The organism is Aeromonas sp. 3P (genome assembly GCF_051919745.1).
Taxonomy (GTDB): Bacteria; Pseudomonadota; Gammaproteobacteria; order Enterobacterales; family Aeromonadaceae; genus Aeromonas; species Aeromonas veronii.
Genome location: NZ_JBQBED010000001.1, coordinates 2,662,501 through 2,707,500 on the forward strand (window position 1 = coordinate 2,662,501; position 45,000 = coordinate 2,707,500).

The 45,000-nt window shown below is 60.7% G+C and carries 45 protein-coding genes, 1 tRNA gene, 2 rRNA genes and 1 pseudogene (2 of these 49 cut by a window edge); 20 read left to right on the top strand and 29 right to left on the bottom strand.

Annotation, left to right across the window (positions count from 1 at the left end):
- Positions 1 to 1,798: the 5' portion of a DNA polymerase I gene (gene polA, locus ACTG19_RS12200; RefSeq protein ID WP_113740652.1), read on the bottom strand. 968 nt of this gene lie to the left of the window's left edge; the window shows 1,798 of its 2,766 coding nt (coding positions 1-1,798); it begins with the start codon at positions 1,796 to 1,798; its stop codon lies off the left edge, out of view.
- 400 nt (positions 1,799 to 2,198) lie between these two features.
- Here polA and elbB point away from each other — a divergent pair, with 400 nt between their 5' ends.
- The gene (gene elbB, locus ACTG19_RS12205) at positions 2,199 to 2,849 is read left to right on the top strand and encodes an isoprenoid biosynthesis glyoxalase ElbB (protein WP_106844590.1); all 651 of its coding nucleotides are present in this window, start codon (positions 2,199 to 2,201) and stop codon (positions 2,847 to 2,849) included.
- Between the two features lie 72 nt (positions 2,850 to 2,921).
- Here the strand turns inward: elbB and ACTG19_RS12210 are convergent, their stop codons facing one another.
- From ACTG19_RS12210 to fieF, 4 genes are all read right to left on the bottom strand, one after another.
- Positions 2,922 to 3,131, bottom strand: a complete 210-nt coding sequence (locus ACTG19_RS12210; RefSeq protein WP_005339554.1) for a cell division protein ZapB — start codon at positions 3,129 to 3,131, stop codon at positions 2,922 to 2,924.
- Between the two features lie 246 nt (positions 3,132 to 3,377).
- Positions 3,378 to 4,658 carry a hypothetical protein gene (locus ACTG19_RS12215; protein ID WP_113740651.1) on the bottom strand — a complete coding sequence of 427 codons (1,281 nt, stop codon included), beginning with the start codon at positions 4,656 to 4,658 and terminating at the stop codon, positions 3,378 to 3,380.
- A gap of 20 nt (positions 4,659 to 4,678) precedes the next feature.
- Positions 4,679 to 5,458 (bottom strand): serine O-acetyltransferase, encoded by a 780-nt coding sequence (cysE, locus tag ACTG19_RS12220; RefSeq protein ID WP_005339552.1) that lies wholly within the window; start codon positions 5,456 to 5,458, stop codon positions 4,679 to 4,681.
- 8 nt (positions 5,459 to 5,466) lie between these two features.
- Positions 5,467 to 6,378, bottom strand: a complete 912-nt coding sequence (gene fieF / locus ACTG19_RS12225) for a cation efflux pump FieF (protein ID WP_005339551.1) — start codon at positions 6,376 to 6,378, stop codon at positions 5,467 to 5,469.
- Positions 6,379 to 6,463: 85 nt separating this feature from the next.
- Here fieF and ACTG19_RS12230 point away from each other — a divergent pair, with 85 nt between their 5' ends.
- From ACTG19_RS12230 to trmL, 3 genes are all read left to right on the top strand, one after another.
- The gene (locus tag ACTG19_RS12230) at positions 6,464 to 7,159 is read left to right on the top strand and encodes a response regulator (RefSeq protein WP_005339549.1); all 696 of its coding nucleotides are present in this window, start codon (positions 6,464 to 6,466) and stop codon (positions 7,157 to 7,159) included.
- Positions 7,141 to 8,511: an ATP-binding protein gene (locus tag ACTG19_RS12235; protein WP_162628471.1), complete on the top strand. Its 1,371-nt coding sequence runs from the start codon at positions 7,141 to 7,143 to the stop codon at positions 8,509 to 8,511. Before ACTG19_RS12230 ends, ACTG19_RS12235 begins: the two co-directional genes overlap by 19 nt.
- A 74-nt stretch (positions 8,512 to 8,585) precedes the next feature.
- A complete protein-coding gene (gene trmL, locus ACTG19_RS12240; RefSeq protein ID WP_113740649.1) occupies positions 8,586 to 9,050 on the top strand; it encodes a tRNA (uridine(34)/cytosine(34)/5-carboxymethylaminomethyluridine(34)-2'-O)-methyltransferase TrmL in 465 nt (154 codons plus the stop codon).
- Between the two features lie 13 nt (positions 9,051 to 9,063).
- Here trmL and dinF read toward each other — a convergent pair whose 3' ends face one another.
- The 4 genes from dinF to lexA form a co-directional block, all read right to left on the bottom strand.
- Positions 9,064 to 10,425: an MATE family efflux transporter DinF gene (dinF, locus tag ACTG19_RS12245; RefSeq protein ID WP_113740648.1), complete on the bottom strand. Its 1,362-nt coding sequence runs from the start codon at positions 10,423 to 10,425 to the stop codon at positions 9,064 to 9,066.
- A 2-nt stretch (positions 10,426 to 10,427) separates the two neighbouring features.
- Positions 10,428 to 11,054, bottom strand: coding sequence for an SCO family protein (locus ACTG19_RS12250; RefSeq protein ID WP_439989113.1), 627 nt, complete (start codon positions 11,052 to 11,054; stop codon positions 10,428 to 10,430).
- A gap of 210 nt (positions 11,055 to 11,264) precedes the next feature.
- The gene (locus tag ACTG19_RS12255; protein WP_234923227.1) at positions 11,265 to 11,480 is read right to left on the bottom strand and encodes a hypothetical protein; all 216 of its coding nucleotides are present in this window, start codon (positions 11,478 to 11,480) and stop codon (positions 11,265 to 11,267) included.
- Between the two features lie 484 nt (positions 11,481 to 11,964).
- Complete coding sequence (gene lexA / locus ACTG19_RS12260; protein ID WP_439989114.1) at positions 11,965 to 12,588, bottom strand: transcriptional repressor LexA; 624 nt, start codon at positions 12,586 to 12,588, stop codon at positions 11,965 to 11,967.
- Positions 12,589 to 12,792: 204 nt separating this feature from the next.
- Between lexA and plsB the strand changes: the two genes are divergently transcribed.
- Entirely contained in the window at positions 12,793 to 15,216 is a 2,424-nt protein-coding gene (gene plsB / locus ACTG19_RS12265; RefSeq protein WP_201991021.1) for a glycerol-3-phosphate 1-O-acyltransferase PlsB, read from the top strand.
- Positions 15,217 to 15,285: 69 nt separating this feature from the next.
- Here the strand turns inward: plsB and ubiA are convergent, their stop codons facing one another.
- Both ubiA and ACTG19_RS12275 read right to left on the bottom strand, forming a co-directional pair.
- Positions 15,286 to 16,155: a 4-hydroxybenzoate octaprenyltransferase gene (gene ubiA, locus ACTG19_RS12270; protein WP_005356031.1), complete on the bottom strand. Its 870-nt coding sequence runs from the start codon at positions 16,153 to 16,155 to the stop codon at positions 15,286 to 15,288.
- The gene (locus tag ACTG19_RS12275; protein ID WP_005339534.1) at positions 16,152 to 16,688 is read right to left on the bottom strand and encodes a chorismate--pyruvate lyase family protein; all 537 of its coding nucleotides are present in this window, start codon (positions 16,686 to 16,688) and stop codon (positions 16,152 to 16,154) included. The genes ubiA and ACTG19_RS12275 overlap by 4 nt, the downstream gene beginning before the upstream one ends.
- A gap of 145 nt (positions 16,689 to 16,833) precedes the next feature.
- On the opposite strand from ACTG19_RS12275, the gene ACTG19_RS12280 reads away from it, so the two are divergent.
- Together ACTG19_RS12280 and ACTG19_RS12285 are read left to right on the top strand one after the other, a co-directional pair.
- On the top strand, positions 16,834 to 17,268 hold the full coding sequence (locus ACTG19_RS12280) for a flagellar basal body-associated protein FliL (protein WP_005339527.1): 435 nt from the start codon (positions 16,834 to 16,836) through the stop codon (positions 17,266 to 17,268).
- Positions 17,269 to 17,380: 112 nt separating this feature from the next.
- Positions 17,381 to 17,545, top strand: a complete 165-nt coding sequence (locus tag ACTG19_RS12285) for a hypothetical protein (RefSeq protein WP_005339525.1) — start codon at positions 17,381 to 17,383, stop codon at positions 17,543 to 17,545.
- Positions 17,546 to 17,565: 20 nt separating this feature from the next.
- On the opposite strand, the gene ACTG19_RS12290 is transcribed toward ACTG19_RS12285, so the two are convergent.
- From ACTG19_RS12290 to ACTG19_RS12305, 4 genes are all read right to left on the bottom strand, one after another.
- On the bottom strand, positions 17,566 to 17,898 hold the full coding sequence (locus tag ACTG19_RS12290; protein ID WP_021231543.1) for a DUF2799 domain-containing protein: 333 nt from the start codon (positions 17,896 to 17,898) through the stop codon (positions 17,566 to 17,568).
- A 137-nt stretch (positions 17,899 to 18,035) separates the two neighbouring features.
- Positions 18,036 to 18,161: a hypothetical protein gene (locus ACTG19_RS12295; RefSeq protein WP_005339521.1), complete on the bottom strand. Its 126-nt coding sequence runs from the start codon at positions 18,159 to 18,161 to the stop codon at positions 18,036 to 18,038.
- A 74-nt stretch (positions 18,162 to 18,235) separates the two neighbouring features.
- The gene (gene acuI, locus ACTG19_RS12300) at positions 18,236 to 19,216 is read right to left on the bottom strand and encodes an acrylyl-CoA reductase (NADPH) (RefSeq protein ID WP_113740643.1); all 981 of its coding nucleotides are present in this window, start codon (positions 19,214 to 19,216) and stop codon (positions 18,236 to 18,238) included.
- A 32-nt stretch (positions 19,217 to 19,248) separates the two neighbouring features.
- Complete coding sequence (locus ACTG19_RS12305; protein WP_439989115.1) at positions 19,249 to 20,271, bottom strand: LacI family DNA-binding transcriptional regulator; 1,023 nt, start codon at positions 20,269 to 20,271, stop codon at positions 19,249 to 19,251.
- A 251-nt stretch (positions 20,272 to 20,522) separates the two neighbouring features.
- Between ACTG19_RS12305 and ACTG19_RS12310 the strand changes: the two genes are divergently transcribed.
- From ACTG19_RS12310 to ACTG19_RS12320, 3 genes are read left to right on the top strand one after another with little or no spacing between them, the layout of a single operon-like run.
- Complete coding sequence (locus ACTG19_RS12310; RefSeq protein ID WP_088868151.1) at positions 20,523 to 20,966, top strand: PTS sugar transporter subunit IIA; 444 nt, start codon at positions 20,523 to 20,525, stop codon at positions 20,964 to 20,966.
- Between the two features lie 35 nt (positions 20,967 to 21,001).
- On the top strand, positions 21,002 to 21,289 hold the full coding sequence (locus tag ACTG19_RS12315) for a PTS sugar transporter subunit IIB (protein WP_005356014.1): 288 nt from the start codon (positions 21,002 to 21,004) through the stop codon (positions 21,287 to 21,289).
- Between the two features lie 51 nt (positions 21,290 to 21,340).
- A complete protein-coding gene (locus tag ACTG19_RS12320; protein ID WP_113740655.1) occupies positions 21,341 to 22,600 on the top strand; it encodes a PTS ascorbate transporter subunit IIC in 1,260 nt (419 codons plus the stop codon).
- A gap of 78 nt (positions 22,601 to 22,678) precedes the next feature.
- On the opposite strand, the gene waaA is transcribed toward ACTG19_RS12320, so the two are convergent.
- Together waaA and waaF are read right to left on the bottom strand one after the other, a co-directional pair.
- Entirely contained in the window at positions 22,679 to 23,944 is a 1,266-nt protein-coding gene (waaA, locus tag ACTG19_RS12325; RefSeq protein ID WP_113740641.1) for a lipid IV(A) 3-deoxy-D-manno-octulosonic acid transferase, read from the bottom strand.
- 1 nt (position 23,945) lies between these two features.
- The gene (gene waaF, locus ACTG19_RS12330) at positions 23,946 to 24,980 is read right to left on the bottom strand and encodes a lipopolysaccharide heptosyltransferase II (RefSeq protein WP_042030388.1); all 1,035 of its coding nucleotides are present in this window, start codon (positions 24,978 to 24,980) and stop codon (positions 23,946 to 23,948) included.
- A 218-nt stretch (positions 24,981 to 25,198) separates the two neighbouring features.
- Here waaF and ACTG19_RS12335 point away from each other — a divergent pair, with 218 nt between their 5' ends.
- Complete coding sequence (locus tag ACTG19_RS12335) at positions 25,199 to 25,975, top strand: glycosyltransferase family 2 protein (RefSeq protein ID WP_439989116.1); 777 nt, start codon at positions 25,199 to 25,201, stop codon at positions 25,973 to 25,975.
- A gap of 51 nt (positions 25,976 to 26,026) precedes the next feature.
- On the opposite strand, the gene ACTG19_RS12340 is transcribed toward ACTG19_RS12335, so the two are convergent.
- Entirely contained in the window at positions 26,027 to 27,064 is a 1,038-nt protein-coding gene (locus ACTG19_RS12340; protein WP_113740639.1) for a glycosyltransferase family 9 protein, read from the bottom strand.
- A 134-nt stretch (positions 27,065 to 27,198) separates the two neighbouring features.
- On the opposite strand from ACTG19_RS12340, the gene coaD reads away from it, so the two are divergent.
- Positions 27,199 to 27,684 carry a pantetheine-phosphate adenylyltransferase gene (gene coaD, locus ACTG19_RS12345; RefSeq protein WP_005357393.1) on the top strand — a complete coding sequence of 162 codons (486 nt, stop codon included), beginning with the start codon at positions 27,199 to 27,201 and terminating at the stop codon, positions 27,682 to 27,684.
- Between the two features lie 93 nt (positions 27,685 to 27,777).
- Here coaD and ACTG19_RS12350 read toward each other — a convergent pair whose 3' ends face one another.
- The 6 genes from ACTG19_RS12350 to radC form a co-directional block, all read right to left on the bottom strand.
- Positions 27,778 to 28,650: a VirK/YbjX family protein gene (locus ACTG19_RS12350; RefSeq protein WP_371155592.1), complete on the bottom strand. Its 873-nt coding sequence runs from the start codon at positions 28,648 to 28,650 to the stop codon at positions 27,778 to 27,780.
- Between the two features lie 177 nt (positions 28,651 to 28,827).
- Positions 28,828 to 29,640 carry a bifunctional DNA-formamidopyrimidine glycosylase/DNA-(apurinic or apyrimidinic site) lyase gene (mutM, locus tag ACTG19_RS12355; protein ID WP_439989117.1) on the bottom strand — a complete coding sequence of 271 codons (813 nt, stop codon included), beginning with the start codon at positions 29,638 to 29,640 and terminating at the stop codon, positions 28,828 to 28,830.
- A gap of 24 nt (positions 29,641 to 29,664) precedes the next feature.
- Positions 29,665 to 30,120 (bottom strand): hypothetical protein, encoded by a 456-nt coding sequence (locus ACTG19_RS12360; RefSeq protein ID WP_139438964.1) that lies wholly within the window; start codon positions 30,118 to 30,120, stop codon positions 29,665 to 29,667.
- A gap of 93 nt (positions 30,121 to 30,213) precedes the next feature.
- Positions 30,214 to 30,381, bottom strand: coding sequence for a 50S ribosomal protein L33 (gene rpmG, locus ACTG19_RS12365; protein ID WP_005307500.1), 168 nt, complete (start codon positions 30,379 to 30,381; stop codon positions 30,214 to 30,216).
- A gap of 11 nt (positions 30,382 to 30,392) precedes the next feature.
- Positions 30,393 to 30,629: a 50S ribosomal protein L28 gene (rpmB, locus tag ACTG19_RS12370; RefSeq protein WP_005307492.1), complete on the bottom strand. Its 237-nt coding sequence runs from the start codon at positions 30,627 to 30,629 to the stop codon at positions 30,393 to 30,395.
- Between the two features lie 136 nt (positions 30,630 to 30,765).
- Positions 30,766 to 31,440 carry a RadC family protein gene (radC, locus tag ACTG19_RS12375; RefSeq protein ID WP_005339502.1) on the bottom strand — a complete coding sequence of 225 codons (675 nt, stop codon included), beginning with the start codon at positions 31,438 to 31,440 and terminating at the stop codon, positions 30,766 to 30,768.
- A 147-nt stretch (positions 31,441 to 31,587) separates the two neighbouring features.
- On the opposite strand from radC, the gene coaBC reads away from it, so the two are divergent.
- The 5 genes from coaBC (at position 31,588) to pgi (ending at position 36,984) form a co-directional block, all read left to right on the top strand.
- Complete coding sequence (gene coaBC, locus ACTG19_RS12380; RefSeq protein WP_439989118.1) at positions 31,588 to 32,790, top strand: bifunctional phosphopantothenoylcysteine decarboxylase/phosphopantothenate--cysteine ligase CoaBC; 1,203 nt, start codon at positions 31,588 to 31,590, stop codon at positions 32,788 to 32,790.
- Positions 32,791 to 32,871: 81 nt separating this feature from the next.
- Positions 32,872 to 33,330 carry a dUTP diphosphatase gene (gene dut / locus ACTG19_RS12385; protein ID WP_201991014.1) on the top strand — a complete coding sequence of 153 codons (459 nt, stop codon included), beginning with the start codon at positions 32,872 to 32,874 and terminating at the stop codon, positions 33,328 to 33,330.
- A gap of 68 nt (positions 33,331 to 33,398) precedes the next feature.
- On the top strand, positions 33,399 to 33,995 hold the full coding sequence (gene slmA, locus ACTG19_RS12390) for a nucleoid occlusion factor SlmA (protein WP_005339495.1): 597 nt from the start codon (positions 33,399 to 33,401) through the stop codon (positions 33,993 to 33,995).
- Between the two features lie 164 nt (positions 33,996 to 34,159).
- On the top strand, positions 34,160 to 34,996 hold the full coding sequence (locus ACTG19_RS12395) for a mechanosensitive ion channel domain-containing protein (RefSeq protein WP_439989119.1): 837 nt from the start codon (positions 34,160 to 34,162) through the stop codon (positions 34,994 to 34,996).
- A 338-nt stretch (positions 34,997 to 35,334) separates the two neighbouring features.
- Complete coding sequence (pgi, locus tag ACTG19_RS12400) at positions 35,335 to 36,984, top strand: glucose-6-phosphate isomerase (protein WP_439989120.1); 1,650 nt, start codon at positions 35,335 to 35,337, stop codon at positions 36,982 to 36,984.
- 156 nt (positions 36,985 to 37,140) lie between these two features.
- On the opposite strand, the gene ilvC is transcribed toward pgi, so the two are convergent.
- The gene (ilvC, locus tag ACTG19_RS12405; protein WP_041210772.1) at positions 37,141 to 38,622 is read right to left on the bottom strand and encodes a ketol-acid reductoisomerase; all 1,482 of its coding nucleotides are present in this window, start codon (positions 38,620 to 38,622) and stop codon (positions 37,141 to 37,143) included.
- Positions 38,623 to 38,843: 221 nt separating this feature from the next.
- On the opposite strand from ilvC, the pseudogene ilvY reads away from it, so the two are divergent.
- Positions 38,844 to 39,736, top strand: a pseudogene (gene ilvY / locus ACTG19_RS12410) (HTH-type transcriptional activator IlvY).
- Here ilvY and ACTG19_RS12415 read toward each other — a convergent pair.
- On the bottom strand, positions 39,725 to 40,585 hold the full coding sequence (locus tag ACTG19_RS12415) for a transporter substrate-binding domain-containing protein (protein WP_113740653.1): 861 nt from the start codon (positions 40,583 to 40,585) through the stop codon (positions 39,725 to 39,727). The pseudogene ilvY and the gene ACTG19_RS12415 overlap by 12 nt on opposite strands.
- A 180-nt stretch (positions 40,586 to 40,765) precedes the next feature.
- Between ACTG19_RS12415 and ACTG19_RS12420 the strand changes: the two genes are divergently transcribed.
- Complete coding sequence (locus ACTG19_RS12420; RefSeq protein WP_113740635.1) at positions 40,766 to 40,957, top strand: hypothetical protein; 192 nt, start codon at positions 40,766 to 40,768, stop codon at positions 40,955 to 40,957.
- 73 nt (positions 40,958 to 41,030) lie between these two features.
- Positions 41,031 to 43,613 (top strand): bifunctional acetate--CoA ligase family protein/GNAT family N-acetyltransferase, encoded by a 2,583-nt coding sequence (locus ACTG19_RS12425; RefSeq protein WP_113740634.1) that lies wholly within the window; start codon positions 41,031 to 41,033, stop codon positions 43,611 to 43,613.
- A 266-nt stretch (positions 43,614 to 43,879) separates the two neighbouring features.
- On the opposite strand, the gene ACTG19_RS12430 is transcribed toward ACTG19_RS12425, so the two are convergent.
- The 3 genes from ACTG19_RS12430 to ACTG19_RS12440 all read right to left on the bottom strand — a co-directional run.
- Positions 43,880 to 43,956, bottom strand: a tRNA-Asp gene (locus ACTG19_RS12430).
- Positions 43,957 to 44,053: 97 nt separating this feature from the next.
- Positions 44,054 to 44,168, bottom strand: a 5S ribosomal RNA gene (gene rrf, locus ACTG19_RS12435).
- A 125-nt stretch (positions 44,169 to 44,293) separates the two neighbouring features.
- A 23S ribosomal RNA gene (locus ACTG19_RS12440) occupies positions 44,294 to 45,000 on the bottom strand; it runs 2,183 nt beyond the window's last position.

Sequence of the window (45,000 nt, forward strand, 5' to 3'; positions counted from 1 at the left end):
ACGGTGCCCCCTTCGGAGTCTTTTTGATGATCGGCAGGCCCAGCTTGGTGAAGAGGATCTCCCCCAGCTGCTTGGGCGAGGAGAGGTTGAACTCCTGTCCGGCCCGCTCGTGAGCCTGCTTCTCCAGCTCCGCCAACCGCAGCTCGATCTCCTGGCTCTGCTGGTGCAGCAGCTTGGGATCGATGGTGGTGCCGAGCAACTCCATCCGCGCCAGTACCGGCAGCAGGGGCAGTTCGATCTCGCTGAATACCTTGGCGAGACCCGGCACGGCCTCCAGCTGACCCCACAGGGTCTGGTGCAGACGCAGGGTGATATCGGCATCTTCCGCCGCATAGGGGGCCGCCTGCTCCAGCTCGATCTGGTTGAAGGTGAGCTGTTTCACCCCTTTGCCCGCAATATCTTCAAAGGAGGTGGTCTCGACCCCGAGGTAACGCTTGGCCAGCGAATCCATATCGTGACGACTGGCGGTGGAGTTGAGCACGTAGGACTCGAGCATGGTGTCGTAGGCAATACCCTGCAGGTCGATGTCGTGGTTGAGCAGCACGTTGCGATCGTACTTGAGGTTCTGCCCCACCTTGAGACGAGTCGGATCTTCCAGCAGCGGCTTGAGCTTGCCGAGCACCACGGCCTCGCTCAGCTGTACCGGTGCCCCCAGATAGTCGTGGCCAAACGGCACATAAGCAGCCTTGCCCGGCTCAACCGCGAAGGAGACGCCGACGATCCGCGCCTCCATGTAATCGAGACTGGTGGTTTCGGTATCGAAGGCAAACAGCGGTGCCGCTTTCAGCTGTTCCAGCCAGCCGTCAAACTCGGCTTCGTCCAGAATGCAGCGGTAGTCGGTTTCGATGGCGGCAACCGGAGCGGCGCTCTCATCGCCAGCTTCGTCCTGTCCGGCGCTCTCGCTCCCCTCTCCACCACCGGATTCCAGCTCCTTGATCAGGTTGCGCAGCTCGTATTCGCGATAGACCGCCAGCAGGGACTCCTTGTCGACCGGCTTGAGCAACAGCTCTTCCAGACTCTGTTCCAGCTCGACATCGGTCTTGATGGTCGCCAGTCGATAGGAGAGACGAACCTGCTCCTCCTGCTCGCGGAACTTGTCGGCGAACGCCTTGGAGCCACGGAAGCCGAGCGCAGCTACCTTGTCGAGGTTGGCGGCAATCTCGTCGATACTGCCAATTCCCTGCAGCAGAGCCAGTGCGGTCTTCTCGCCGACACCGGTCATGCCGGGAATGTTGTCGACCTTGTCCCCCATCAGGGCCAGATAGTCGATGATGAGCTCGGGCGGTACGCCGAACTTCTCGATCACCCCTTCCCGATCGGTCTTCACATCTTTCATGGTGTCGATCAGGGTGACATGGTCGGAGACCAGCTGCGCCATATCCTTGTCACCGGTGCTGATCAGCACCGGCAGCTGCTTCTCGGTCGCCTGGCGGGCCAGGGTGCCGATCACGTCGTCGGCTTCAACCCCCTCCACCATCAGGAAGGGGAAACCCATCGCCTTGATCATCTGGTGGATCGGGGCAACCTGGCTGCGCAGATCGTCCGGCATGCTGGCGCGGGTCGCCTTGTACTCGGGATAGATGTCGTCGCGGAAGGTCTTGCCCTTGGCATCAAACACCACGGCCACATGACAGTCAGGATATTGCTTGCGCAGGCTGCGCATCATGTTGGCCATGACACGGACGGCGCCGCTCGGCAAACCGGTCGATGTGCGCAGATCAGCCTGCTGGGAGGCGAAGAAGGCGCGGTAAAGATAAGAGGAGCCGTCGACCAGAATAAGGGGGTTGCTAGGGGCCATGAAATCGTCCTGCCAGAGATAAACAGCCGCTAGGATGCCACAGGGCCCCCCTCACACCAAGGGGCGCAGCAACAGCACACAGCGCCTGATAAAGGGACTCAAGCTGTGGATAACTCTGTGTTCAAAAATGGGGCGCATCAGAGCGCACAGTGATAAAACTGTGCGTAAGAATATAAAAAGCCATTAAAAACAATATATTGAGATCGTAAAAACCGATCGCAAGACAGTTAGAATGATCTCGATCAATGTGGAAAAAGATTTAAGGGAGTAGGTACGGCAGGATCCAAAACGAAACAATCCTAGCACAGCAAGATGACTTGACCAGCGGAGGGCGAGCGATAACCATACAAAAGTACAACAATCCATCCTGGCTCACATTTTCAACAACGAGGAGTTTGCCATGAAAAAAGTGGCCGTGATTTTGAGTGGCTGCGGTGTCTTTGACGGGGCCGAAATCCACGAGGCCGTCATCAGCCTGCTGGCGTTGGCCCGTCAGGGAGCCGCCGTCCAGTGCTTCGCCCCGAACGTGTCGCAACTCCATGTCATCAACCACCTGACCGGTGAAGTGAGCGAGGGAGAGAGCCGCAATGTGCTGGTCGAAGCGGCCCGCATCTGCCGTGGCCAGATAAAGGATGTGGCCGAGCTGGATGCGGCCGATTACGACGCGCTGCTGGTGCCCGGCGGCTTTGGCGCGGCCAAAAACCTGTGTGACTTTGCTATCAAAGGAGCCGAATGCCAGATCCAGCCCGATGTGCTGAAAGCGTGCCAGAGCTTTGCCAAAGCCAACAAACCGGCCGCCTATATCTGCATCGCACCCGCCATGATCCCGCTGATCTATGGCGCCGGGACGCTGGCGACCATAGGCCATGACGAGGGTACCGCCAACGCCATCGAGGCGATGGGCGGCAGCCATCTCAACTGCCCGGTCAACGAATTCGTGGTGGATCAGGAGCGCAAGGTGATCTCCACCCCCGCCTACATGCTGGCCAACAATATTGTCGAAGCGGCGGATGGCATCGAGAAGACTGTCAAACAACTGCTTGCGCTGTAATCTCAACCCTGCCAAAAACAGACGGGCCGCTCATGGAGCGGCCCGTTTTCAATTCTGCCTGAAGGCGATGAATTAGATGGTTTCGCCCATCTGATCCATTTTGCCCAGCAGGGCACGCAGACGCTCCTGCCATGCAGTGTGCTCGTTGCGCAGCTGATGGTTCTCGTCTTGCAGCTTGCTGTTCTGCTCTTTCAGCTCGTCCAGCTCCATCTTCAGCAGGGAGATGTTGTCAACGGCGGATTGTACTTTGGATTCAAGTTGCTCAAGGACTTCTAGTGACATATGCATACCTGTTTGTTCAATTGCGATGCCCCACAGAGGGCGATTCAAGCGCGTGAAGCCAGCATACCCCGAGCGCATCGGCACAAACAAGCCAGTGCGCTGTAAAATGCGCCTTCCATAGATGTATTGTCTAAATATGCGTCTATTTTTCTCGCATCCTGCGCCCTAGCCGCGACAACACACTGAACCGTGCGTAAAAAGCCCCGCCACCCGCGCATCATTGGCACCCTCCTGACGGCGCCGCCGTTATCCATGTAAGGCGATATAAGCCCCCAGCAACAGACAGGCGACGACATACATCAGCAGGCCGTAGAGCAGGTTCCAGCGCAGGATCAGCCCAGCACTGAGGTTGTAGCGGGAGGCCAGCGCCAGATTGGAGCCGGAGAGCGGACTGGTGCCGGTGGCAAGCCCCCATCCCAGCAGGAAACACATGCCGAGCAGGCTGGGATCCGGCGCCAGCGGCCAGAGCAGTGGCGCCAGCCCGGAGATACTGATGAGCGGATGCACCCCGACGATGGCCACCAGCAGGATCAATAGCAGGGTGACGGATGCCTCAAGCCAGCCAAAGTGGTTGAACAGCGGCAGGCCGTGACCGGCACCGAAATCGATGACCGACAGCGCACTGTTGATGCCTGCCGCCAGCAAACCGGCCCCCAGAAACAGCACCAGCTGACCGCCGATGGCGGGGAAACGCTCCACCACCTGCCGCTTGAGGGCCGCCTTGCGCCCAACCCTCGGCATAAAGAGCAGCGCCAGCAGCGGGGCCACCAGCGCGATCACCGCCAGAATGCCGAGCTGGGGCCAAATCTGCTTGATGAGCAGCACCAGCAGCGCCAGCGTGACCGGCAACCCCAGAGTCTGCAGCCGCAGCGGATAACCGGCAAAGTCGGCCACCCCGATCCGCTCCACCTGCCAGGCAGTCAGCCCCATCGCCAGCAAGGCGGCGAGGATCCCGAACGGCAGAATATGGGAGAGCTGCAAGCCCGGCGCATAGGTGAGCGCCACCGCCATGGCGACAAAGAAGGGTGACCAGAAGGCAGCGGCACAGAAGATCCGGCTCAGCACCATCACCTGACGCCGCTCCAGGGTGCCATTGCGCTCCAGTCGATCGCCGATGATAAAGAGCACCGAGAGGTTGATGACCGCCCCCAGCAGATTGAGGCTGGCCATGGTGCTCCACAGCCCCTTTCGCCCGGTCCAGGAGGTGGTGCCGGTCAAGAGACCCGAGGTGGCGAGGTTGAGGGTGCTCACCGCGGCAAACATGGTGAGCATATTGATGTTGGGCAACAGCCAGTCACCGGCGGTGAGGGGCGCGCCCTGCCACCAGGAGAAGATCAACAGCAGCAGGGCGGCACCATACAAGGCCAGCGCCTGCCGCTTGGCGGCACCCACCAACCAGGGCCAGGTGAGCAGTGACGCCCCCCAGGCCGCAATGGCCGCAGGCCAGGGGGATAGCCCCAGATAGAGATGCAGCAGGTTGAGCAGCCACATCCCCAAAATCAGATAACCCGACCAGCGTTTGGCCATCGACTACTCCGGCCGGGAGATCAGAGACACTGATCCATATCCAGTGAAGGCTTGTCGCACTCCGGACGGCCGACGATCTTGGCGGGTACGCCAGCGACCGTGGTATGAGGCGGCACCGGGTTGATCACCACGCTGCCCGCGCCAATTTTGGCACCCACGCCCACTTCGATATTGCCGAGCACCTTGGCGCCCGCCCCTATCATCACCCCTTCGCGGATCTTGGGATGGCGATCGCCGCTCTCCTTGCCGGTACCGCCGAGGGTCACGCTCTGCAGGATGGAGACATCATCTTCAATCACTGCCGTCTCGCCCACCACTATGCCGGTGGCATGGTCAAACATGATCCCTTTGCCGATGCGGGCGGCCGGGTGCACATCCACCCCGAACACCACCGAGATCTGGTTTTGCAGATAGAGGGCCAGCGAGCGGCGCCCCTGACGCCACAGCCAGTTGGCGACCCGATACCCCTGCAGGGCATGGAACCCCTTGAGATAAAGCAGCGGGGTGGAGAAGAGATCGACCGCCGGATCCCGCTCCTGCACAGCGCAGATGTCAGCCGCCACTACCGTCAGCAGCTCGGGCTCGCTGCGCAGGGCCAGCTCGATCACCTCGCGCAGGGCGATGGCGGGCATGGTGGCGCTGTCGAGTTTGTTGGCCAGCTGGAAGCTGAGGGCCGAACGCAGATTCTTGTGATTGAGAATGGTGGAGTGGAAGAAGCTGGCCAGCATCGGCTCCTGGGCCGCCATGCACTCCGCTTCTTGCTGAATTTTGTGCCAGGTTTTGGCAACCAGTTCATCCATGTTGCAGCCTACTGTTGTTCTGGGTGAGGGCTCTGTTGTTCTTTTGTCAGCACCGAGATGGGGTCCATGTGGATGATGACATCCATCCGCTCGAATGCCTGGCGTACCGCCAGTTCGGCTTCATCGGCGATCTGATGGGCCTTGACCAGGGGGATCTGATCATCCAGTTCAAGATGCAACTGTACGAATCGGGTCGGCCCGGATTGACGGGTGCGCAGGTCATGTACGCCGTGTACACCTTCTACGGCACAGCAGAGCGCCATTATTCTCGCTTGTTCTTCCGCTGGCAACTGACGATCGAGCAGCGCCTGCACCGACTCGTAGCCGATGTGTCCCGCCCCCCACAACAGGAACAGCCCGATCAGGATGGCAAACAGGCCATCGGCCCAGTACCACCCCTGCCCCGCCAGCACCAGCGCCAGCAAGACACCGGCATTGAGCAGCAGATCGGAACGGTAGTGCAGCATGTCGGCCTTGATGGCCACACTGTTGGTCTTGCGTATAACGAAACTCTGGAAGCTGACCAGCAGCAGGGTCAGCACGATGGAGCCACCACTGACCCAGAGACCCGCCTCCAGCCGCAGGATAGGCGCCTGATTGAGCAGGGATGAAATTCCGTGCATCACCAGCAGCAAGGCAGAGCCGGAGATAAAGGCCGACTGGATGAGGCCCGCCAGCGACTCCGCCTTGCCGTGACCGAAACGGTGCTCGTCATCGGCGGGGGCAAGCGCATAGCGAATGGCCAGCAGGTTGATGATGGAGGCACTCACATCCATGAAGGAGTCGGTGAGCGACGCCAGCAGGGTCGACGAGTCAGTCATCAGCCAGGCGATCAGTTTGCCGATGATCAGCAAGGTAGCGGTGGTGACCGCCGCTATGCTGGCAAAGGTCACCCAACGGGAATATTGTTGATGGCTCAAAACCGGCTTTCCTCTGGCGATGAAAAACTTATTATACCCTGACCCCGGCGTCAGTTTGGCGCGAAAATCTGCGGAATAACACCAGATGAACAGAATACTCCTGGTCGACGACGATCTTGAATTGACCCAACTGCTCACCGAAATTCTGACCCTGGAGGGATTTCAGGTCACGGTCGCCGAGGATGGTGAAGAGGGGCTGCAACGGCTGGCGGAGCAGAGCTTCGATCTGGTGCTGCTGGACGTGATGATGCCCAAGCTCAACGGCTTTGCCATGCTGACCAAGCTGCGCAAGACCCACGACACCCCGGTGCTGATGCTGACCGCCCGCGGTGACAGCCAGGATCGGGTCAACGGTCTGGAAGCGGGTGCCGACGACTATCTGGCCAAGCCATTCGATGACAGGGAACTGCTGGCCCGGGTACGCGCCATCCTGCGCCGTACCCAGAGCGCCCCGCCCCAGCGCGGCAACTCCTCCGACGAAGTTCACTTCATGGATATCGTGCTGCAACCCGGCCTGCAGCAGGCCCGCTGCGGCGAACAACTGCTGGAGCTGACCGCCACCGAATTCGGGCTGCTGGAGTGTCTGCTGCGTAATCCCGGCCAGATCGTCAGCAAGAGCCACCTCTCCGAGCAGGTGCTGGGCAAGAAGCTGGAACCCTTCGATCGGGCCATCGACATGCACCTGAGCAACCTGCGCAAAAAGCTGCCGGACCGCACCGATGGCCAGCCCCGCTTCAAAACCGTACGGGGGCGCGGGTACCTGTGGCTAGAGCAAGAATAGAGCGCATCAACTCCCTCAACGGGATCTCGACCCACATCTTCCTCTGGTTCTGGTTCATGCTGCTGGTGATGCTGGCCGCCGTGATCAGCCTGCCGACCCTGGATCCCCGCAACCAGATCCCGCTGCCGACCCATGAAGTGGCGCGGATGCAGAACAACGTACAGGCCCTGCTCAACGCTGCCGAGCCGGATCAGGATTTCGATCTGGCCAAGGCGATGGACAAGATCGCCATGCTGCCGGTGGACAACGTCTACCTGCGCGATGAGCGGGGACAGATCCAGTCCACCACCCATCCGCGCAAGTTCGTGGTGCGCTTCATGGTGGATGCCGACGACCCGGCCAACCCCATGCTGGGCAACGAGGATCGCAAGGCGATCGCCGGCCCCTTCCTGATGGAACACCACGGCCATCGCTACCACGTCTATTTCGGCCTCAATGCCGAGAACCCCTACCTGTTCCTGTTCATTCAGGTGCTGGATCACCCGATCCGCATTCTGGGCATCTCGATGCTGGTCAGCACCCCGCTCTGCCTGCTGCTCGCCTGGCGGCTGACCCGCCCCATCCTGCAGTTGCAGAAGTCGGTCTCCCAGTTGGCGGCTGGCAATCTGGAGGTGCAGATCCCCAATCTGGGACGGGGCGACGAGATCGGCCAGCTGGCGGATAACGTCAGCCGTATGGTGGAGACGCTCAAGAGCATGATCCAGAAGCAGAAACAGCTGCTTTCCGATATCTCCCACGAGCTGCGCAGCCCCCTCACCCGGATGCAACTGGCGCAGGCGCTGATCCGCCGCAAGCAGGGTGACAGCGCCGAGCTGGCGCGGATCGAATCGGAGATCGGACGGCTGGACAAGCTGATCGGCGATCTGTTGGATCTGTCGCGGGTGCAGCAGCATGTGGAGGCACCGGTGGTGCACCCGCTGGCCGACCTGCTGGAGCCCATCCTCGAAGATGCCATGTTCGAGGCAAACCAGAGCGGCAAACAGCTCAGACTGCCGCCACTGCCCGCAGAGTCGATCCAGATGTGGCCCGAGCTGCTGGCCCGGGCGGTGGAGAACCCCCTGCGCAACGCCCTCAAATATGCCCGCGAGTTCATCAAGGTGGACTGGTATCGGGAGGGACTGGAGTGGGTGATGACCATTCGGGATGACGGCCCCGGGGTGCCTGACGAGCAGCAGGCGCTGCTGTTCCAGCCCTTCTTCCGGGTCGATGATGCCCGCAACGCCAAGACTGGCGGCACCGGGCTGGGGCTGGCCATAGCCTCGGAGGCAATACAGCGCCACGGCGGCACCATTGCGGCCAGCAACAATCACCCGACCGGGCTGACCATCACCATCCGCTTGCCCATCGCCTGATCCTTTTCATCCGGACGGGCGCTGGGTATGCTGGCGCCCCTTCTTGGCTTTACATCTCTTTGCAGGAGCTCGTCATGCTCGATATCGTCCTCTACCAGCCGGAAATTCCGCCCAACACCGGCAATATCATCCGGCTCTGCGCCAATACCGGTTACCGGCTCCACCTGATCGAGCCGCTGGGATTTGAGTGGGATGACAAGCGGGTAAAGCGGGCGGGACTCGACTATCACGAGTTTGCTGAGGTGAAGCGCTGGCCGAGCTATGAGGCTTTTCTGGCCGCCGTGGCGCCCAAGCGGGTGTTTGCCTGCACCACCAAGGGCCGCACCGCGCACTCGGCAGCACAATATGCCCTTGGCGACGCCCTGCTGTTTGGCCCGGAGAGTCGCGGCCTGCCCATCAAGATCATCGAGAGTCTGCCATTCGAGCAGCGGCTGCGCATCCCTATGGTGCCCCAGAGCCGCAGCATGAACCTCTCCAACGCGGTATCTGTCTTTGTCTACGAGAGCTGGCGCCAGCTCGGCTACGACGGTGCCATGTAAGCGCCACCGATGATCAGTGGCGGGCGTCGAGCAGATGCCCGCTGCGCTCCAGCCGCCAGCAAGTAACCCCCAGCGACAGACCTCGCCCCACCATCAGCGCCGCCATCGCCGCCCATAACGCGGCCACGCCCCAAGACTGACAGAGCCACCAGATCGGGAAGAAGCCGCCAAACGCGGCCAGCAACATGCTGTTGCGCATCTCCCGCGCCCGGGTCGCCCCGATAAATACGCCATCCAGCAGGAAACACCAGACCGCCAGCAAGGGCATAGCGATCAGCCAGGGAAGCTGACGATGTGCCTCCGCCACCACGGCCGGAATGTCGGTGATATAGCCGATAAGGTGGGCACCAAAGAGGGCAAACACCAGGGTAAAACCACTGGCGATGAGGGCGGCCCAGCCCAGATTGAGCACGATGGCCTCCCGCAGTTTCTGCCGATCCCGCTGACCGATGGCTCGTCCTACCATGGCCTCCACCGCATAGGCAAAACCATCGAGCCCATAGGAGATGAGCATCAGGAAGTTGAGCAGCACCGCATTGGCGGCCACCGCCACATCCCCCAGTCGTGCCCCTTGCAGAGTCATGAAGGCGAAGCAGAGCTGCAAACAGAGGGAGCGCAGGAAGATATCGCGGTTGAGGCCGAGCAGCCGCACCATGGGCGCGAGCTGTCGCCAGCGCTGCCAGCCATCCTGCCACACCGTCGGCGCCAGTTGCCCCAGCTGACGGCGTACCAGCCAGATGCCGACGGCCAGCGCGCAGTAGTCCGCCATGACCGAGGCCGCCGCCACACCCCGTACCTGCCAGCCAAGCCCCAGCACAAAAAGGGCATCGAGCGCCATATTGACCAGATTGGTGAGGATCAACATCACCATCGGGCTGCGGGCATCCTGCATCCCCAACAGCCAGCCCATGATCACCAGATTGCAGAGCGCCGCCGGAGCGCTCCAGATCCGCACCGCCACGTATTGGCCCGCATAGAGCTGCACCTCGGGCGAGCCGCCACTCAGGGCGATCAATCTCGGCAACAGGGGGAAGAGCAACAGAAGCAGCATCAACCCCAAGGCGATAGCCAGCCCCAGTACCCGCAGCAGGGTATCAAGCTGGGCACGACCGTCGGCGGCGCCGTGCGCCTGCGCCGTCAGCCCGGTGGTCGACATCCGCAAAAAGCCGAGCAGCCAGAAGATGAGGTTGATCAGGGTCGCACCGACCGAGACGCCCCCCAGAAACCAGGCCTGACCGAGATGACCGATCACCCAGGTGTCCACCAGCCCCAGCAAGGGGGTGGTGATATTGGAAAAAACCATGGGCAGAGCGAGCGCAAAGACGGCGCGGTGGCGAGAGGGATCTCGCCAACAGGGAGCAACAGCTGGGGTCACGCTCAGTGGCCGGCCAGCTTCAGAATGCGGGCGAAGTCAGAGAGCATAGTGGCCATCTGCACTCTGGGCACCTGACCCGGCGCCACTTGCGGACGGAATACCGCCTGCAGCTTGCCCTTGGGATTGATGAGCACGATGGAGGCGGAGTGATCGATCAGGTAATCCTTCTCCCCCTGATTGGCGATGGAGTAGATCAGCCCCAGATTGCGCACGAACGGGAACAGCTTGTCGTGGGGGGCGGTGGCCGCCTTGAACTCGGGATTGAAGAAGGCGGTATAGGTCTTGAGGCGTGGAATGTCGTCACGCTGGGGATCCGCCGAGATAAACACCACCTGACTGTCGGGCGCCATCTTCTTCAGCGGGTCATAGACGGAGCGCATATCTGCCAGGGTGGTGGGGCAGATATCGGGGCAGAAGGTGTAGCCGACGAACAGGAAGGTCCAGTGCCCCTTCAGGTTGACAGGAGTGAACGGCTGGTTGTCCGCATCGGTAAAGGCAAAATCATTGATGTCCCGCCCCGCCGGATAGTAGTCGGCCTGTTCAGGCTGCTCTGGCTGCGTGGCGTAGAACACCAGGATCAGGCAGGCTGTCAGCAGCAGAAAGAGCAGGGGATAGCGGAGCTTCATCATAACAAGAGACCCTTTCAGTTCGAGGCAGATGGCCAGCAGTGACCGGACAAGAGGGGGGCATTGTACCCCAGCGAGCCGCCAAGGTGGTTCAACCTTGTGCAACGCCCTGTCAGGAGTCGACCATTTGGCATAATTAATCGCCAGTTGCGGCCATAAAAAAACCGGCCCCCTCAGGTGCCGGTTATGGATGGATTTGTTTGTCTCTTCTGCTCAGGGGCGAGCGTTGCGTCCCTGCTGCAACATCTTGCCGATGGCCCGCACGCCGATGGGAATCACGGGGGCCAGCCAGCCCTCTTCCCCCTGGCGATCACCTTGACCCCGTTTGAACAGCAGCACCAGACGCACCACCTTCTCTTTCGGGCATCCCAGCCAGAGCGTCCAGTGCGAACCACGATGGTGCAGCCAGAGACCGTAAAACCAGGTCATCCGGCTACCTTTGACGAAACGGGTGATTGACGATTCCGCTGGCGCAGCCCCAGCCTCTGAATCCCATGGCGATCTTGATGCCATACCAGTCCTCCTTGACCGACAGGTCATGTTGCTTCGTCGGCCTGAACTGGGAACAGGCCCGTCACGACTATCTGCAACCATTACGAGTGGTCCCCTTTGCCTGACAAGGCTCGGGATCTCCCCACTCCCCCTTCATATCCCGTGAAGGTGTACTGCCCTATTCTCGTTGTTACCGGCCCTCCCGTACCGACGCATTGCGATGGTCAGAGGGAGGTGCCAAGCCCTGTCTCGGCGACAGGGCACTGATCTGAGCATATATCTGAAATGGATGATTGGTAGCCGGTCGCGCAGGACAAAAATGCCGCCGCCGATGATCTGTTTGATATGACAAGGAAAGTGTGCCAGAAACAGCACGGCCTCCCGAAGGAGGCCGTATGGCAAACGCAGTTGGCGGGGATGATTACATCCAGTCGGCGTTGCGGATCACTCCGACCGCCAGTCCTTCGATGGTGAGCTGCTGGCAGGATAGATCTACCTCGATGGGAGAGAGCTCTTCATTCTCCGGCAGCAGCCATACCTGACGGCCCTTGCGCTGGAAGCGCTTGACGGTGACATCCTCATCGAGACGGGCAACCACCACCTGACCGTTGCGCACCTCCTGGGTCTTGTGCACCGCCAGCAGATCGCCATCCAGAATGCCGATATTCTTCATGCTCATCCCCTGCACCCGCAGCAGAAAATCAGCGCGCGGGTGGAACAGGGCGGGATCCACCTGATAGTGGCTCTCGATATGCTCCTGAGCCAGAATGGGTTCACCGGCGGCAACCTTGCCGATAAGCGGCAGGCCGCTCTCTTCCAGCACCTCTTCCTCTTCGAGCAACAGGCGAATGCCGCGGGACGTGCCCGGCATGATCTCGATGACCCCTTTTTTGGCCAGGGCCTTCAGATGTTCTTCGGCTGCATTGGCCGACTTGAAACCAAGCTTCTGGGCAATCTCGGCGCGAGTCGGCGGCATGCCGGTTTCGCTCATATTCGCCTTGATCAACTCCAGCACTTCGGCCTGGCGGGGAGTAAGGGGTTTCATAGAATGGGCACCTGTCTTTTTATACAGCACACTGGCAGTATATACAGTGCAGTGACCAAGGCAAGGCAGAGCTGACATTTGTCGCGACAAACTGCTCATTTATCGCTGTTTTGATCCTGCGCAGCTGACTCATCGTACCTCTCGGCGACAAGGGGCCGCCGATTTGCTATGCTCACGCCGCATTTTTTTGGAGAGCAGACGCACATGTCCCTAGGACAGAAGATTTCCAGAGCCATCTTGCAATGGCCGGTCAGCGGCTTGGTCAATCACAAGAGCCTGCCGGAAAATCCCATCACAGAACTCAATCTGGATCCGGCCAGACCCATCGTCTATGCCCTGAAAACCAGTTCAATCACCGACCTGATGACCCTGCAGCAGTGCTGCGAGGATCTCGGTCTGCCCGGTCCCTTCACGCAGCTGGAACTGAACGGCCAGCTGCTGCCGCGCTATGTCTGTCTGGATCGTCCGCCTCCCCTGTTTGGCAAACGCAGCAAACCGCTCCCCTTCCTGCAGGAGTTCCACCAGCTGCTGGATCTGCACAAGCAGGATCCCGCACTGGATATCCAGGTGGTGCCCGTCACCCTGTTCTGGGGCCGTGCTCCGGGTCGGGAAGGCGAGGAGGCCTCCGGCCTCAACATCATCAGCAGCCTGGCGCCGAACCGGCTGAAGAAGGCGCTTATCGTGATCCTCAAGGGTCGCGAGAATCTGGTGCGCTTCTCGCCGCCCCTCTCCCTGCGCTACATGGCGGACAAGCACGGCACCGACGAGGCCATCGCCCACAAGCTGGCGCGAGTGGCCCGTACCCACTTCAGCCGCCAGCAGCTGGCCGCCACCGGCCCGAAACTGCCGAACCGCAACCTGCTGTTCAAGCAGCTGCTCGACTCCGCGGTGATCCAGCAGGCGATTGAAGAGGAGGCCCAGCGCGAAGGGATCAGCCTCGAGAAGGCGCAAAAGCGTGCCCATGGCTACATGGACGAGATCGCCTCCAACTTCTCCTACCGGCTGATCCGCCTGGGCGAGAGCTTCCTCGGCTGGCTGTGGAACAAGCTCTACCGCGGTTTGTCGGTCAATGGCGCCGAGAAGGTACGCCAGTTGGCGCAGGAAGGGCACGAGATCGTCTACGTTCCCTGCCACCGCAGCCACATGGACTACCTGCTGCTCTCCTACGTCATCTACCACCAGGGGATGGTGCCGCCCCATATCGCGGCAGGCATCAACCTCAACTTCTGGCCGGCGGGCCCGATTTTCCGCCACGGCGGCGCCTTCTTCATTCGCCGCACCTTCAAGGGCAACCCGCTCTACAGCACGGTATTCCGGGAATACCTCAACCTGCTGTTTGCCAAGGGTTACTCAGTGGAGTTCTTCACCGAGGGTGGCCGCTCCCGTACCGGCCGTCTGCTGCCGCCCAAGACCGGCATGCTGGCGATGACCCTGCAGGCAATGATGCGCGGGCTGGACAGGCCGGTCACTCTAGTGCCGGTCTATCTGGGCTACGAGCACGTGATGGAGGTGAACACCTACCACAACGAGCTCAAAGGGAGCCGCAAGGAGAAGGAGAGCTTCCTGCAGGTGCTCGGCATCCTGCGCAAGCTGCGTAACTACGGCCGTGGCTTCGTCAACTTCGGCGAACCGCTGACCCTCAACAGCTACCTGAGCGAACATATTCCCGACTGGAAAAAGCACATCGGGGAAGAGGAACGTCCGGAGTGGATGGCGGGCACCGTCAACAATCTGGCCGAACTGCTGATGACCCGCATCAACGGCGCGGCCGCGGTCAACGGCCTGACCCTGAGTGCGCTGGCGCTGCTGGCCGCCGAGCGCCACGCCCTGACCCGCGACGAGTTGCAGGCCCAGCTCAACACCTATCTGGATCTGCTCAAGGCGGTGCCCTACAGCCCGCAGAGCACCATTCCGGATGAGGATGCCAAGACCCTGCTGGATCAGGCGATGGAGCTCAACAAGTTCGAGGTGAGCGAGGACAAGCTGGGTCAGATCATCAGTCTCGACCGCTATCAGGCGATCCTGCTGACCTACTACCGCAACAACATCCTCCACCTGTTCGCCATGCCCTCTCTGGTGGCTGCATTGATCGAACGGTGCGAAGGGATCTCCCGCAGCGAGATCATGGCCCGTTGCATCGACATCTATCCGCTGCTCAAGACCGAGCTGTTCCTGCGTTATGAAGAGGATGAGCTGCCAGCGCTGGTCGACAGCCTGCTCGACGCTCTGCAGACCCAGCAACTGATCGAGACCCGCGATGACGGCTACTGGGTCAATCCGGCCAACCAGATGCGCCTGCTGCTGCTGGCGGAGAGCATTCAGGAGACCCTGCAACGGTACGCCATCGTGCTGACCCGGGTGTTGGCCCAGCCTCACATCGAGGCGGAGCAGCTGGAGGCGGACGGCCTGATGATGGCAGAGCGCCTCGGCACCCTGCACGGCATCAACGCCCCCGAGTTCTTCGACCAGAAGCTGTTCAGCACCCTGATCCACACCTTGCGCAAAGAGGGTTACCTCTCTCCCGAGTGCAAGCCGGATCTTGGCCGCTTCCAGGCGCTGGCCGACAACATAGTGCCGCTGCTGAGCAACAAGATCCGCCGCACCATTCAGGCGGGCAATCAGCTCTAATCAGCAACGCAAACAAAGAAGGCCGCATGATGCGGCCTTCTTTTTTATCGGAGTCTGCGCGGGAACATGTCACGCCAGCAGGTAATCGAGCACCAGACCGGCAAACACCAGCGCCCCCACATAGTTGTTGTTGAGAAACGCCTGGAAGCAGGCTTCCCGCTGCCGCTCGCGAATGAGCCGCTGCTGATAGACAAACAGCACCGCCGCCCCCAGCAATCCCCAGTAATACCAGCCCCCCAGCGTCATCAGCTGCCCGACCGCCAGCAACAGCAGCAGCGTCGAGAGTTGCAGTACGCCGATGATCCGTTTGTCGTAACGACCAAACAGGATGGCGCTGGATTTGAGGCCGATCTTGAGGTCATCATCCCGATCCACCATGGCGTACTGGGTGTCGTAAGCCACGGTCCAGAGCAGGTTGGCGAAGAAAAGCAGCCAGGCCACCAGCGGCAGGGCATCCGCCTGGGCCGCATAGGCCATCGGGATCGACCAGGAGAAGGCCATCCCGAGCACCAGCTGGGGATTCGAGATAAAGCGCTTCATGAAGGGGTAACTCACCGCAAGCAGCAGGGCGACAAACGACAGGCCGATGGTGAGCGGATTCATGGTCAGCACCAGACCAAACGAAATGAGCGCCAGCACGAAGAAGAGCGCCAACACCTCCCACGGTTTGACTCTGCCCGTGGGCAAGGGGCGACCGGCGGTCCGTTTGACGTGGCCATCGAAGTTGCGATCCGCATAATCGTTGATCACGCACCCTGCCGAGCGCATCAGAAAGACCCCGACCACAAACACGGTCAGCACCCAGAGATTGGGCAGGCCACCAGCGGCCAGCCAGAGCGCCCACAGGGTTGGCCACAGCAGCAGCAGAGTGCCTATGGGTTTGTCGACGCGGGCCAACTGCATATAGGCAAGTCCCCGCTCCTTGGTTAACAGATTCACTCCAGCTCCTTGTCACAGACGAGAGAGGGCAGAAACAGCTCATGCACCAGCAGTGGCCACTGCCCCAGAAACAGACGGGAACGACGCCCCCAGACAGTGGCGGCCGGGCAACGGGGATTGGCGGCAATATCGAAACGGGCCAGCTGCAGGTGATCGCGGCGGGCAGGCTCATGGCCAAATACCCGCTCACCCAGCGGCTGCTCGCCAAGCTCGGCAATGCCGCTCCCTTGCAGTGCGTCATCGGCAAACAGGGTCCAGCCCAGCACGGCGGGTCCACGATCCCCGTGCAGGATCACCTCGCGGCAGGTGCCGGCCGGCGAGGCCGAATCCACCAGCCACTGCTCATCGGCAGTAAGGGCGACCGGGTGATTGCCCAGCCACTCCACCGAAAAGTGGCGATTGTGCTGACGCAGCCGCCGGGTCATGGAGCCGGGCTCCAGCAGCCAGGGGCGCAAGCTGGCGGGCAATTCGCAACATTCGGGGGCCAGCCACCCGCTTAACGGCGTGAGGGGAACAGTCAACTCGGACTTCACAGCTTCACCATCCAGAGATTTCCGTGTTCAGGTTAAAATCCGGTTTATTATCCGTAAATCAATAGCGAAATGTAAGAACATCCGTGCTTGACGGCCCCGATGGCAACATCAAAAATGGGTTATCTCTTGCTGATGAGCCATCTACATGAAGATCTTCAAAATTCTGCTGGTGTTGTTACTGAGCTGTGGCGCCCTGCAGCAGCAAGCTCTGGCTGAAGATGAACCGCCCGCCGAGGGCGCAGAGGGGGCCGCCAAGCCTGGTTTCTCCTACCACGCGCTCGATCCCGACATCATCACCAACTACCTGAGTGATAGCAAAACCCTCGGTTATATCCGGGTCACGGTAGAGCTGATGGCGGAAAACGAAGCCGACCTCAAGCTGCTGGAGCAGCATGACCCGCTGATCCGCGATGCCATCATCCGTCTGATTGGCAGCAAAAATGCCGATCAAGTGAAGTCCCTGACCAACCGAGAAGAGCTGCGCAAGGAGTGCGAGACAACCGTCAACGAACTGCTGGTGAAAGAGACCGGCAAGAAAGCGGTGCGCGAGCTTATCTTCACCAAGTTCCTCTACCAGTAATCCCTCCCGAAACAATCGCTTATTGGCATATCGGCCAATAAGCGAGCTTTGTCGGTTTATTCGAAATGAAAATCGATTACAATACGGCCGTCAAGTCGTAGAGGTAGTCGTTATGGGCAGCAAAACCCTGTGTGAATGGCGCCGTCACGAGATCCCCACCGATCTCAAGGCGTTGCGCAAGATAGTCCGCAAACCCAAGTTTGTCTGCAGCAAGTGCGCCCGCAGTGCCAATGACAAGGGTTACCTCTGCCAGCCGCTGCGTTTGAAAGAGGAGTAACGCCCCTCCCTGTCAGGGCGTTATTGATCGGTCCACCCCTGACGCCCTTGTTCGAACAATCTGCGCGCCTGGATATCATTCGGGCAAACGCCGCGATACTCCTCGCCGGAACGGCCAGCCAGATAGAGGTGCTCGGGGCGGCAATACCATGCCAATCCCTTCTGATGTCCCTGCTTCCACAGTTCGGGATCCACCTTCTTGCCACACTGGCCCTGATGGAACTCGATCCGCTCGGTGGTGAAGCCCAGCTTGCCATCCGCCTCCCCCACCTCACTCCACACCTTCTCGCAGGGATCATCGTTGGAGACACAGCCACCCAGCAGGGCAGCCAACAATATGATGGAGAGTCGCATAGTCATCCTTGAGCGTCATTTGGGCAGTTCATTCTACCCAGCGGCCCGCCCCTGACCAAGGGCGAACACTCAGCCATGTGAGCGCGGCAAAAAAATCAGGCGGGCCCAAAGCCCGCCTGTTCGTTCAATGCCGCGGTTCACTGGTCATCGAAAGTGTCATCATCCTGCCAGCTTTCATCTTCCCACTGATCCAGCTCTTCTTCCCAGGAATCCGGCTCCCAATCATCATCAGAGGAGTCGTAATCCGGCTTGTGTCCACCCATCTTCACTCTCCTTGGATAGTTCACCCGCTCTCCAATTTTATCCGGAATTGTCGGGCTCGCCAGTCAGAGATAGTTCAAAGTTTGACCAGAGTGCGACCGGCGATCTGGCCTTGCGTGATGGCCTCGGCGGCCTCCACTACCTGCTCCAACCCAATCTCGGTAACCGCCTGTTCAAAGAAGCTGGCAGGAAGATCCCGTGCCAGTCGCTGCCACGCCAGTTGACGGCGCGCCAGCGGGCACATCACCGAATCGACCCCCTGCAGCCTCACATTGCGCAGGATGAAGGGCATCACGCTGGTCGGCAGATCGAAGCCGCCCGCCAACCCACAGGCAGCCACGGCGCCGCCATAGTTCATCTGGGCCAGCAGCTTGGCCAGCACCTGACTGCCGACGGTATCGATGGCACCGGCCCACAGCTGCTTCTCCAGCGGCTTGGCAGGCACCAGCAGCTCGCTGCGCGGCACGATGCGGCTGGCACCCAGCGCAGTGAGCATGGCGCCCTGCTCTTCCGGACGACCGGTCAGCGCAGCCACCTGATAGCCAAGGGCCGCCAGCAGGGCGACCGAGGTGGCCCCCACACCGCCTGCCGCACCGGTGACCAGCACCTCGCCGCTATCTGGAGTAATGCCCGCCTCTTCCAGCGCCAGCACGCAGAGCATGGCGGTGAGACCGGCGGTACCGATGCACATGGCCTGCCGTTCATCCAGCCCGGCGGGCAATGGCACCAGCCAGTCCCCCTTGACCCGTGCCTGTTCGGCCATACCGCCCCAGTGCCCTTCGCCCACGCCCCAACCGGTCAGCACCACCTTGTCGCCGGGCTGATAGCGGCTGTCGGCAGATTCGAGCACGGTACCGGCAAAGTCGATGCCGGGCACCAGCGGCCACTGGCGCACTATCTTGCCCTTGCCGGTGATGGCCAGCCCGTCCTTGTAGTTGATGGAGCTGTAAGCGACCGCTACCCGCACTTCACCTTCCGGCAATTGGCTCTCGGCCAGCCGGGTCAGAGTCGGAACAGTCTTGCCGTCTTGGTTTTCCAGTAACAGAGCCTTGAACATGATTGCCTCTTTGATGACGTGTGAAACGGGGATCAGCTGCTTTGACGCTTTTGCAGTTGAAAATCGAGAGCCAGAGCAGTGCCCATCACGGGCTCCCCGGCCAGTTGGCGCAGGATCAGCTCGGCAGCCTCCTGCCCCATTTTGCGATAGGGGATCCTGACCGAAGTAAGGGTCGGATAACAGGCGCGCGCCACATCCAGATCGTCAAATCCGGCGATGGCGAGTTTGCCCGGCACATTCAAATGGCGACGCTGGCACTCGAACAGTACCCCGGCCGCCAGTTCGTCGTTAACGCAGATCAGCGCGTCCAGCTCGGGCCAGCGCAGCAGAAATTCACCCAGCATGGTGGCACCGGTGCTGAAGCTGGGCCGCTCCGAGGTGTTGATGATGGCATCGGGGGAGAGGTAGTTGTCGAGCAGCGCCTTCTGCCAGCCCTGCATCCGCTGTTGCAGCATCCACTGCTCCTGACGGGCACAGAGAAAACCTATATTGCGGTAGCCCCGCTCGATAAGGTGGTGGGTGAGCTGATAACCGGCATCGAAGTTGGAGACTCCCACATTCATGTCGATGGGACTGCGGGCCATGGCACCCACTTCCACCACCGGCAGGCGGGAGGCTTTCAGGCGAGTACGGATCGTCTCGCCGGGATCGCCACCAAACAGTACCACCGCCGCCGGATTGTGCTGCAAAAAGCTGGTCAGCAGGCGCTCTTCCTGCTGTTTCAGATGCTGGGCATCCCCCAGCATGATCTGGTAACCCTCCTCGAGCAGGGTCTGTTGCAGGCCAGCGATCATCTCGCTACAGCCCGCTTCCGCCAGACTCGGGACGATGACTACGATGGTCTGGGAAGTCGCAGAGGCCAACGCCCCGGCGGCCCGATTGGGGATATAGCCGAGCTCTTCCACCGCGGCTTCGATGCGCTCGCGCATCCTGTCGGAGACCATCTCCGGCGTGCGCAGGGCACGGGAAACCGTCATGGCCCCCACACCGGCCAGCTGGGCCACATCGTTGAGGGTCACCCGACCCGTGCTACGGCGCTTTTTCGCTTCTGACATCCATCCCATCCTCGGCTTGCGGCTGCTCACTTTAAGGCAAAAGAGCGCCACTGACTATTTGCTCAGGGCCGATTCTACTCTCTTTCCCCTACCGCAGGGGCAGGATGGCTCCCGTTAATGGGTGAAGTGATAGCGCTATCACAGTTTGATGTTAGCGCTATCTGATAGCGCTAACTTTCGCGATCACCCTCACAGTTTCACCACTGCAAGATCGATAGATTGGCGCCATCTTAACTAGCCGGATCACCACCATGCTGACTCAACTGCTGACCGAGGATGTCATCCGCATCGAACCCGCAGCCCGCGACTGGCGTCATGCCATCGAACTGGCGACGGTGCCCCTGCTGGCCAATGGCACCATCGAGCCCTCCTACGTGGCGGCACTGTTTCGCTCTCATGAAGAGCTCGGCCCCTACTACGTGCTGGGCCCCGGTCTGGCGATGCCCCATGCCCGCCCCGAGGACGGCGTCAACCGGCTGGGTCTGGGGCTGACTGTCATCAAGCAGGGGGTCAACTTCGACTCCGAGGGCAACGACCCGATCCGGCTGCTGATCACCCTGGCAGCCAGCGACAGCAACTCCCACGTGGAGACCATCGCCCAACTGGCCGAGCTGTTTATGAATGAAGAGGACGTGGCGGCCATTATCGCGGCCGACACCAAAGACGACATCCTGCGCATTCTGGCGCGCTATTGATCTGCGCCACTGCGCACCTGACAGAGGAAGAGACAATGAAAATTCTGGTTGTATGCGGTCACGGTCTGGGCACCAGCCTGATGATGGAGATGAGCATCAAGAGCATCCTGAAAGAGCTGGCAGTCACCGCCGAGGTGGATCACCGCGATCTGGCCTCCGCCGGCAGCGAAACCGCCGAGATCTTTGTCGCCACCCGCGACATCGCCGAGCAGCTGCAATCCATGGGGGTCAACGGCCGTCTGGTGGCCCTCGACAACATGGTCGACAAGGCCGCGATGAAAGAGAAGCTCGCCACCGCCCTGCGCGAACTGGGCGCCCTCTAAGGATCCTCCATGCGGCCTGCGGGCCGCATCTTCCGTTGCCAGGAGCTGACCATGGAATTTTTCAACTTTCTGATGTTTGACGTGCTGTCCGAGCCCGCCGTGCTGGTCGGCCTGATCGCGCTTATCGGCCTGATTGCCCAGAAGAAACCGGTGACCGAGTGCATCAAGGGCACGGTCAAGACCATCATGGGTTTCGTCATTCTGGGGGCCGGTGCTACCCTGGTGATCAACTCGCTGGGTGACTTTGCCGTCATCTTCCAGCACGCCTTCGGCATCAAGGGGGTCGTCCCCAACAACGAGGCCATCGTCTCCATCGCCCAGACCTCGTTTGGCAAGGAGATGGCGATGATCATGTTCTTCGCCATGCTGGTGAACATCCTGATCGCCCGTCTGACCCCGTGGAAATTTATCTTCCTGACCGGTCACCACACCCTGTTCATGTCGATGATGGTGGCAGTGATCCTCTCTGCCGGCGGCATGAGTGGCGCGCCGCTGATAGCGGTGGGCAGTCTGGTGGTCGGCGTAGCTATGGTCTTCTTCCCGGCCATCGCCCACCCCTTCATGAAGCAGATCACCGGCTCCGATGACGTGGCGCTGGGCCACTTCTCCACCTGCTCCTACGTGCTCTCCGCCCTGATCGGCGCCAAGTTCGGCAACAAGGCCCACAGCTGCGAAGATGTGCAGGTACCGAAGAGCTTGCTGTTCCTGCGCGATACCCCGGTGGCCATCTCCTTCACCATGGGCATCATCTTCCTGGTGACCTCCGCCTTCGCTGGCCCCGAGTTTGTCTCCAGCGTCGCCAAGGGCAAGCACTGGTTCATGTTCTCCCTGATGCAGTCCATCACCTTCGCCGCCGGTGTCTACGTCATCCTGCAGGGTGTGCGGATGGTCATCGCCGAGATCGTTCCGGCCTTCAAGGGGATCTCCGACAAGCTGGTGCCGAACGCCAAACCGGCGCTCGACTGCCCCATCGTCTTCCCCTACGCCCCCAACGCTGTACTGATCGGCTTCCTGTCGAGCTTTGCCGCCGGTCTGGTGGGGATGGCACTTCTCTACGTGATGGGGCTGACCGTCATCATCCCGGGCGTGGTACCGCACTTCTTCGTCGGCGCCGCTGCCGGGGTCTTCGGCAACGCCACCGGTGGTCGTCGCGGCGCCATCCTGGGCTCCTTCGCCAACGGCCTGCTGCTGCTCACCATTCTGCCGGTGTTCCTACTGCCGGTGCTGGGCGACCTCGGTTTCGCCAACACCACCTTCAGCGACTCCGACTTCGGTGTGGTCGGCATCCTGCTGGGGCTGATCGTTCGCTAATTCCGGTCACCGCCAAAAACAAAACGGAGCGCATCGCGCTCCGTTTTTTTATGGCTGAGATGTATGAAAGGCTGAAACTCAGTCGTTCTCCAGCGCAGTGAGGCAGTGCGAGAGAGTGCGCGCCAGCGCACCCTGATTGCGCAGCACCACGGCGCGGGCCTGCTCCCCCATCTCGCGGCGGGCACTTGCATCAGCAAACAACTGGCTCACCTGCTCGCCCAGCTCGGCGGCATCGGCCACGATGGCGGCGCCACCCTGAGCCACCAGCTGGCGGGTGATGTCGCTGAAGTTGAAGTAGGCGGGCCCAGTCAGGCAAGGCTTGCCTAGCGCCGCCGGCTCCAGCAGGTTGTGACCGCCAATCTTCACCAGACTGCCGCCGACGAAGGCCACATCGGCCGCCGCCAGCATCAGCGGCAGCTCGCCCATGGTATCGCCGAGATAGACCTTATCCTCCGCACGCACCACAGCACCATTAGTGCGCCGCACGCAGCCATGAGAGGCACACAGTTCGGCCACCCGGTCGAACCGCTCGGGGTGGCGCGGTACCAGAATGAGCAGCGCATCGGGATGGCGTTTGAGCAGCAGGTCGAAAGCGGCCAGCACCTGCTCATCCTCACCCTGATGGGTGCTGGCGGCGATCCAGACTGGCCGATCCGCCCCCAGTTGCTGGCGCAGGGCGCGACCTTTGGCCTGCACCTCGTCACCAAACTGGATGTCGAACTTGATGGAGCCGGTCACTGCCAGCCGTGAACGATCGATACCGAGACGAGCGAAGCGGTCGGCGTCATCCTGATGCTGACAGAGCAGATGGGTCAGCGGCCGGCTCAGGGCATCGAAAGCGCCGTGGAAACGGGCATAACGCTGGCAGGAACGCTCGGAGAGGCGGGCATTGATGATGGTCACCGGCAGATGGCGCGCCTCGCAGGCGGCCAGCCAGTTCGGCCACAGCTCGGTCTCCATCACCCAGAGCGCGCGCGGCTTGAAGGTGTCGAGAAAGACGGCAATGGCCCAGGGGTAGTCGAGCGGCGCGTAGCGATGGATCACCAGATCCCCCAGCTTGGCAGCCTGATCGGCGCCGGTGCGGGTGGTGGTGGTGAGCAGGATCGGCAGATCGGGCCGCTCCGCTTTCAGGGCGCGAATGAGCGGCGTAATGGCCAGCGTCTCCCCCACGCTCACCGCATGGATCCAGAGCGGGGCCTCCTGTCCGGTGGCGGGCAGCCGCCCGAGATGCTCGGCCCAGCGCTTGCCAAAGCCTGGCTTGCCTTTCTTCGGCTTGTAGAGGGCCAGCAGCGCCAGCGGCAATCCCAGATGGATCAGCAGGTTGTAGAGCAGACGGTAGGGCATCTTACTGACTCTGCTCCAGCTTCTTGCAGGCATCGACCACCTGCTCCGGCGCCAGGTCGATCAGGCACTTGAGATGGCCGAACTTGCAGGTGCGCTTGAAGCAGGGGCGGCACTCGATGTCGGTGTGGACGATCTCGACCCGATCCGCCAGCGGCGGGGTATAGAGCGGCGAGGTGGAGCCATAGACGCCCACCAGCGGCCGGTTGAGGGCGGCGGCGATGTGCATCAGGCCGGAGTCGTTGGAGATGACCCGGCTGGCCAGCGCCATCAGATCGATCGCCTCGTGCAGGCTGGTCTTGCCCGCCAGCACGTGGCAGTTGGGGCGAGTCAGCAGGTTGACCCGATCCCGGATGGTGTTGGCCACCGGCACATCCTTGTTGGAGCCGAAGATCCACACCTGCCACCCCTCGTCCAGATGCTGCTGAGCCACCACGGCGTAGTGCCCCTCCGGCCAGCGCTTGGCCGGGCCAAACTCGGCACCGGGGCAGAGCACCAGCACCGGGCGGGCGCGATCCAGCCCCAGTCGCTCCAGCGCCTTGCTCTGGTTGACCAGATCGACGTGCAGAGAGGGGTGGGGAATGGTCGGAATATCGGCCCGGCTCTTCATCTGCTCCTTGGGATAAGCGAGCGCCAGATAGCCCTCCACCATCAGCGGGAAGGCGGACTTGTTGCTGCGCATATCGTTGAGCAGGCCGAAGCGGTGCTCCCCTTTCCAGCCGGTACGCACCGGAATGCGGGCAAACCAGGGGATCAGCGCCGATTTCATGGAGTTGGGCTGGACGATGGCCTGATCGTACTTCTCGGCCGCCAGCTGCTTGCCGAGGCGGCGGCGCGCCACCAGCTTGAAGTCACCGTGGCCAAGGGGCATGGTGATCGCCTTGTCCACCTCCGGCATCCGCTCCAGCAGGGCGCAGCACCAGGCGGGGGCCATCACGTGCAGCTCGCACTCGGGATGGTTGGCCTTGATCGCCTTGTAGAGACTCTGGGACATCACCATGTCGCCGACCCAGGAGGGGCCGATCACCAATATTTTCATTACGCGTCTTCTCTCGGGTCTGGCCCGGCGGTTAATCATCACTGGGCGAGATTATGCCCCAAGAATGGTCGGATAAATAACAGAAGATCCTTACCTACCCGCCCTGACAGGGGAGACCAGCCGCCACCCGGGTCATGCCCCGGCCACGCTTTTAGGCTAGAATGGGCGCCAATTCGAGCATGTCCCGCCAGACGGGCAACAACCGAGAGCCCCATTTCGTGAAAAAACCGACTCTGGCTGCCGTTCTGATCGTCAAGAATGAAGCCGACAACCTGCGCAAGTGCCTCGCCTCCCTCGACGGACTGGTGGACGAGATCGTCATTCTGGACTCCGGCAGTCAGGACGAGACCCCGGCCATCGCCGCCGAATTTGGGGCCCGTTTCTTCGTCAACGCCAAGTGGCCCGGCTTTGGCAAACAGCGCCGACTGGCCCAGTCTCATGTGCAGTCCGACTGGGTGCTGTGGCTGGATGCCGACGAGCGGCTCACCCCCGAGCTGAAAACCGCCATCGCCAACGTGATGGCCAATCCGGCCAGCGACACCATCTACTCGCTGCCGCGCCTCTCCTGGGTCTTTGGCCGCTTTATCCGCCACAGTGGCTGGTATCCGGATCGGGTGCTGCGCCTCTATCCCAAGGCGCTCACCGGCTACAACGAGGCGCTGGTGCACGAGAAGGTGGAAGTGCGCGCCAACATGAAGATCGTCAACCTCTACGGCGACCTGCACCACTTTACCTATCGGGATCTGGAGCACTATCTGGTCAAATCCGCCGGTTATGCCCGCGCCTGGGCCGATCAGCGCACCGCTCGCGGCAAGAAGGGCTCCCTCAGTCAGGGGCTGATGCACGCCGTCGGCTGCTTCATCAAGATGTACCTGCTCAAGGCGGGCTTCCTCGATGGCAAGCAGGGGTTGCTGCTGGCGATCCTCTCCGCCCACTCCACCTTCGTCAAATACGCCGACCTCTGGGTGCGCCAGCAACCGCAGCAGCCGGAATAACCGTCATACGAAACAGGGCCCCGAGGGGCCCTGTTTGCATTGCTGCATACGTTACTTGCGCCAGAAAGGCGCCGCCCAGCGGGCCATCACCGGAACCATGGTCTTGGGATCGAGCTGACTCATATCCTCCGGGTGGTCGCTATCCTCCGGCGGGCTGAAGGCAAGGTGGCGCCCTTCGCTGTTGAGGGGCTTCCAGCGCAGCGGAGTAGCGGAGCGGCGCATCGGGAAGAAACCGATGGTCGGCACATCGAGCGCCCCGGCAATATGGAGCGGGCCGGTACTACCGGCGATAAACAAAGCGGCGTTGGCCAGCACCTGACAGAACATCGGCAGACCATCGCTGGAGCGGTAGATCCAGCCGTTGCCGCCGTGGGCCAGCAACTCGGCCGCCAGCTGTTCGGCCATCTTCTCCTCACCCGGGCCTGCGGTCAGCACGCACTGCAGCTCGGGGCAGGCCTGATTGAGCTTGATGATGATGCGGGCATACTGCTCGATGGAGAGATTGTTGGCCGAACCGCCGCTACCGGCATGCACCATCAGCCAGGGGCGGCTGGCATCGAGCTTGAGCTTGAGTGCCAGCTGCTCGCGCACCTGCCGCAAGGTCTCCTCATCGAACCGCAGGAAGGGGGTCTGGGGCTCCACCACGGCCACCTGCTGATCGGCCAGGAAGCGGCGGATCAGCTCCAGGTTGTACTCGGACTCCGGCTTCTGGGAACGGGAGCGGCGTTGCACCAGTCGCTGGTTGTAGAGCACCTGCGCCAGCTTGGTCGCCGGGGCCAGCCGATAAGGGATGTGTGCCTTCCACACCAGCATGGCGTTGCGGGAGTTGGAGAAGAGGCAGATGGACGCGTCGAACGCCGCCGCCTTGATCCGTGCCAGCAGCGCTCGCTGTTGCTCCTTGTCGGCACGCACGCCCGGATCGATGATCACCTCGTCAATCCAGGGGCAGAGCCGGGCCAGCGGCGCCGTGTAGGCCGGAACCAGGGCAGTCACATGACACTCCATGGAGCCTTTGAGCATGGCGAAACTCGGCCACGCCAGCATGAAGTCACCAATCTTGTCATTGCGAACGACCAGAATACGTTTCATAAAAAATCCCTTTGCTCCCTGTCACCAATGCAGGGAGGCTTGATGCGCGATGGCGTATTCTTGCCTGATGCACTGCTATTCTCAAGCGACGACCTTATAATGCGACCAAATTTCCAGGTTGCAGGACCGCAAAGATGACTACCAGGGTGATTTATCCCGGGACGTTTGATCCCGTTACCAATGGCCACGCCGATCTCATCGGCCGCGCCGCCAAGCTGTTTGACGAGGTGGTGGTCGGGGTCGCCAACAGCCCGAGCAAGCGCCCGCTGTTCGATCTGGCAGAACGTGTCCAGCTTGTCCAGCAAGTGACCAGCCAGCTTCCCAACGTCAAGGTGGTGGGCTTCTCCGGCCTGCTGGTCGATTTCGCCAAAGAGCATCAGGCCAACGTGCTGATCCGCGGCCTGCGCGCCGTCTCCGACTTCGAGTACGAGTTCCAGCTGGCCAACATGAACCGCCGCCTGATGCCCACGCTTGAGAGCGTCTTCCTCACCCCGGCGGAGGAGAACTCCTTTATCTCCTCCACCCTAGTGAAAGAGGTGGCGCTGCACGGCGGTGATATCCGCCAGTTTGTCGACCCCGTGGTGGCGCAGGCCATCGCCGCCAAACAGCAGCAGCGCTAATCCCTCCCCTGATTGGCAGAAACGAACAAGGGCTACCCGCGGGTAGCCCTTGCCGTTTCTGTCTCGCTATGGAGAGGTCAGCCTGCTTGCCAGTTACTGACGGGCAAACCGCTCATTCATCTCCTGCACCAGCAGATCGAGCCACTCGTAGCGGCGCCGATACATGGCCCGCTTCTTGGAGGCGATCTCCTCCAGCGGCTTGCGCGGCTGGGCTTGCAGAGCGACGAAGTTGGCATCCACATCCTGCGCGCCGAATTCCTGCCACAGCTCGTCATAATCGGCCTGCAAATTGGCTTTCTGCTTGCTGCTGTAGCGCTTGGCCTGAAACACGTGGGCCCGCTTGCGCACCGCCAGCACCTCTGCCGCCCCCATGGCCTGCGCCAGTTGCAGCACCAGCTGCACCAGCAGGGATTTGGGCCGCAGGCCATGCCCCTCTTTGGTCAGCTCGCGCACCCGATCCTGGGCATTGTCGACCGCAGGCTCCGGCCCCTGCATGGAGCCGATCATCAGAATCAAACGATCCACGCTGCCCGCCAGCGAAAAGGCGCAGCTGTAGAGGCGCTGCCCCTCGCCGTTGACGATGGAGAGCGCCAGCTCGGCCTCGCGGCGGAAGGTGCCATCGTGGCGCAGCAGAATGCGGCAGCCGCTCTGTGGATAGTGCCCCAGCGCGATCCCCTCGCCCAGATAGAGCGGGTCGATCAGCTGCGGGTAGCACTCCAGCAGCAAACGGTAGTGATTTTCCAGCATCTCGGCCCGCTCACGGGCGCTGGCACAGGCGAAGCGATAGGGTCGCATCGGCTTGTCGAGCAGCTCGGGATAGACCGCCGGCAGCGCCTTGAGCGAGTCGCACTGAAACAGACTGAAGACCCGACTCAGCGACTTGCGATAGAGCAGGCTGCGCAGCACAAACTTGCCGCGATTGAAGGTTTTCCGGTCACATCCCTCGGGGTAGAGGAAGCGGGCCATAGATTTTGCGCAATAGCGCTCCTGCCGGGATAAATATTCCCAGTCTATTGATTTAACTGTCATTTTTATATTCTCAAACCGCCTGAACGGTCGGGATACTAGTGACAGCTGTGCAAATCTTCAACAGAGTGGAAATACGCTGTTACAACTTCCCCCGGATCGGGGCAAAAAGTGCGCTCAGCGCTGGCAATGACTGCAAAAAACCGTGGTGCGCTGGCCCATTCTTGTCTCGGTCAGCAGGGTGTGACAGTGGAAACAGGGCTGACCGCCACGGCCGTAGACCTGCAACTGCTGCACGAAATAGCCCGGCTTGCCGTCGGCACTGGTGAAATCCTTGAGGGTGGTGCCGCCCTGTCTGATGGCTTCGGCCAGAACCCGCTTGATCTCGGCCACCAGGGTTCCCAGCCGCTCGGCACTGATATTGCCCGCCGCCCGTTTGGGGTGAATGCCGGCAGCATAGAGCGCCTCGTTGGCGTAGATGTTGCCCACCCCGACCACCACCTGATTGTCCATCAGGAACTGTTTGATGGCGGTGCTGCGCCCCTTGGCGCGCCCCTGCAGGTAATCAGCACTGAAGGCATCGGTGAGCGGCTCTGGCCCCAGCTTGGCGAGCAGCGCGTGGGCTTCGGCCGGTTCCCGGGTCCAAAGCAGGGCGCCGAAGCGGCGCGGATCGTTGAGCCGCAGCAGCTTGCCATTCTCCAGCTCGATATCCACGTGGTCGTGCTTCTCGGCTGGCATGCCGATATCCAGCACCCGCAGGCTGCCGGACATCCCCAGATGAAGGATGGCGGTGCCGAAATCGGTCTCCAGCAGCAGGTATTTGGCGCGGCGACGCACCCGATGGATGGTGAGGTCCACCAGCTCCTGAATCTCACCGGGGATCGGCCAGCGCAGGCGGCCATCCCGCACCACCACGCGCGTCACCTTGATACCGGTGAGCCAGGGTGAGATCCCCTGACGACTGACTTCAACTTCTGGCAATTCAGGCATGGGCACCTCGCAAGGAAAAGGAACTCAGGGGGCAGGACGCAGCAGATCGCGATACTGCTCGGCAGTGAGGGCGAGCCAGAGACCGGAGGGCAGCTGAGCGCCATATTGGCCGCTGTTCTGATAGAGGCCGATCTCGACCGGATCGCTCTGGCCGGCAATCCACACCTTGATGGTCACCGGGGTACCGCGCACCACCTCGCCGGGGGGCAGCAACCAGCTCTGCCAGCGCGCCAGACGGGCATCCAGCTGCGCCGTGTCGAGCCCCAGATCCGGCATGCTGCGCCAGCCCTGACCAATCCGCTCAATCTGCCAGCTCGGTCCCTGCCAGGTGAGCACCACAGACGCATCCGGCAGCAAGGGGCGAGCCCGCTTGGCGCTGTTCTCCTGCTGGGCAGTCTCCATACGATGCAACAGGGTGATCACGATCAGCACCACCACAATGATCACGTTATTCCAGCCTTTGCGGCTCAATTTGAACATGGCAAGCCTCCCTTTGAACCGGCAGTGTACTGAATTCGGCGCATAAAAAAACCCGGCACGAAGCCGGGTTTTTGGGAATGCAGCATCAAGTAATTACTTGATTTTGCCTTCCTTGTAGATCACATGCTGACGAACAACGGGATCAAACTTTTTGATCTCCATTTTTTCGGGCATGGTGCGCTTGTTTTTGGTAGTGGTATAGAAGTGACCAGTACCGGCGCTGGAGTTCAGGCGAATTTTCTCGCGAATACCTTTAGCCATGATCTAATTCCTTATACCTTAACACCGCTGGCGCGCAGTTCAGCCAGAACCACTTCAACGCCACGCTTGTCGATGATACGCATGCCTTTTGCGGATACGCGCAGGCTTACGAAGCGTTTTTCACTCTCAACCCAGAAACGGTGAGTGTGCAGGTTCGGCAGGAAACGACGCTTGGTGGCGTTGTTAGCGTGCGAACGGTTGTTACCAACTGCCGGGCGCTTGCCGGTTACTTGGCATACTCTAGACATGTCAGTCTCTCCAAATCTTACTTCATTGCTCGAGCAAATATCTGCCCCGCTGGCCTTCGATTGCGGGGCAAACAGAAGGCGGCATTTTATACAGCATCCGTGATCAAAGATCAACTAATACGGTGCTAGAGCACAGTTATAGCCAACCGCGCTCGGCAAAAGAAACCGTGATGCCATCACCGATCACCAAGTGATCCAGCACTCTGATATCGATCAGGGCCAAAGCGGCCGTGATCCGATCCGTGATCTGGCGGTCGGCCCTACTGGGCTCGGCGACGCCGGACGGGTGATTATGCGCCAGAATCACCGCGGCTGCATTATGTTTGAGCGCGATCTGCACGATTTCTCTTGGCCAGACGCTCGCCGAGTCGATGGTGCCGAAAAAAAGCTCAACAAATTGAATGACTCTGTGTTGATTGTCGAGCAACAGCAGGGCAAACACCTCACGCGGCCGATCCCGCAGCTGGGCCTGCAGATAGTCGCGGGTCAGCTGGGGCGAGGTGAGGGCATCACCCCGTTGCAGCTGCTCGGCCAGATGGCGTCTGGCCATCTCCAGCACCGCCTGCAACTGGGCATATTTGGCCGGGCCAAGGCCGTGCGCCTCGCAGAATGCCCGTTGATCCGCCCCCAGCAAACTGCGTAAAGAGCCGAATTGATTCAATAGATTACGTGAAAGATCCACTGCACTCAGGCCATTGACGCCAGTGCGCAGAAAGATGGCGAGCAGCTCGGCATCGGAGAGCGCCGCAGGCCCCTGACGCAGCAACTTCTCTCTGGGGCGTTCATCTTCCGGCCACTCTTTGATGCTCATTTGTCTCTCCCTCATCCCTGTTGAGAAAAAACATAGCAAAAAATTGCGCGCGCCCGACCACACCCCTTGATGCCAACCCCTGTCGTCATCCATTGCCTGTGGTATCTTAGCCGACCAGTCAGAATGAGCCGGATAGAGAAACAGCAGATGAGATTGGCCGATAAACGCATCCTGTTGGGTGTCAGTGGCGGGATCGCCGCCTACAAGAGTGCCGAGCTGGTACGCCGCCTGAAAGATCAGGGCGCCGAAGTGCGGGTGGTAATGACCCGCTCCGCCAAGGAGTTCATCACCCCACTGACCCTGCAGGCGGTCTCCGGTCATCCGGTGGCCTACAGCCTGCTGGATCCTTCCGCCGAAGCGGGCATGGGCCATATCGAGCTGGCCAAGTGGGCCGATCTGGTGCTGATCGCCCCCGCCAGCGCCAACCTGATGGCGCGGATGGCTGCAGGCATGGCCGACGAACTGCTGACCACCCTCTGTCTGGCCACTCCGGCGCCCATCGCGCTGGCACCTGCCATGAACCAGCAGATGTATCTCAACGCCGCGACCCAGGCCAACCTCAAGACCCTGGCCAGCCGCGGCATTCTGCTGTGGGGGCCGGATGCAGGAAGCCAGGCCTGTGGCGATGTGGGCCCGGGCCGGATGCTGGATCCCCTCGAACTGGTGGATCGCTGCTGTCAGCAGCTGGCCGCCGAGCCCTTGCTGGCAGGCGTCAAGCTGCTGCTCACCGCAGGGCCAACCCGCGAGGCGCTGGATCCGGTGCGCTACATCAGCAACCACAGCTCCGGCAAGATGGGTTACGCCATCGCTCGTGCTGCCCGTGAAGCGGGCGCCGAAGTGACGCTGGTGAGCGGCCCGGTAACGCTGGCTACACCAGCTGGCGTCACCCGCATCGATGTGGAGAGCGCCGAGCAGATGCATCAGGCGGTGATGAGCCGGGTCGGCGAGTGCGACCTCTTCATCGGCTGCGCGGCGGTGGCCGACTATCGCCCCGAGCAGGTCGCCAGTCAGAAGATCAAGAAGACCGGCGACAACGACCAGATGGTGGTGACGCTGGTGAAGAATCCCGACATCATCGCGGCCGTTGGTGCCCTTTCAGACAAACCCTTCACCGTCGGATTTGCCGCCGAAACAGTGGATGTGGAACAATACGCCCTCGACAAGTTGCAGCGTAAGCGGCTGGACATGATCGCCGCCAACGATGTGTCCCGCGAGGGGCAAGGCTTCAACGCCGATGACAACGCCCTGACCGTGTTCTGGCAAGGGGGCAAGGCCCCGCTGCCGCTGGCCGACAAGCTGACGCTGGCCCGTCACCTGATCGCCCTGATTGCGCGCCACTACCGGCACTGAGCGTCCCAAAAGAACAAGACTCACGGCGCCCCGCCTTGCCAAGAGGGGCGCCAATACAAGATCCAACTGAAAAAGCGATTCATGACTACACAAATTGAACTGAAGATTCTGGATGCCCGTATCGGTACCGAGTACCCGCTGCCCGCCTACGCCACACCGGGCTCTGCCGGCATGGATCTGCGCGCACTGCTGGATGCGCCGCTGACTCTGGCTCCGGGTGATACCACCCTGGTGCCGACCGGTCTGGCCATTCACATCCAGGATCCGGGTCTGTGTGCCACCATCCTGCCCCGCTCCGGCCTCGGCCATAAGCACGGCATCGTGCTGGGCAACCTGGTCGGTCTCATCGATTCCGATTACCAGGGTCAGCTGATGGTATCGGTCTGGAACCGCGGCAAAGATGAGTTCACCATGCAACCCGGCGAGCGCATCGCCCAGCTGGTGATCATGCCGGTAGTTCAGGCCAGCTTCCAAGTGGTCGATGAGTTCAATCAGAGCGAACGGGGTGAAGGCGGTTTTGGTTCTTCTGGTCGCCAATAACAGACCACACCAGCCCGATGGGCGGTGCTTAATAATAGAATCAAGCCATTGTTTTTTTAGGGGAATCCATGGCAAGCAGTAATCAGAAACAGAGTCGGCGCGATCAGATCCTGCAGGCGCTCGCCCATATGCTGGAAACCAGTCCGGGTCAGCGTATCACCACGGCCCGTCTGGCGGCCGAGGTCGGCGTCTCTGAAGCAGCCCTCTATCGACATTTTCCCAGCAAGGCGCGGATGTTCGAGGGGCTGATCGACTTTATCGAGGATTCCCTGCTGTCACGGGTCAATCTGATCATGGCGGAAGAGAAGGACACCATGGCGCGTTGCCACCATATCCTGCAGCTGCTGCTGGTGTTCGCCGAGCGCAATCCCGGCATTACCCGCATCCTCAATGGCGACGCCCTGCTGGGTGAGCACGATCGGCTGCGGGATCGCATCAGCATCCTGTTCGACAAGCTGGAGACCCAGATCAAACAGGTGCTGCGCGAGAAGCGGCTACGCGAAGGTCAGGGCTTTCAGCTCGACGAGACCATGCTGGCCAATCTGCTGCTGGCCTACACCGAAGGCCGCATCAGCCAGTTCGTGCGCTCCGAGTTCAAGCTCAAGCCGACCGCCGGTTTCGAAGATCAGTGGCAATTTATCCGCAGCCAATTGCTGCAGAGCTGATGGTTTTTCGCATCATTCAGCAAAAAGAAGGGAGGCTTTGGCCTCCCTTCTTTTTTGTGTCAGGTTTTTATGGCAGAAAAGAAGTACCAGATGCGACCCGTACTGTCGCGCTGCGGTGTTAGATTTATCCACCATAAACCTTTTAGAACCTGACAGGACATCCTATGGAACCCGAAATCATTACCGAAGCGCAGACCTGGCTGGTCAATAATCAGGGACTGCTGATCGAATACGGCGTCAATATCGCCGCCGCCCTGCTGACCCTGCTGGTCGGCTATATCGCCGCCAACATCGTCAGCGGTGGCGTGGTCAAGGTGATGCAGGCCCGCAAGCTGGACACCACAGTCACTCACTTCGTTGGCAGCATCCTCAAATACGCCATTCTGGTGTTCGTGGTGATCGCCGCACTGGGACGTGTCGGCGTGCAGACCGCCTCCTTCGTCGCCATTATCGGTGCCGCCGGTCTGGCCATCGGTCTGGCGCTGCAAGGCTCGCTCTCCAACTTCGCCGCTGGCTTTCTGCTGATCATCTTCCGCCCCATCAAGGCAGGCGAGTTTATCGAAGTGGCTGGCACGTCTGGCGTGGTGCAATCCGTTCAGCTGTTCACCACCACCCTCACCTCCGGTGACAACAAGATGGTGGTAGTACCGAACTCCGCCATCCTCAACGGCACCATCGTCAACTACTCCCGCATGGATACCCGCCGCGTCGACATGACCTTCGGTATCGGCTACGGCTCCGATCTGCGCAAGGCCAAGCAGATCCTCGAGCGTCTGGTGAATGAAGAACCGCGCATCCTGAAAGATCCGGCCGCTACCATCGCCGTCGCCGCGCTGGCCGACTCCTCGGTCAATATCGTGGTGCGCCCGTGGGTCAAGACCGGCGACTACTGGGGTGTCTGGTTCGACTTCCACGAGAAGGTGAAGCTCACCTTTGATGCCGAAGGGATCGAAATTCCCTTCCCGCAGATGGTGATGCACATGCAAAAACCGCAGGCGTGATCGCGGTAAAGCAGCAACCCACAATGCCAGCCTTCGGGCTGGCATTGTCATTTCCGGCGCGCCATCCGCTGCATAATCAGGCCGGCGGAATGAAAACAATTTCAGAGCCGCGGGCTAGCCCCAATCATGAGCGAGCGCAAGATCCCCCTTGCTTTCGTGACTCATAATCCCGATGTTCTGGTTGTATACTCCCGACGGTTGCCCCATTGCGGTAAAAGACAATCGGTAAAACTCTGTTACACGGGCCGCTCGGCCGGCTCGCTATAATGCTCGGATAATAAGGTTTGGCGGGACCTTGCCTGCAAGGTTCAAACACAACTTGGCATTTCAGGAATCCTATGAAAAACATCAATCCAACCCAAACCCAGGCCTGGCAGGCACTGGAAGCCCACTTTGCAGCAAACAAAGAGACCCGACTCAAGGATCTGTTCGCGCAGGACCCGAAGCGCTTTGACAAGTTTTCCCTTACCTTCGGTGGCGACATCCTGGTTGATTACTCGAAGAACCTGATCACCGAAGAAACCCTCAAGTTGCTGGTTGATCTCGCCAAAGAGACCGATCTTCGCAGCGCGATCGATGCCATGTTCAATGGCGAAAAGATCAACATGACCGAAGGGCGATCCGTACTGCACGTGGCCCTGCGCAACCGCTCCGACCGCCCCATCGAGTGCGACGGCAAGGACGTGATGCCAGAAGTGAACGCCGTACTGGCCAAGATGAAGGGCTTCTGCGAGAAGATCATCTCCGGCGAGTGGAAAGGCTACACCGGCAGGGCGATCCAGCACGTGGTCAACATCGGTATCGGTGGCTCCGATCTGGGCCCGGTAATGATCACCGAGGCACTGCGTCCCTACAAAAACCACCTGCAGATGCACTTCGTCTCCAACGTCGATGGCACCCATATCGCCGAGACCCTGAAGAAGATCGATCCGGAAACCACCCTGTTCCTGGTGGCCTCCAAGACCTTCACCACCCAGGAGACAATGACCAACGCCCTGACCGCCCGCGACTGGTTCATCAAGATCGCCGGTGACAAGGCCCACGTTGCCAAGCACTTCGCTGCCCTCTCCACCAACGGCAAGGCCGTGGCCGAGTTCGGTATCGACACCAACAATATGTTCGAGTTCTGGGACTGGGTTGGCGGCCGCTACTCCTCCTGGTCTGCCATCGGCATGCCCATCGCCCTCTCCGTCGGTTTCGAGAACTTCGAAGCCCTGCTGCAAGGCGCCTTCGAGATGGACATGCACTTCGCCACTGCCTCCTATGAGCAGAACGTGCCGGTGCTGCTGGCGCTGATTGGCCTGTGGTACAACAACTTCTACGGTGCCGAATCCGAAGCCATCCTGCCGTACGATCAGTACATGCACCGCTTCCCTGCCTACTTCCAGCAGGGCAACATGGAATCCAACGGCAAGTACGTGGATCGCAACGGTAATCCGGTTGACTACCAGACTGGCCCCATCATCTGGGGTGAGCCGGGTACCAACGGCCAGCACGCCTTCTACCAACTGATCCACCAGGGCACCAAGCTGATCCCCTGTGACTTCCTGGCGCCAGCCATCAGCCACAACCCGATCGGTGACCACCACCCGAAACTGCTGGCCAACTTCTTCGCCCAGACCGAGGCGCTGGCCTTCGGCAAGAGCAAGGAAGAGGTTGAAGCCGAGTTCCTGGCTGCTGGCAAAACCCTGGAGCAGGTCAAGGATCTGGTGCCGTTCAAGGTGTTCGAAGGCAACCGCCCGACCAACTCCATCCTGTTCAAGAGCCTGACCCCGAAAACCCTGGGTGCCCTGATCGCCATGTATGAACACAAGATCTTCGTACAGGGCGCAATCTGGAACATCTTCTCCTTCGACCAGTGGGGCGTGGAGCTGGGCAAACAGCTGGCCAACAAGATCCTGCCGGAGCTGGGCAACAACGAGGCTGTCACCAGCCACGACTGCTCCACCAACGGTCTGATCAACACCTGGAAAGCGTGGAAAGCCTGATTTATCCAGCCTTTCTGAATGCAAAAGCCCCGCTCGATGAGCGGGGCTTTTTTATGACTGTCAGGCTGATTGTTCTGGCTGGCCGGTCGGGTGTCCAGTCCGACCGGCGACGGGGATCGTCATCCCCGCCCCTTCATCATCCAGCCCGATGCCGGCTTAACCGCCGACGGCGATACGTTTCATGTCCTTCATGTAGCCGCGCAGTACCTGACCGATTTTCTCGATCGGGTGGTTGCGAGTCGCTTCGTTGGCCGCCAGCAGCGCCAGGTTATCCACGCTCTGCCCTTCCGCCTTGCTGGCACCCAGATCACCCGCCTTCAGGGTCGGCATGAAGTGCTCGCGCAGCAAGGGCACGGCGGCATTGGCGAACAGGTAGTTACCGTACTCGGCAGTATCGGAGATGACCACGTTCATCTCGTACAGGCGCTTGCGAGCAACTGTGTTGGCGATCAGCGGCAGCTCGTGCAGGGATTCGTAGTAGGCGGACTCCTCGTAGATACCGGAAGCCACCATGGTCTCGAACGCCAGCTCGACACCCGCCTTGACCATGGCCACCATCACCACGCCATTGTCGAAGTACTCTTGCTCGGCAATCTTGCCTGCAAACGCCGGGGCGTTTTCGAAAGCAGACTTGCCGGTCTCTTCGCGCCAGCCAAACAGCTTGGCATCGTCTTCGGCCCAGTCGGCCATCATGCCGCGAGAGAATTCACCGGCGATGATGTCGTCCATGTGCTTCTCGAACAGCGGGCGCATCAGGGTCTTGAGCTGCTCGGAGAGCTCGAAGGCGCGCAGCTTGGCCGGGTTGGAGAGGCGATCCATCATCAGGCTGATGCCACCCTGTTTCAGGGCTTCGGTGATGGTCTCCCAGCCGAACTGGATCAGCTTGCCGGCGTAGGCCGGGTCGGTGCCTTCGGCAACCAGCTTGTCGTAGCAGAGCAGGGAACCGGCCTGCAGCATGCCGCAGAGGATGGTCTGCTCGCCCATCAGGTCGGATTTCACTTCCGCCACGAAGGAGGACTCCAGCACGCCGGCACGGTCGCCGCCGGTAGCAGAGGCCCACGCTTTCGCGATGGCCATGCCTTCGCCTTTCGGGTCATTTTCCGGGTGAACGGCGATCAGAGTCGGTACGCCGAAACCGCGCTTGTACTCCTCACGCACCTCGGTGCCCGGGCACTTGGGAGCCACCATCACGACTGTGATGTCGGAGCGGATCTGCTGACCCTCTTCCACCACGTTGAAGCCGTGGGAATAGCCCAATGCGGCGCCCTGCTTCATCAGCGGCATCACGGTTTTCACTACGTCGGAGTGTTGCTTGTCCGGAGTCAGGTTCAGCACCAGATCGGCGGTCGGGATCAGCTCTTCATAGGTACCGACCGCGAAGCCGTTGTCGGTAGCCTTCTGCCAGGAGGCGCGCTTCTCGGTGATGGCAGCCTTGCGCAGGGCGTAGGAGATATCCAGCCCGGAGTCGCGCATGTTCAGACCCTGGTTCAGACCCTGGGCACCACAGCCCACAATCACCACCTTCTTGCCCTTCAGCACGTTGCAGCCGTCCGCGAACTCTTCGCGCTGCATGAAACGACACTTGCCCAGCTGGGCCAACTGCTGACGCAGGTTCAAGGTGTTGAAATAGTTAGCCATGGTGATTGCTCCGTTCGATTGATTCCATGCCGGATAGCGGCGTTGTCTGAACCACTATAGCGCGGGACACTTATTGCCTGAACTGATATATTCGAAACAGTACGTTGCAATAATTGAAACGTTAATCCTTCATAATTGCCTGCTAAATGTACCGCGAGATGGCAGAAACAAGCCGCCAACCGCTGGATATCGGGCACACATGCCGCGCCAGGAGCTGAAAGATGGACCTTCGCAATCTCGAGCTGTTTCTCCACCTCGCCGACTCCCTCCACTTCGGCAAGAGCGCCGATGCCATGGCGGTCAGCCCCTCCACCCTGAGCCGCGCCATCCAGCGGCTGGAGCAGGAGACCGGCTGCATCCTGTTCGAGCGGGACAACCGCTCGGTTCGGCTCACCCCCGCCGGCGAGAAGCTGCGCGAATTTGGCGGCGGCCTGTTGCAGGAGTGGCGTCAGCTCAAGCAGGAGCTCAAACGCAGCGATGAACCGCTGCAGGGGCGGCTGCGGGTCTTCGCTCGGTCACCGCCAGTTACTTTCTGCTGCCCGAGGTGCTGGAGCGCTTTCGCCGCCGCTACCCCCAGCTGGAGATCAAGCTGGAGACCGGCGACCCGGCGCTGGCGGTGGACAAAATCCTGGCCGACGAGGCCGATCTCGCTATCGCCGCCCGTCCCGACGCTCTGCCCGCCAAGCTGGAGTTCGCCAGCCTGCAACTGGTGCCGCTGGTCTTTATCGCGCCGCGCAATGCCCCGCAGCTGAACCAGTGGTTCCGTCAGGGCGAGCCGGACTGGGAGCAGCTGCCAGTTATCCTCTCCGAGCAGGGGCTGGCCCGCAAACGCAGCGATCAGTGGTTTCGCAACAAGGGGATAGCGCCCAACATCTATGCCGAAGTGGCGGGTAACGAGGGGATTGTCGCCATGGTGGCGCTCGGCTGTGGCGTAGGATTGGTGCCGGCGGCGGTGATCGACCACAGCCCGCTCGGCGACAAGGTGCGGATCATCGACCTCAAACCCGCCTTCAAACCATTTGATGTGGGGATCGGGGTGCTCAAGAAGCGGCTGGAAGAACCGCTGATCCGCGCCTTCTGGGATACCGCGCAGAATCAGGGCTCACTGCGCTGACACCGGTTTATAGATAAGGGCCGGATCGGCCATCATGACGCGACTGGGCTGCGGCAAGTCGGGGTTATGCAGCTCGAGGCGCACCCGCTCATCCAGTTTCAGCCGCCGAATGGTACTGCCGAATCCCTCTTCAAAGACCCGGTCAAAAGCACCAGACTGCCGCGCCCGCAGCAGGCCAAGCTCGATGCGCTGGGCCAGCTCCGGATATTTTGGCGAGACAAAGAAGAGCAGCGCCAGCGGATAGCGAAACACCAGACGGGGCTCGATGGCGAGATCCGGATGCTGCCTGAGCTCATCCTCGACCTCGATGACCGAGCGCAGGAAGCAGTCAAAGCGCTTCTTGCGCAGCATGTTGAAGAGCGCCTCATAAAGATTGCCCACCGTCACCTTGAGGCCGTTAGCCCGCAGCAACTGGGTGTCTGGCCAGGATCTGTGCTGACCGATGGAGAGCCCGGCGCGATGCCAGTCTGCCAACGACCCGATCGAGGCAAAACGTCCCTCATCCCCCTGCCGAACCAGACACACCCGCCACCCCAGCAGCCCCTTGGCCAGCGGAATGTGGATTGCCAGCAACTCCCGTTCTCGCTGACCATCCGGGGCAAAGACGCCGACCTGAACCAGCTCACCGCTGCGCAGCTCCTTCACCGCCCGCCCCTGCTCCATTTGCGGGCTGGATACCAGCTGATAGGGGCCATATTCGGGCACGGTGAGATCGAGGGAGAGGCGCAACAACTGGACGACGGCGGGGTTGGGGTGATCCAGCAGCAGATTCCAGGCGCGGATAGGCTGCTCGGTTGCCGTTGCGCCAACCGTCCACAGTGCCATGCACCACCACCAGACTCTGATCATCCTGCGCACCATCCGTGCCTCATGCTCCTCGCCATACTATAACGTCAGCCAGCGCCTCCACTGTGCCCTCTCTGAAAGATGTGTGAGCGCTCTCGTGTCAAAAGTGACAATAGGCAAACCCGTCAGGTCATCGCAGACTGGGCGTTAATCAACACACGCCAAGGCGCAGGGAGGAGAGCCATGAAACAGCATCTGGTAGAGATCAAGGGTTCAACCCTGTTTGACGAGTATCTGCAAAGCATAGGCGTGCCCAGCACGGCGCTCGACCGGGAGCAGGATATCTATCTGCAGGAACGCCACCTGGGAGCCATTCGCCGGGTGCAGGGCGAACTGCGCTTTTATCTGCGTGCCAATGCCCTGAACAAACGGTGATCAGGATCCGGTCACAGAACCCGCAGCAAAGGCGTATTAGACTGGTATCTTCCCCCTTTTGTCGGGAGTGCCCATGAAAGCAAGCGGTCTGGATCGGCTGTTCAAACCCCACTCAATCGCCGTGATCGGCGCCTCGACCGACCCGCTCAAGGCGGGTCATGTGATCGTGCGCCACCTGCTGGCGGGCCAGTTCAAAGGGCCCATCCTCCCCGTCACTCCGCGCAACAAGTCCATCGCCGGTGTGCTGGCCTATCCCGATATCGCCAGCCTGCCGCTAACCCCGGATCTCGCCATCATCTGCACCAGGCGGGAGCGGGTCTTGCCGTTGCTGGAAGCGCTCGGCCATAAGGGGGCGGGGGCGGCCATCATACTGGCCGCCGACTTTTCCCCCGAGGAGCGGCTGGAGCTGAAACGGGTCTGCCAGCAATATGGCATTCGCCTGCTCGGCCCCAACAGCATGGGGATGCTGCTGCCCGGCCAGGGGATTAACGCCAGCTTTTCACCCATTGCCGCCAAGCCGGGACAGGTCGCCTTTCTGTCGCAATCCGCCGCCGTCAGCACCACCATTCTGGATTGGGCCAAGCAGCATGAACTGGGCTTTTCCGCCTTCATCTCCCTTGGCGATCACTGCGACATCGACTTCGGCCAGCTGCTGGATCAGCTCTCCCGCGACAGCGTCACCCGCGCCATCTTGATCTACATGGACAAGTTGCACGACGCCCGCCACTTTCTCTCGGCGGCGCGAGCAGCCTCGCGCAACAAGCCGATCCTGGTGCTGAAAAGCGGGCGCCACGATCCGGCCCACGGCCTCGACAACGTCTATGATGCCGCCATCCGTCGCGCCGGCATGTTGCGGGTACGGGATACCCACGAACTGTTTGCCGCGGTGGAAACCCTCAGCCACTCCATGAACCTCAAGGGAGAGCGGCTTGCCATCATCTCCAACGGTCGCGGGCTGGCCAATATGGCGGTGGATGTACTGCTGGAGCGGGGCGGCAAGCTGGCTCGCCCGCCGCTCGATATTGGTAGCGATGCTACCATCACCACCTATCAGGAAACGCTGGACAACGTGTTGCAGGAGGATGGCATCGACGCCATTCTGATCATCCACGCCCCCTCGCTCACGGCGCCAAGCGCGCCGCTGGCCAGCCATCTTATTGCCCATCTGAAACAGCATCCCAGAGCGCGCCGTTTCAACATCCTCACCAACTGGGCGGGCGAATACTCGGCGCAGGAGGGGCGCAAACTCTTTACCGAGGCGGGCTTCCCGACCTACCGCACGCCGGAAAGCGCCATGGCCGCCTTCATGCACATGGTGGAATACCGCCGCAACCAGAAGCAGTTGATGGAAACCCCGGCATCCCTGCATGGCAACCAGCTCAATGTAGATCTGTGCCAGCAGCTGATCCGCCAAGCGCAGGAGCGCAAACAGCTAAGATTGGATACCCATCTGGTGCACCCGATTTTACAAGCCGCCGGTCTCTCGACCCTGCCAACCTGGATCGTCACCGACGCCATCGAGGCGACCCTCACCGCCGAGCAGATCGGCTATCCAGTAGCGGTAAAACTGCGCTCGCCCGATATCCTGCACAAGTCTGCCGTGCACGGGGTGGTCCTCAATCTGCGCACCTCGGCCGAAGTGGCGCAAGCTGCAGATGCCATTCTGGACAGGGTCAAACAGCATGATCCGGGCGCCCGCATCGAAGGCTTGCTGGTGCAGCGGATGGCTCGCCGCAGCGGCGGCCTCGAGCTGCGGGTACGCATCCAGCAAGACGCCATCTTTGGCCCCGTCATTCTGTTGGGTGAGTCGGGTGCGGAACCGCAGGAGATGGTCGCGGCGCTACCGCCGCTCAATCAGGCGCTGGCTCGTTACCAGATCATAGGAGCCCTCAAGAACCGCAAGATCCGTGAGCAGGCCACACCGGAGCGACTGGATATCGATGCCTTGGGCCAAGTGCTTTGCCAGCTCTCCGAGCTATTGCTCGCCTTTCCTGAGATTCAGGAACTGGACCTACACCCGCTGCAAGCGTGCGGCGCAGAGATGGTGGTGCTGGATGCCAGCCTCACACTGGCTGACCCCGCCATCCCGACCAGCAACCGACTGGCGATCCGCCCCTATCCTACCGAACTGGAGGAGGGGGCCTGGCTTAAAGATCAGCGCCATATCCTGCTGCGCCCAATCCGGCCGGAAGATGAACCGGCTCACAAGCAGTTCGTACTGCTGGTCTCCGATGAAGACAGGTACAAACGCTTCTTCGCCGATGTGGGTGAACTGGGTCATGAAGAGCTGGCTCGTATGACCCAAATCGATTACGACCGGGAGATGGCCTTCGTGGCTGTGGGGCAAGATGGCGAGCTGCAGGATCAAATCCTCGGCGTGGTACGCGCCATTTCGAGCCCGGACCAGAGCGATGCCGAGTTTGCCATTCTGGTGCGATCGGACTTGAAAGGGGTGGGGCTCGGCAAATTGATGATGGAGAAGATCATCCGCTACGCCAAAGAGCAGGGGATTGGCCAGTTATCCGGCATGACCATGCCCAGCAATCGCGGCATGGTCAACCTCGCCAAACGGCTTGGCTTCAAGATCGACGTGCAGATGGAAGAGGGGGTGGTCAATATGGAACTGCTCTGTAGCCAGCAAGCGACAGAAGCCTGATTTGACCACCTGAAGAGGCGTCAAAATGGCTGCAAATGAAACTGGCAAGGCTCAGATATAGCCCGAAAATGGTGGAAATAACCGGCTATCTGGCACTCTTACTTGGCAGGGAAAAGCCAGAGATTGGTGGTTTAACGCGCTAAAAATACAAAAGCCCGGTTATGAGGCCGGGCTTTGTGTTGGTTCCGGTGTGCAACCATCGGGGTCAGTGGGTAAAAATGCCCATAGCAAAAAGGCCTTCCCATCAGGGAAGGCCTTCAAATTAGTGGCGGAGCGGACGGGACTCGAACCCGCGACCCCCGGCGTGACAGGCCGGTATTCTAACCGACTGAACTACCGCTCCGCATTCGGTTAGCTTTCGCTAAATTTTCTGCTGCTTCTTCTGAGGTGTCATCCTCGCAGCCAGTGACGTGATTCTTCACATCGCTGTTTAATTGGGTGCCTGGCAGTGTCCTACTCTCGCATGGCGAATGCCACACTACCATCGGCGCTACCGCGTTTCACTTCTGAGTTCGGCATGGGATCAGGTGGTTCCACGGCGCTATGGCCGCCAGGCAAATTCTTAATCCAGAAAGCTGACGTGAGTAACGAGGTTGCCTATTGGCTTGTCGCTATCACTGAATTAGTTAGTAGTTCGCTTGGTATTTGCTACAAGGCCCAGAACACTTCTTGGGTGTTGTATGGTTAAGCCTCACGGGTAATTAGTATGGGTTAGCTCAACACGTCGCCGCGCTTACACACCCCACCTATCAACGTTGTGGTCTCCAACGGCCCTTTAGGACCCTCAAGGGGTCAGGGATGACTCATCTCAGGGCTCGCTTCCCGCTTAGATGCTTTCAGCGGTTATCGATTCCGAACTTAGCTACCGGGCAGTGCCACTGGCGTGACAACCCGAACACCAGAGGTTCGTTCACTCCGGTCCTCTCGTACTAGGAGCAACTCCCTTCAATCATCCAACGCCCACGGCAGATAGGGACCGAACTGTCTCACGACGTTCTGAACCCAGCTCGCGTACCACTTTAAATGGCGAACAGCCATACCCTTGGGACCGACTTCAGCCCCAGGATGTGATGAGCCGACATCGAGGTGCCAAACACCGCCGTCGATATGAACTCTTGGGCGGTATCAGCCTGTTATCCCCGGAGTACCTTTTATCCGTTGAGCGATGGCCCTTCCATTCAGAACCACCGGATCACTATGACCTACTTTCGTACCTGCTCGACCTGTCCGTCTCGCAGTTAAGCTGGCTTATGCCATTGCACTAACCTCCTGATGTCCGACCAGGATTAGCCAACCTTCGTGCTCCTCCGTTACTCTTTGGGAGGAGACCGCCCCAGTCAAACTACCCACCAGGCACTGTCCGCGAGCCCGATTCAGGGCCCTGCGT

Bases quoted from the DNA above. Each gene is read 5' to 3' on its own strand.
- elbB (WP_106844590.1), top strand. From the start codon at position 2,199: ATGAAAAAAGTGGCCGTGATTTTGAGTGGCTGCGGTGTCTTTGACGGG.
- ACTG19_RS12210 (WP_005339554.1), bottom strand. From the start codon at position 3,131: ATGTCACTAGAAGTCCTTGAGCAACTTGAATCCAAAGTACAATCCGCC.
- ACTG19_RS12215 (WP_113740651.1), bottom strand. From the start codon at position 4,658: ATGGCCAAACGCTGGTCGGGTTATCTGATTTTGGGGATGTGGCTGCTC.
- cysE (WP_005339552.1), bottom strand. From the start codon at position 5,458: ATGGATGAACTGGTTGCCAAAACCTGGCACAAAATTCAGCAAGAAGCG.
- ACTG19_RS12230 (WP_005339549.1), top strand. From the start codon at position 6,464: ATGAACAGAATACTCCTGGTCGACGACGATCTTGAATTGACCCAACTG.
- trmL (WP_113740649.1), top strand. From the start codon at position 8,586: ATGCTCGATATCGTCCTCTACCAGCCGGAAATTCCGCCCAACACCGGC.
- ACTG19_RS12250 (WP_439989113.1), bottom strand. From the start codon at position 11,054: ATGATGAAGCTCCGCTATCCCCTGCTCTTTCTGCTGCTGACAGCCTGC.
- ACTG19_RS12255 (WP_234923227.1), bottom strand. From the start codon at position 11,480: ATGACCTGGTTTTACGGTCTCTGGCTGCACCATCGTGGTTCGCACTGG.
- lexA (WP_439989114.1), bottom strand. From the start codon at position 12,588: ATGAAACCCCTTACTCCCCGCCAGGCCGAAGTGCTGGAGTTGATCAAG.
- plsB (WP_201991021.1), top strand. From the start codon at position 12,793: ATGTCCCTAGGACAGAAGATTTCCAGAGCCATCTTGCAATGGCCGGTC.
- ACTG19_RS12280 (WP_005339527.1), top strand. From the start codon at position 16,834: ATGAAGATCTTCAAAATTCTGCTGGTGTTGTTACTGAGCTGTGGCGCC.
- ACTG19_RS12285 (WP_005339525.1), top strand. From the start codon at position 17,381: ATGGGCAGCAAAACCCTGTGTGAATGGCGCCGTCACGAGATCCCCACC.
- ACTG19_RS12290 (WP_021231543.1), bottom strand. From the start codon at position 17,898: ATGCGACTCTCCATCATATTGTTGGCTGCCCTGCTGGGTGGCTGTGTC.
- ACTG19_RS12295 (WP_005339521.1), bottom strand. From the start codon at position 18,161: ATGGGTGGACACAAGCCGGATTACGACTCCTCTGATGATGATTGGGAG.
- acuI (WP_113740643.1), bottom strand. From the start codon at position 19,216: ATGTTCAAGGCTCTGTTACTGGAAAACCAAGACGGCAAGACTGTTCCG.
- ACTG19_RS12305 (WP_439989115.1), bottom strand. From the start codon at position 20,271: ATGTCAGAAGCGAAAAAGCGCCGTAGCACGGGTCGGGTGACCCTCAAC.
- ACTG19_RS12310 (WP_088868151.1), top strand. From the start codon at position 20,523: ATGCTGACTCAACTGCTGACCGAGGATGTCATCCGCATCGAACCCGCA.
- ACTG19_RS12315 (WP_005356014.1), top strand. From the start codon at position 21,002: ATGAAAATTCTGGTTGTATGCGGTCACGGTCTGGGCACCAGCCTGATG.
- ACTG19_RS12320 (WP_113740655.1), top strand. From the start codon at position 21,341: ATGGAATTTTTCAACTTTCTGATGTTTGACGTGCTGTCCGAGCCCGCC.
- waaA (WP_113740641.1), bottom strand. From the start codon at position 23,944: ATGCCCTACCGTCTGCTCTACAACCTGCTGATCCATCTGGGATTGCCG.
- waaF (WP_042030388.1), bottom strand. From the start codon at position 24,980: ATGAAAATATTGGTGATCGGCCCCTCCTGGGTCGGCGACATGGTGATG.
- ACTG19_RS12340 (WP_113740639.1), bottom strand. From the start codon at position 27,064: ATGAAACGTATTCTGGTCGTTCGCAATGACAAGATTGGTGACTTCATG.
- coaD (WP_005357393.1), top strand. From the start codon at position 27,199: ATGACTACCAGGGTGATTTATCCCGGGACGTTTGATCCCGTTACCAAT.
- ACTG19_RS12350 (WP_371155592.1), bottom strand. From the start codon at position 28,650: ATGGCCCGCTTCCTCTACCCCGAGGGATGTGACCGGAAAACCTTCAAT.
- mutM (WP_439989117.1), bottom strand. From the start codon at position 29,640: ATGCCTGAATTGCCAGAAGTTGAAGTCAGTCGTCAGGGGATCTCACCC.
- ACTG19_RS12360 (WP_139438964.1), bottom strand. From the start codon at position 30,120: ATGTTCAAATTGAGCCGCAAAGGCTGGAATAACGTGATCATTGTGGTG.
- rpmG (WP_005307500.1), bottom strand. From the start codon at position 30,381: ATGGCTAAAGGTATTCGCGAGAAAATTCGCCTGAACTCCAGCGCCGGT.
- rpmB (WP_005307492.1), bottom strand. From the start codon at position 30,629: ATGTCTAGAGTATGCCAAGTAACCGGCAAGCGCCCGGCAGTTGGTAAC.
- radC (WP_005339502.1), bottom strand. From the start codon at position 31,440: ATGAGCATCAAAGAGTGGCCGGAAGATGAACGCCCCAGAGAGAAGTTG.
- coaBC (WP_439989118.1), top strand. From the start codon at position 31,588: ATGAGATTGGCCGATAAACGCATCCTGTTGGGTGTCAGTGGCGGGATC.
- dut (WP_201991014.1), top strand. From the start codon at position 32,872: ATGACTACACAAATTGAACTGAAGATTCTGGATGCCCGTATCGGTACC.
- slmA (WP_005339495.1), top strand. From the start codon at position 33,399: ATGGCAAGCAGTAATCAGAAACAGAGTCGGCGCGATCAGATCCTGCAG.
- ACTG19_RS12395 (WP_439989119.1), top strand. From the start codon at position 34,160: ATGGAACCCGAAATCATTACCGAAGCGCAGACCTGGCTGGTCAATAAT.
- pgi (WP_439989120.1), top strand. From the start codon at position 35,335: ATGAAAAACATCAATCCAACCCAAACCCAGGCCTGGCAGGCACTGGAA.
- ilvC (WP_041210772.1), bottom strand. From the start codon at position 38,622: ATGGCTAACTATTTCAACACCTTGAACCTGCGTCAGCAGTTGGCCCAG.
- ACTG19_RS12415 (WP_113740653.1), bottom strand. From the start codon at position 40,585: ATGATCAGAGTCTGGTGGTGGTGCATGGCACTGTGGACGGTTGGCGCA.
- ACTG19_RS12420 (WP_113740635.1), top strand. From the start codon at position 40,766: ATGAAACAGCATCTGGTAGAGATCAAGGGTTCAACCCTGTTTGACGAG.
- ACTG19_RS12425 (WP_113740634.1), top strand. From the start codon at position 41,031: ATGAAAGCAAGCGGTCTGGATCGGCTGTTCAAACCCCACTCAATCGCC.